At 65.3% G+C, this 56264-nt stretch carries 53 protein-coding genes (2 of these 53 cut by a window edge); 27 read left to right on the top strand and 26 right to left on the bottom strand.

Annotated elements, in window-relative coordinates; all coding sequences use genetic code 11:
- The 10 genes from metW to J8I26_RS13160 all read right to left on the bottom strand — a co-directional run.
- Nucleotides 1-274, bottom strand: the 5' portion of a protein-coding gene (gene metW, locus J8I26_RS13205) for a methionine biosynthesis protein MetW (RefSeq protein WP_209607566.1). 329 nt of this gene lie to the left of the window's left edge; the window shows 274 of its 603 coding nt (coding positions 1-274); its start codon is at nt 272-274; its stop codon lies off the left edge, out of view.
- Nucleotides 271-1410, bottom strand: coding sequence for a homoserine O-acetyltransferase (locus tag J8I26_RS13200; protein ID WP_209607565.1), 1140 nt, complete (start codon nt 1408-1410; stop codon nt 271-273). The genes metW and J8I26_RS13200 overlap by 4 nt, the downstream gene beginning before the upstream one ends.
- 399 nt (nt 1411-1809) lie before the next feature.
- A complete protein-coding gene (gene ptsP, locus J8I26_RS13195) occupies nt 1810-3597 on the bottom strand; it encodes a phosphoenolpyruvate--protein phosphotransferase (RefSeq protein ID WP_209607564.1) in 1788 nt (595 codons plus the stop codon).
- A gap of 263 nt (nt 3598-3860) precedes the next feature.
- Complete coding sequence (locus J8I26_RS13190) at nt 3861-4130, bottom strand: HPr family phosphocarrier protein (protein WP_209607563.1); 270 nt, start codon at nt 4128-4130, stop codon at nt 3861-3863.
- A gap of 54 nt (nt 4131-4184) precedes the next feature.
- Entirely contained in the window at nt 4185-4595 is a 411-nt protein-coding gene (locus J8I26_RS13185; protein WP_175354926.1) for a PTS fructose transporter subunit IIA, read from the bottom strand.
- Between the two features lie 66 nt (nt 4596-4661).
- Nucleotides 4662-5612: a glutathione synthase gene (gene gshB / locus J8I26_RS13180; RefSeq protein WP_209607562.1), complete on the bottom strand. Its 951-nt coding sequence runs from the start codon at nt 5610-5612 to the stop codon at nt 4662-4664.
- A 35-nt stretch (nt 5613-5647) separates the two neighbouring features.
- Nucleotides 5648-6946, bottom strand: a complete 1299-nt coding sequence (gene gshA / locus J8I26_RS13175; protein WP_209607561.1) for a glutamate--cysteine ligase — start codon at nt 6944-6946, stop codon at nt 5648-5650.
- A 324-nt stretch (nt 6947-7270) separates the two neighbouring features.
- A complete protein-coding gene (gene amt / locus J8I26_RS13170) occupies nt 7271-8800 on the bottom strand; it encodes an ammonium transporter (protein ID WP_209607560.1) in 1530 nt (509 codons plus the stop codon).
- A gap of 15 nt (nt 8801-8815) precedes the next feature.
- Nucleotides 8816-9154 carry a P-II family nitrogen regulator gene (locus tag J8I26_RS13165; RefSeq protein ID WP_006713297.1) on the bottom strand — a complete coding sequence of 113 codons (339 nt, stop codon included), beginning with the start codon at nt 9152-9154 and terminating at the stop codon, nt 8816-8818.
- A gap of 12 nt (nt 9155-9166) precedes the next feature.
- Complete coding sequence (locus J8I26_RS13160; RefSeq protein WP_209607559.1) at nt 9167-9964, bottom strand: TorF family putative porin; 798 nt, start codon at nt 9962-9964, stop codon at nt 9167-9169.
- Nucleotides 9965-10416: 452 nt separating this feature from the next.
- Here J8I26_RS13160 and J8I26_RS13155 point away from each other — a divergent pair, with 452 nt between their 5' ends.
- Nucleotides 10417-10662, top strand: a complete 246-nt coding sequence (locus J8I26_RS13155) for an accessory factor UbiK family protein (RefSeq protein WP_209607558.1) — start codon at nt 10417-10419, stop codon at nt 10660-10662.
- A gap of 76 nt (nt 10663-10738) precedes the next feature.
- The gene (locus J8I26_RS13150; protein ID WP_209607557.1) at nt 10739-12262 is read left to right on the top strand and encodes a YifB family Mg chelatase-like AAA ATPase; all 1524 of its coding nucleotides are present in this window, start codon (nt 10739-10741) and stop codon (nt 12260-12262) included.
- Between the two features lie 53 nt (nt 12263-12315).
- Here the strand turns inward: J8I26_RS13150 and J8I26_RS13145 are convergent, their stop codons facing one another.
- Nucleotides 12316-14319: an oligopeptide transporter, OPT family gene (locus J8I26_RS13145; protein WP_209607556.1), complete on the bottom strand. Its 2004-nt coding sequence runs from the start codon at nt 14317-14319 to the stop codon at nt 12316-12318.
- A gap of 168 nt (nt 14320-14487) precedes the next feature.
- Between J8I26_RS13145 and J8I26_RS13140 the strand changes: the two genes are divergently transcribed.
- The 3 genes from J8I26_RS13140 (at nt 14488) to J8I26_RS13130 (ending at nt 15920) form a co-directional block, all read left to right on the top strand.
- Nucleotides 14488-14874 (top strand): hypothetical protein, encoded by a 387-nt coding sequence (locus J8I26_RS13140; protein WP_209607555.1) that lies wholly within the window; start codon nt 14488-14490, stop codon nt 14872-14874.
- Complete coding sequence (locus J8I26_RS13135) at nt 14874-15404, top strand: hypothetical protein (protein ID WP_209607649.1); 531 nt, start codon at nt 14874-14876, stop codon at nt 15402-15404. Before J8I26_RS13140 ends, J8I26_RS13135 begins: the two co-directional genes overlap by 1 nt.
- 171 nt (nt 15405-15575) lie before the next feature.
- Nucleotides 15576-15920: a DUF1840 domain-containing protein gene (locus J8I26_RS13130; RefSeq protein WP_209607554.1), complete on the top strand. Its 345-nt coding sequence runs from the start codon at nt 15576-15578 to the stop codon at nt 15918-15920.
- A gap of 97 nt (nt 15921-16017) precedes the next feature.
- On the opposite strand, the gene J8I26_RS13125 is transcribed toward J8I26_RS13130, so the two are convergent.
- Nucleotides 16018-17223 (bottom strand): MFS transporter, encoded by a 1206-nt coding sequence (locus tag J8I26_RS13125; protein WP_245200308.1) that lies wholly within the window; start codon nt 17221-17223, stop codon nt 16018-16020.
- A 195-nt stretch (nt 17224-17418) separates the two neighbouring features.
- Here J8I26_RS13125 and rsmB point away from each other — a divergent pair, with 195 nt between their 5' ends.
- The 7 genes from rsmB to J8I26_RS13090 all read left to right on the top strand — a co-directional run bounded on the left by rsmB (nt 17419) and on the right by J8I26_RS13090 (nt 25313).
- The gene (rsmB, locus tag J8I26_RS13120; protein ID WP_209607553.1) at nt 17419-18738 is read left to right on the top strand and encodes a 16S rRNA (cytosine(967)-C(5))-methyltransferase RsmB; all 1320 of its coding nucleotides are present in this window, start codon (nt 17419-17421) and stop codon (nt 18736-18738) included.
- Nucleotides 18739-18875: 137 nt separating this feature from the next.
- Nucleotides 18876-19400: a DUF4390 domain-containing protein gene (locus J8I26_RS13115; protein WP_245200317.1), complete on the top strand. Its 525-nt coding sequence runs from the start codon at nt 18876-18878 to the stop codon at nt 19398-19400.
- Complete coding sequence (locus J8I26_RS13110) at nt 19397-21679, top strand: ATP-binding protein (RefSeq protein WP_209607551.1); 2283 nt, start codon at nt 19397-19399, stop codon at nt 21677-21679. Before J8I26_RS13115 ends, J8I26_RS13110 begins: the two co-directional genes overlap by 4 nt.
- 139 nt (nt 21680-21818) lie before the next feature.
- Nucleotides 21819-22568: a response regulator gene (locus tag J8I26_RS13105; RefSeq protein WP_209607550.1), complete on the top strand. Its 750-nt coding sequence runs from the start codon at nt 21819-21821 to the stop codon at nt 22566-22568.
- Between the two features lie 634 nt (nt 22569-23202).
- Nucleotides 23203-23460: a DUF3567 domain-containing protein gene (locus J8I26_RS13100; RefSeq protein ID WP_209607549.1), complete on the top strand. Its 258-nt coding sequence runs from the start codon at nt 23203-23205 to the stop codon at nt 23458-23460.
- Between the two features lie 224 nt (nt 23461-23684).
- Complete coding sequence (locus J8I26_RS13095) at nt 23685-24371, top strand: methyltransferase domain-containing protein (RefSeq protein WP_209607548.1); 687 nt, start codon at nt 23685-23687, stop codon at nt 24369-24371.
- 96 nt (nt 24372-24467) lie between these two features.
- A complete protein-coding gene (locus J8I26_RS13090; protein ID WP_209607547.1) occupies nt 24468-25313 on the top strand; it encodes a DMT family transporter in 846 nt (281 codons plus the stop codon).
- Between the two features lie 303 nt (nt 25314-25616).
- On the opposite strand, the gene J8I26_RS13085 is transcribed toward J8I26_RS13090, so the two are convergent.
- A complete protein-coding gene (locus J8I26_RS13085) occupies nt 25617-27518 on the bottom strand; it encodes a potassium transporter Kup (RefSeq protein WP_209607546.1) in 1902 nt (633 codons plus the stop codon).
- A gap of 477 nt (nt 27519-27995) precedes the next feature.
- On the opposite strand from J8I26_RS13085, the gene J8I26_RS13080 reads away from it, so the two are divergent.
- The 4 genes from J8I26_RS13080 to J8I26_RS13065 are packed head-to-tail and all read left to right on the top strand — an operon-like array spanning nt 27996 to nt 31791.
- A complete protein-coding gene (locus J8I26_RS13080; RefSeq protein WP_209607545.1) occupies nt 27996-29036 on the top strand; it encodes an ABC transporter substrate-binding protein in 1041 nt (346 codons plus the stop codon).
- Nucleotide 29037: 1 nt separating this feature from the next.
- Nucleotides 29038-30045, top strand: a complete 1008-nt coding sequence (locus tag J8I26_RS13075; RefSeq protein WP_209607544.1) for an ABC transporter substrate-binding protein — start codon at nt 29038-29040, stop codon at nt 30043-30045.
- Nucleotides 30026-30901, top strand: coding sequence for an ABC transporter ATP-binding protein (locus J8I26_RS13070; RefSeq protein ID WP_209607543.1), 876 nt, complete (start codon nt 30026-30028; stop codon nt 30899-30901). The genes J8I26_RS13075 and J8I26_RS13070 overlap by 20 nt, the downstream gene beginning before the upstream one ends.
- A gap of 23 nt (nt 30902-30924) precedes the next feature.
- On the top strand, nt 30925-31791 hold the full coding sequence (locus J8I26_RS13065) for an ABC transporter permease (protein ID WP_209607542.1): 867 nt from the start codon (nt 30925-30927) through the stop codon (nt 31789-31791).
- Between the two features lie 21 nt (nt 31792-31812).
- Here the strand turns inward: J8I26_RS13065 and J8I26_RS13060 are convergent, their stop codons facing one another.
- Entirely contained in the window at nt 31813-32385 is a 573-nt protein-coding gene (locus J8I26_RS13060; RefSeq protein WP_209607541.1) for a methylated-DNA--[protein]-cysteine S-methyltransferase, read from the bottom strand.
- A gap of 73 nt (nt 32386-32458) precedes the next feature.
- Between J8I26_RS13060 and J8I26_RS13055 the strand changes: the two genes are divergently transcribed.
- The gene (locus tag J8I26_RS13055) at nt 32459-33388 is read left to right on the top strand and encodes an AlkA N-terminal domain-containing protein (protein ID WP_209607540.1); all 930 of its coding nucleotides are present in this window, start codon (nt 32459-32461) and stop codon (nt 33386-33388) included.
- Nucleotides 33389-33401: 13 nt separating this feature from the next.
- Here J8I26_RS13055 and J8I26_RS13050 read toward each other — a convergent pair whose 3' ends face one another.
- Nucleotides 33402-34271: an NAD(P)H-binding protein gene (locus tag J8I26_RS13050; RefSeq protein WP_209607539.1), complete on the bottom strand. Its 870-nt coding sequence runs from the start codon at nt 34269-34271 to the stop codon at nt 33402-33404.
- A 150-nt stretch (nt 34272-34421) separates the two neighbouring features.
- Between J8I26_RS13050 and J8I26_RS13045 the strand changes: the two genes are divergently transcribed.
- Nucleotides 34422-35327 carry a LysR family transcriptional regulator gene (locus J8I26_RS13045; RefSeq protein ID WP_209607647.1) on the top strand — a complete coding sequence of 302 codons (906 nt, stop codon included), beginning with the start codon at nt 34422-34424 and terminating at the stop codon, nt 35325-35327.
- 4 nt (nt 35328-35331) lie between these two features.
- Here J8I26_RS13045 and J8I26_RS13040 read toward each other — a convergent pair whose 3' ends face one another.
- Entirely contained in the window at nt 35332-35892 is a 561-nt protein-coding gene (locus tag J8I26_RS13040; protein ID WP_209607538.1) for a flavin reductase family protein, read from the bottom strand.
- A 219-nt stretch (nt 35893-36111) separates the two neighbouring features.
- Here J8I26_RS13040 and J8I26_RS13035 point away from each other — a divergent pair, with 219 nt between their 5' ends.
- Nucleotides 36112-36756, top strand: coding sequence for an SRPBCC family protein (locus J8I26_RS13035; protein ID WP_209607537.1), 645 nt, complete (start codon nt 36112-36114; stop codon nt 36754-36756).
- A 69-nt stretch (nt 36757-36825) separates the two neighbouring features.
- Here J8I26_RS13035 and J8I26_RS13030 read toward each other — a convergent pair whose 3' ends face one another.
- Complete coding sequence (locus J8I26_RS13030; RefSeq protein ID WP_209607536.1) at nt 36826-37182, bottom strand: hypothetical protein; 357 nt, start codon at nt 37180-37182, stop codon at nt 36826-36828.
- Between the two features lie 476 nt (nt 37183-37658).
- On the opposite strand from J8I26_RS13030, the gene J8I26_RS13025 reads away from it, so the two are divergent.
- The gene (locus J8I26_RS13025) at nt 37659-38864 is read left to right on the top strand and encodes a threonine ammonia-lyase (protein ID WP_209607535.1); all 1206 of its coding nucleotides are present in this window, start codon (nt 37659-37661) and stop codon (nt 38862-38864) included.
- 160 nt (nt 38865-39024) lie between these two features.
- A complete protein-coding gene (locus J8I26_RS13020) occupies nt 39025-39528 on the top strand; it encodes a hypothetical protein (protein ID WP_209607534.1) in 504 nt (167 codons plus the stop codon).
- An 81-nt stretch (nt 39529-39609) separates the two neighbouring features.
- Here J8I26_RS13020 and J8I26_RS13015 read toward each other — a convergent pair whose 3' ends face one another.
- Nucleotides 39610-40863, bottom strand: a complete 1254-nt coding sequence (locus tag J8I26_RS13015; protein WP_245200307.1) for an MFS transporter — start codon at nt 40861-40863, stop codon at nt 39610-39612.
- 159 nt (nt 40864-41022) lie between these two features.
- Between J8I26_RS13015 and J8I26_RS13010 the strand changes: the two genes are divergently transcribed.
- Nucleotides 41023-41514, top strand: a complete 492-nt coding sequence (locus J8I26_RS13010; RefSeq protein WP_209607533.1) for a helix-turn-helix domain-containing protein — start codon at nt 41023-41025, stop codon at nt 41512-41514.
- Nucleotides 41515-41532: 18 nt separating this feature from the next.
- Here J8I26_RS13010 and J8I26_RS13005 read toward each other — a convergent pair whose 3' ends face one another.
- Genes J8I26_RS13005 through J8I26_RS12995 form a run of 3 tightly spaced genes read right to left on the bottom strand, consistent with a single transcriptional unit; the run spans nt 41533 to nt 43879 of the window.
- Entirely contained in the window at nt 41533-41817 is a 285-nt protein-coding gene (locus J8I26_RS13005) for a DUF6587 family protein (RefSeq protein WP_209607532.1), read from the bottom strand.
- Entirely contained in the window at nt 41814-43637 is a 1824-nt protein-coding gene (locus J8I26_RS13000; protein WP_209607531.1) for a ferrous iron transporter B, read from the bottom strand. The genes J8I26_RS13005 and J8I26_RS13000 overlap by 4 nt, the downstream gene beginning before the upstream one ends.
- Entirely contained in the window at nt 43637-43879 is a 243-nt protein-coding gene (locus J8I26_RS12995; protein WP_209607645.1) for a FeoA family protein, read from the bottom strand. Before J8I26_RS12995 ends, J8I26_RS13000 begins: the two co-directional genes overlap by 1 nt.
- A gap of 467 nt (nt 43880-44346) precedes the next feature.
- On the opposite strand from J8I26_RS12995, the gene J8I26_RS12990 reads away from it, so the two are divergent.
- On the top strand, nt 44347-44826 hold the full coding sequence (locus J8I26_RS12990) for a hypothetical protein (protein WP_245200306.1): 480 nt from the start codon (nt 44347-44349) through the stop codon (nt 44824-44826).
- 21 nt (nt 44827-44847) lie between these two features.
- On the opposite strand, the gene J8I26_RS12985 is transcribed toward J8I26_RS12990, so the two are convergent.
- A complete protein-coding gene (locus tag J8I26_RS12985) occupies nt 44848-45750 on the bottom strand; it encodes a LysR family transcriptional regulator (protein ID WP_209607530.1) in 903 nt (300 codons plus the stop codon).
- 131 nt (nt 45751-45881) lie between these two features.
- On the opposite strand from J8I26_RS12985, the gene J8I26_RS12980 reads away from it, so the two are divergent.
- On the top strand, nt 45882-47144 hold the full coding sequence (locus tag J8I26_RS12980; RefSeq protein ID WP_209607529.1) for an MFS transporter: 1263 nt from the start codon (nt 45882-45884) through the stop codon (nt 47142-47144).
- A 142-nt stretch (nt 47145-47286) separates the two neighbouring features.
- On the opposite strand, the gene J8I26_RS12975 is transcribed toward J8I26_RS12980, so the two are convergent.
- On the bottom strand, nt 47287-47583 hold the full coding sequence (locus J8I26_RS12975; RefSeq protein WP_209607643.1) for a hypothetical protein: 297 nt from the start codon (nt 47581-47583) through the stop codon (nt 47287-47289).
- A 501-nt stretch (nt 47584-48084) separates the two neighbouring features.
- Between J8I26_RS12975 and J8I26_RS12970 the strand changes: the two genes are divergently transcribed.
- Both J8I26_RS12970 and J8I26_RS12965 read left to right on the top strand, forming a co-directional pair.
- A complete protein-coding gene (locus tag J8I26_RS12970) occupies nt 48085-49398 on the top strand; it encodes a Zn-dependent hydrolase (protein WP_209607528.1) in 1314 nt (437 codons plus the stop codon).
- 406 nt (nt 49399-49804) lie between these two features.
- Nucleotides 49805-51439: a methyl-accepting chemotaxis protein gene (locus tag J8I26_RS12965; RefSeq protein WP_209607527.1), complete on the top strand. Its 1635-nt coding sequence runs from the start codon at nt 49805-49807 to the stop codon at nt 51437-51439.
- A 32-nt stretch (nt 51440-51471) separates the two neighbouring features.
- On the opposite strand, the gene J8I26_RS12960 is transcribed toward J8I26_RS12965, so the two are convergent.
- Nucleotides 51472-52212, bottom strand: a complete 741-nt coding sequence (locus J8I26_RS12960; protein ID WP_209607526.1) for a glutamine amidotransferase — start codon at nt 52210-52212, stop codon at nt 51472-51474.
- 518 nt (nt 52213-52730) lie between these two features.
- Here J8I26_RS12960 and J8I26_RS12955 point away from each other — a divergent pair.
- Complete coding sequence (locus J8I26_RS12955) at nt 52731-53141, top strand: DUF4148 domain-containing protein (protein ID WP_209607525.1); 411 nt, start codon at nt 52731-52733, stop codon at nt 53139-53141.
- Nucleotides 53142-53624: 483 nt separating this feature from the next.
- Here J8I26_RS12955 and J8I26_RS12950 read toward each other — a convergent pair whose 3' ends face one another.
- Both J8I26_RS12950 and J8I26_RS12945 read right to left on the bottom strand, forming a co-directional pair.
- Nucleotides 53625-54746, bottom strand: coding sequence for a mechanosensitive ion channel domain-containing protein (locus J8I26_RS12950; protein ID WP_209607524.1), 1122 nt, complete (start codon nt 54744-54746; stop codon nt 53625-53627).
- Nucleotides 54747-54834: 88 nt separating this feature from the next.
- On the bottom strand, nt 54835-56264 hold the 3' portion of the coding sequence (locus J8I26_RS12945) for an FUSC family protein (protein ID WP_245200305.1). Its footprint extends 631 nt past the window's final position; the window shows 1430 of its 2061 coding nt (coding positions 632-2061); the start codon falls outside the window, past its right edge; its stop codon occupies nt 54835-54837.

The raw sequence follows: 56264 nt of genomic DNA, 5'->3' as shown, positions 1-56264 counted from the left end.
ACAGGCACAACACCGTGTCGAAGGCGTTGTCCTCGAACATGGCGAGCCCGCCGTTCAAGTCCTGCTGGATCACCGACACGTTGCGCGCCACGCACTTGGGGATCTGGTCGTCGTCGATCTCCACGCCATATCCTGCGCACTGCTTGTCGCTCTGCAGGTAGTCCAGCATCACGCCGTCGCCGCAGCCCAGGTCCAGCACATTGGATTGCTCGCGCACCCAGTGCGCGATGAACGCCAGGTCCGGGCGCAACAGGCTCAGTTCATTGAAAGTCATGCGCGGCCCTCCTGCCCCAATTCACTCCAGATGCTTGCGTAGTACTCGCGCACCACTTTCATGTAACGCGCGTCCTCCAGCAAGAAGGCATCGTGCCCGTGCGGGGCGTCGATTTCCGCATAGCTGACGCGGCGCTTGTTGGCCACCAACGCCTGCACCATCTCGCGGCTGCGCTCCGGCGAAAAGCGCCAGTCGGTGGTGAATGACACCAGCAGAAACTTGGCGCGCGTACGCTCCAGCGCCTTGACCAGGTCGCCGCCGAACTCGCGCGCCGGATCGAAGTAATCGAGCGCCTTGGTGATCAGCAGGTAGGTGTTGGCGTCGAAGTAGGTGGAGAACTTGTCGCCCTGATAGCGCAGGTAGGACTCGATCTCGAAGTCGATGCCGTAGCCGAACTGATAGCTGCCCGAGCGCAGGTCGCGACCGAATTTCTCGGCCATGTCGTCGTCCGAGAGATAGGTGATGTGGCCCACCATGCGCGCCACGCGCAAGCCGTTCTTGGGCACCACGCCATGCGCGTAGAAATCGCCGCCGTGATATTGCGGATCGGTCAGGATAGCCTGGCGCGCGACGTCGTTGAAGGCGATGTTCTGCGCCGACAGTTTGGGCGTGGAGGCAATCACCAGGCAATGGCGCAGGCGGCCCGGATACATGATGCTCCAGGCCAGCGCCTGCATGCCGCCCAGCGAGCCGCCCATCACCGCGGCGAATTGCGTGATGCCGAGGCGGTCGGCCAGGCGCGCCTGGGCGTTGACCCAGTCCTCCACCGTGACGACCGGGAAGTCGGCGCCGTAAGGCTTGCCAGTGGCCGGATTGGCGTGCATCGGCCCGGTCGAGCCGAAACAGGAGCCGAGGTTGTTGACGCCGATGACGAAGAACTTGTTGGTGTCCAGCGACTTGCCGGGTCCGACCATGTTGTCCCACCAGCCGACGTTGTCGGGCTGGTCGGCATAGACGCCGGCCACGTGATGCGAGGCATTGAGCGCATGGCACACCAGTACGGCATTGGACTTGTCGGCATTGAGCGTGCCGTAGGTTTCATAGGTCAGCGAATAGTCGGCCAGCTGCGCGCCTCCCTGCAAGGGGAGCGGCTCGGCGAATTGCATGACCTGGGGTGATACGATTCCGATCGACATGATTGTTCTGCTTGAGTGGCAAGGCGTCCATCGTTGCAAGGGCTGTGAAGCCTGCAACGGGCGTGGACGATCGCTTCGCGTCGAGCGAAGGTTGGCCACCTGCTGATCGGGCAACAAAAAAGCCCGGAAGCATTGCTTGCGGGCTCGTCTCGAGGTCTTGGGGAGGAACAGCTGACTCCAAGCTCGCTTTAGCCGCATTTAGATGGGAGCAATCTCCCGGCGCCCGCAAGCTGAGGTTGGTCAAACCGTTCAAATCGGCGCAGTGACGTAAGAATACCCAAGTCGGACACCTCCGTCAAACCCGCGCGCAATAAGCCTTCCGGGCCTGCATGAATGCGCAAGGCCGCCCATGGGCGGCCTTGTCTTGCAGCAGACGCAGCGACCGGGCGACGCGCGCGTTCAGCGACGTCGCGCCACTTTGGCTTCGCGCACCTCCGGCTCGGCCGCCAGCGCCTGCAATTGCGCCATGGCCGCACTGATCGCCGCCGGCTCGCTGGCGCGCAGCACCTTCTTCACTTGGGGCTCCAACAGTCGCAGGTCGCTGTTGAGGATTTCGTTCTTCACCGACAGGATCTGGGAAGGATGCATGGAGAACTCCAGCAGGCCCATCCCCAGCAGCAGGCGCGTCCACTTCAGGTCACCCGCCATTTCGCCGCACACCGAGACCGGAATGCCGGCCTTGCGGCCCTGCGAGATCACGGTCGATAGCAGATACAGCACCGCCGGATGCAGCGGGTCGTACAAGTGCGCCACTTCGTGGTCGACGCGGTCGATGGCCAGCGTGTACTGGATCAGGTCGTTGGTGCCGATGGAGAGGAAATCCAGGCGCTTGATGAACAAGGGCAAGGCCAGCGCGGCCGCCGGGATCTCGATCATGGCGCCGACCGGGATCTCTTCGTCGAACTTCTGCTTGCGCTCGCGCAGCTGCTGCTTGGCCTGCTCGATGATACCCAGCGTCTGGTCGATCTCGAAGGCGTGCGCCATCATCGGCACCAGCAGCTTGATCGGCCCGAAATGCGAGGCGCGCAGAATGGCGCGCAACTGGGTCAGGAACATCTGCGGCTCGGACAGGCAGTAGCGGATCGCGCGCAAGCCCAGCGCCGGGTTCAGCGCGGTTTCTTCGTCCTCGTCCAGCGGCTTGTCGGCGCCCACATCCAGCGTGCGGATGGTGACCGGCCGGCCCTTCATGGCGATCACCGCCTGCTTGTAGGACTCGAACTGCTCGTCCTCGGACGGGAATTTCTCCAGATGGCCCGCGCGCCCCATGAACAGGAATTCGGAACGGAACAGGCCGATCCCCATGGCGCCCGCCTCCCAGGCGGTGGTAGCGTCGGCCGGCAATTCGATGTTGGCCAGGAGCGTAATCAGCTCGCCGTCCTGGGTCAGGGCCGGCGTCTTCTTCAGGCGCGACAGTTTCTTGCGCTCGCGCAGCAGGCGCTCCTGGCGCGCGCGGTATTGCGCCAGCACCAGCGGCGACGGGTCGACAATCACCACGCCGGCGTCGCCGTCGATGATCAAGAGGTCGTCGTGCTTCACCAGCACCGAGGCGTTGTGCATGCCGACCGCCGCCGGGATATCCAGGCTGCGGGCAACGATGGCGGTATGGGAGTTGGGGCCGCCGAGGTCGGTGACGAAGCCGGCGAAGGCGCTGTCACGGAACTGCAACATGTCGGCCGGGGAGATGTCGTGCGCCACCACGATGATATTGGCGGCGGCCTCGCCGGTCGGCGGAAGATGGATGGCGCTGCCGGTGAGCACCTTGAGGATGCGTTCGCCGACCTGCTGGATGTCGGCCTTGCGCTCGCGCAGGTAGGGATCCTCGATCTCGTCGAACTGGGCCGAGAGCTCCTCGATCTGCGTCACCAGCGCCCACTCGGCGTTGTAGTAGCGATGGCGGATGATGTTGAGCGGCACTTCCGAGAGCATCGGATCCGACAGGATCAGCGAATGCACGTCGATGAAGGCGCCCAGCTCGGCCGGCGCGTCCTTGGGAAGATCGGAGCGGATCGTGTGCAGCTCTTCGTGCACCGCCTTGATGGCGCTTTTCAAGCGCTCGATCTCGGCCTCGACCTGCTCGTCGGCGATCAGGTAATGTTTGACGTCCAAGGCGGCCGGCGCCATCAAGTGCGCACGTCCGATGGCGATGCCTTGCGACACCGCGATTCCATGTAAGCTAAAAGAAGCCATCGCGTTATCTCCTGCCTGATTTTTATATTCCGCCGTGAATTCCGGTCGCGGTAGCTGAGAGCAAGTTACCGAACAAATGACGGTTTGGCAATCGCGGCAGGCGCGCGGCAACGGGGAACATGCGAACGAGGAGCTTGTGTGAAAAACCGTATCGGCCGAGGCAGGCGCAGGTCACGCCCGGCCACGGCAGCCAACGCGTCGCAAGAAGCGTTCCAGCGAGGGAATATGCTGCAGCGCAACGCCGCAGCAACAACCGCAAACGCTTACTGGCCTTCTCCGAATTTATCGGCGATCAGCGCTTCCAGCGCGGCGAAGCATTCCTGCTCATCCTCGCCGTTGGTTTCCAGCATGACCATGCTGCCCTTGCCGGCGGCCAGCATCATCACGCCCATGATGGACTTGGCGTTGACGCGGCGCTTGTTGAAGGTCATCCAGACTTCGCTCTTGAACTTGCCGGCGAGCTGTGTGAATTTGGCGGAGGCGCGCGCATGCAGGCCGAGCTTGTTGACGATCTCTAGTTCTTTTTGAATCATTTTTCAGCTTTCGTTTTTTATGTCTTCTTGCCCGGCGCCAGGTGGCCGATGTGCTCAGGCCGAGGCCGCCACGCGGATGCGATTGTCGATGCGCACCGCGCCGTTCTGTCCGCCGGCCAGCGCCATCTCGACCACCACGTCCAGCGTGTCGTTGCGATAGGTCAGCGCGCGCAGCAGCATCGGCAGGCTGATGCCGGCGATGACCGAGACGTTCTCCAGCCCGCACAGGAAGCCCGTACAGTTGGACGGCGTGCCGCCCATGACGTCGGTGATCACCAGCACGCCGCTGCCGTCATCGAGGCGCTTGACGGCTTCGATGGCCAGTTTTTGCACATCCGCCGGATTCTGGTCGGCGATCACGTCGATCGCTTCAATCCGTTCGGGCCGGCCGCGAAAGACGTGGGTCGCGGCATCCAGAAAAGCTTGCCCCAGCGGGGCGTGCGTCAAAAGAAGAATACCAACCATGAAATTGTTGCCATCTGATGCGACGCGCTTTTCCCCGAGCAGCCCGTCATGCTCCACCGAACCCATTTATGCGCCTGCACCCACGACCGCCTCGAGCGCGTCGACGAACATCGCCGCCACATCGAAACCGGTCTGCTGGGTAATTTCCTGGAAGCAGGTCGGGCTGGTCACATTGATCTCCGTGAGATAGTCGCCGATCGCATCCAATCCTACCAGCAACAATCCACGCTCATACAGCACGGGCGCAAGCGCCTGGCCGATTTCCAGGTCGCGTTCCGAGGCAGGTTGTGCCTTACCCAGACCGCCTGCGGCCAGGTTGCCGCGCACTTCATTGCCCTGCGGAATGCGTGCCAGCACATTGGGCACCACCTTGCCGCCGATCAACAGGATGCGCTTGTCGCCGGCGCTGATCTGAGGAATGAAACGCTGCGCCATGATCGTGCGTTGACCGTTGTCGGTCAGCGTCTCGATGATGGAGCCCAGGTTCATGCCGTCGGCCTTGACGCGGAAGATGCCCATGCCGCCCATGCCGTCGAGCGGCTTCAGGATCACGTCCTGGTGCTCGGCATGGAAGGCGCGCAGGCGCTTGTCGTCGCGCGTCACCAGCGTGGGCGCGGTGTATTGCGGGAACTGGGCGATCGCCAGCTTTTCGTTGTGACTGCGAATTGCCGCCGGCTTGTTGTACACCCGCGCGCCCTGCTTTTCGGCCAGCTCCAGGAGGTAGGTCGTGTAGATGTACTCCATGTCGAACGGCGGATCCTTGCGCACGATCACGGCGTCGAATTCCGACAGGAAACTGGCCACCGGCTTGTCGGCCCGATACCAGTCGTCGGCGTCGCCGGTCAGCGTCACCTTGAAGGCATTGGCCGTCACCAGCCCGCTCTCCAGCACCAGGTCGGCCTGCTCGAAGGCGTAGATCGCATGGCCGCGGCGGGCGGCCTCGCGCATCATGGCGAAGGTGGAATCCTTGTACGTCTTGAACGTATCGAGCGGATCGGCGAGAAAAGCAATTTTCATGGGGCTGGGTCCTGTTGAGCCTGGCGGGCTCGAGATTAATATACTTCCGGATTGGGGTCGGTCTTTTCCATTTCCAGCGATGCCGCCAGCAACGCCAGGCGCGCGACCACACCGTACATGTAGAAGCGGTTGGGCGCGGCGGTGCCGGGCTTGGCCAGCATGTCCGGCAGCGCGTGCTGCTGGGCAAAGGCCAGCGGCACGAAGTGCGCGCCGGGCGCGTTCAGGTTTTCGTTGACGTCGCGGTCGGCATGCACGCGGTAGAAGCCGCCCACCACATAGCGGTCGATCATGTAGACCACCGGCTCGGCCACGGCCTCATTGATGCGCTCGAAGGAGTGCACGCCTTCTTGCACGATCACTTCCGACACTTCCAAGCCTTCCTTGCCGGCGACCATCTTGGTGCGCTGCTTGCGGTTGAGGTCCTTGATCTCGCTGGCGTCCTTGACCGTCATGATGCCCATGCCGTAGGTGCCGGCATTGGCCTTGATGAAGACAAATGGCTGCTCCTTGATGCCGTATTCTTTGTACTTCTTGCGGATCTTCGACAGCAACGAAGAGACACTGTCAGCCAGCGCGTCGGTGCCGGTGCTTTCTTGGAAATCGATCTCGCCGACCTTGGTGAACATGGGGTTGAGCATCCACGGATCGACTTCGACCATCTTGGCGAATTTCTTGACCACCTCATCGTAGGCGGCGAAGTGGTTGCTCTTGCGGCGCAGCGCCCAGCCGGCATGCAGCGGCGGCAGCACGCTTTGCTCGTGCAGGCCTTCCAGCACCGACGGCACGCCGATGGACAGGTCGTTGTTGAGCAGCACGGTACAGGGGTCGAAGTTCTTCAGGCCCAGGCGACGGCCGTTGGCCGAACGCTCCAGCGGCTCCAGCGTGATGCTGGTGCCGTCCGGCAGTTCGATGTCCTTGGGCTTGGTGACGCCGGGCTGCAACGTACCGAGACGCACGTTCAGGCCGGTCTGGCGGAAGATTTGCATCAACCGACCGATGTTTTGCAGGTAGAAGGTGTTGCCGGTGTGGTTTTCCGGGATCAGCAGCAAGTTGCGCGCATCCGGGCAATATTTCTCGATGGCCGCCATCGCCGCCTGCACCGCCAGCGGCAGCATCTCGGGCGAGAGGTTGTTGAAGCCGCCCGGGAACATGTTGGTGTCGACCGGGGCCAGCTTGAAACCGGCGTTGCGCAGGTCGACCGAGCAATAGAACGGCGGCGTGTGTTCCTGCCACTCCATGCGGAACCAGCGTTCGATGGCCGGCGTGGCGCCCAGGATTTTCTTCTCCAGCTCCAGCAGGGGACCATTCAGAGCGGTGACAAGATGCGGGACCATAAAAAGACCTTAACGATATATAAATGCCGGCAGCGAACGATGATTTTAGCGGATTCCTGAAATCGTGTTGCAACGCGCAAGAGCGCGGCAGCCGCTTGCGTGGAATCGTTTACCCGCTCCGCTTCGCTGCATGACCGGAGCCTTGGCTATGTAGATGGCGGCTGCGCAGGCTTTTTAAAGAGCCCGACTTAAATGGTCGGGAATTATTTATTTTCCACCGAGAAATTGGCGCAAATGAAACAGCCATAAAAAAAGCGCCCCGCAGGGCGCTTTTGAAAGGGACCGTCGCCGGCCCCGAAGGAATAAGACTCTGTTGCAGGCGGATCAGTGGTAGGCCGATTCGCCGTGGCTGGAGATATCCAGGCCTTCGCGCTCTTCTTCTTCGGTCACACGCAGGCCGAGAACCACGTCGACGATCTTGAAGGCGATGAAGGAAACCACGCCCGACAGCACCACGGTGGTCAGCACGCCTTCGAACTGCACCCACACCTGGCCGGCGATGGAGTAGTCCGGAGCGACGGCGTTGGCCACGTAGTCGTAGATGCCGGTGCCGCCCAGGCTGGGAGCCGCAAACACACCGGTCAGGAGGGCGCCCAGGATGCCGCCCACGCCGTGCACGCCGAACACGTCCAACGCATCGTCGGCGCCCAGCAGCTTCTTCAGGCCGGTCACGCCCCACAGGCACAGCAGGCCGCCGATCAGGCCCATGACCACCGAACCGATCGGGCCGACGAAGCCGGCAGCCGGAGTGATGACCACCAGGCCGGCCACGGCGCCGGAAGCAGCGCCCAGCATCGAGGGCTTGCCCTTGCCGATCCACTCGCCGAAGCTCCACGACAGCACGGCGGCTGCGGTTGCCAGGATGGTGTTGACGAAGGCCAGAGCGGCGCCGCCGTTGGCTTCCAGGCCGGAACCTGCGTTGAAACCGAACCAGCCGAACCACAGCAGCGAAGCGCCGACCATGGTCAGGGTCAGGCTATGCGGCTTGAAAGCTTCCTTGCCGTAACCGACGCGCTTGCCGATCACATACGCACCCACCAGGCCGGCAACAGCGGCGTTGATGTGCACCACGGTGCCGCCGGCGTAATCCAGCGCGCCCTTCTGGAACAGCCAGCCCGCGATCGCGGTTGCCTTTTCAGCAGCGGCAGCGTCGGTGAAGGCGTCCGGACCCGGCCAGAACCAGACCATGTGGGCCATCGGCAGGTAGGAGAAGGTGAACCAGATGATGGAGAACAGGATCACGGCCGAGAACTTCACGCGCTCGGCGAAGGCGCCGATGATCAGCGACACGGTGATGGCTGCGAACGCGCCCTGGAAGGCCACGAACACCAGCTCCGGAATCACCACGCCCTTGCTGAAGGTGGCGGTGTTGGAGTCGCCGGTCAGGCCGTGCAGGAACAGGCGATCAAAGCCGCCGAAGAATGCTCCGCCCTCGGTGAACGCGATGCTGTAGCCGTACACGAACCACAGGATGTAGATCAGCGAGAAGATCATGAAGCACTGCATCAGCACCGACAGCATGTTCTTGCTGCGGACCAGGCCGCCGTAGAACAGGCCCAGGCCGGGCAGGGTCATCAGGATCACGAATGCGGTACACACCAGCATCCAGGCGGTGTCGCCCTTGTTGGGGACGGGCGCCGGCGCAGCTGCAGCGGCAGCCGGTGCCGCAGGTGCGGCGGCGGCCGGGGCAGCGGCCTCAGCCTTGGGGGCTTCGACGGCGGCGGGTGCTGCTGCGGTAGCCGCGGCAGCTTCAGGCTTGGGCGCGTCCTGCGCCTGGGCCGGGGCGGTAAAACCAACCGCCAACAGCAGGGCGCCCATGGCGACGGCGCCGGAAAACAGTTTCTTCATGCTCATTAGAATTCCCCTTTTTTACAGAGCGTCTTTGCCGGTTTCGCCGGTACGGATACGAATCACGTCCAGCAGATCCTGGACGAAAATCTTGCCGTCGCCGATCTTGCCGGTGCGGGCGGCCGTCTCGATGGCCTCCAGCGCGCGTTCGACGATGGCGTCGTCAACCGCCGCTTCGATCTTGGTCTTGGGCAGGAAGTCGACCACATACTCGGCGCCGCGATACAGCTCGGTGTGGCCCTTCTGGCGGCCGAAGCCCTTGACTTCGGTCACGGTAATGCCCTGCACGCCGATCGCCGAGAGGGCTTCACGCACCTCGTCGAGCTTGAACGGTTTGATGATCGCTGTGATCAGTTTCATACGAACCTCTTGTTAGAAAGTTTTGCTGAGGGAGACGACGAAGCCCTTCTTGCCGACGTTCTTGGAGCCATCGGAAGTCGGCGTCACGTTCACGCCGTTCTTCAGGTCGGTGCCGACGTAAGCCACACCCAGCGTAATGCCGGCGACTTCGTCGAAGGTCTTGGACAGGCCGACCTTCCAGTCGGTGTAGCTGTATTGGCTGTTGGACACGCCGTTGGGAGCGCCCTTGACGGTCTGGTGACCCACGTGCAGGCCCAGGATCACGCCGTAGAAGGTGTCGATGTTGGCGCCCAGGTCGTAGTACTGGCTGTTCTTGCTGTCGACGGTGCCGAAGAGGTTGGTCAGCGCGTGCGAATACTTGAAGTAGGCCGGGCCGTAGCCGATCTGGCCGTACAGCTCGAAGGTATTGGCATTCTTGGCACCGCTGTTGGCCAGGGTGTTGCCCGGGTAGTAGTAATACAGGCCGCCGACGTCATAGGTGAAACCGCCGCCGATGTCGCCGCGCTTGCCGCCGTAGATGTCCCACTCGACGTCGCCCTTGGTGCTGGTATTGGTGTTGGTGCCGGCGTCTTTGATCCACTTGATGTTGGTCAGCCAGGTGCCTGCGTACAGGCCGGTCGGGTTGTGCGTGTAATCAGCGCCAACTTGCAGGGCCGGATCGAAGCGGGTCTGGGTCAGGCCGCGGTAGCGATAGTCGCTCACGACAGCGGCGTTGAAGCTGAATTCGTTATCCGGCTTGGCGTCTTCCGCACGGGCCACGGTAGAAACGAACGATGCTGCGATGGCTGTTGCAAGAATCAGTTTCTTCATGACTTTCCCTCTGGTTTGTTGTTGAACAATAAAAGTCTTTTTTTGTGTTTTGCCCAAACCATGTAGCAGGAGCCGTGCCAAGTCCGTTGGACGCGGCACACTCGGCTTTTCCAGAGAAACAAGACATTCCAACCGATTTTTTTGTGGTTACAGACCAAAATAGTGCACGAAACGGCAAATGGCACGAAATTGGTGCGATATTGATTTTTCGTTATTTCCTTTTGACAATATTGTCTCGATATCGGCAAACACATTTGGTGCGCAGCGGGCTGCCCACCGGTCGAATCACCAAGTCGGCACATTGCCGGCCGACAGGTTTCCAACATCATTACGGCAGCGTCAACGGCACATAGTCGCGAATCCGCGGTCTGACCCAAACCCGGCCGGGAGTTTATGGATGGCCGGGAAACGGCTAAACTTGACGCAACTGCAACCTGCCCAGGAGATCCGACATGGACAAGCCCCAATTCTTTGAAGACCTGCAATCCAAAATCAACCAGGCAATCGAAAACTCTCCGGCCAAGGACATCGAAAAGAACGTCAAGGCCATGCTGAGCCAGGGCTTCGCCAAGCTGGACCTGGTCACGCGCGAGGAATTCGACGTCCAGGCCCAGGTGCTGGCCAAGACCCGCGCCCGCCTGGAAGCGCTGGAAGCGCGTGTGGCCGAGCTTGAGGCTCAGCAAAAACAAACTCAATGACGCCGGACGCCGATCCCACACACCCTACCCCGCCTCACCCCTCCCATTGTTCTGACGCAGCACCGGGCTCATCACCATGAGCCTGGCCGTGCTGCGCAGCCGCGCTCTGGCCGGCATGGCCGCCCCGCCGGTTACGGTGGAAGTTCACCTGGCCAACGGCCTGCCCTCCTTCACCATCGTCGGCCTGCCCGAAGCCGAGGTGAAGGAGGCCAAGGACCGCGTACGGGCGGCCTTGCAAAACGCCCGCTTCGAATTCCCCGCCAGAAGAATTACGGTCAACCTGGCGCCGGCTGACCTGCCCAAGGAATCCGGCCGCTTCGACCTGCCCATCGCGCTGGGCATCCTGGCGGCATCCGAGCAAATGCCGGGCGACCAGCTGGACGATTACGAATTCGCCGGCGAGCTCTCGCTCTCGGGCCAACTGCGCGCTGTGCGCGGCGCGCTGGCGATGACCTACGCCATGCATCGCGCCGGCCACGACGAAGGCCGCAAGCGCGCCTTCATCCTGCCCGCCGCCAACGCCGACGAGGCCGCGCTGGTGACCGACGCCGCCATCCTGCCGGCGGCGTCATTGCTGGATGTCTGCGCCCATTTCGCCGCGCGCGATGCCGACGGCCGCCTGCAGCGGCACCGGGTGAGCACCGCCAACGCCATCGCGGCCTACCCCGACTTCAGCGACATCAAGGGACAGCTGCAGGCGCGGCGCGCCATGGAGGTTGCCGCGGCGGGCAATCACAGCATCTTGCTGGTCGGCCCGCCCGGCGCCGGCAAGTCGATGCTGGCTACGCGCTTTCCCGGCATCCTGCCGCCCATGACCGACGAGCAGGCGCTGGAATCTGCGGCGGTGCGCTCGCTGTCTGGCGGCTTTGACGCCGCGCGCTGGAAGCAGCGGCCGTACCGCGCACCGCACCACACCGCCTCGGCGGTCGCGCTGGTCGGCGGCGGCGGCACCCCGCGCCCGGGCGAGATCTCGCTGGCGCATCATGGGGTGCTATTTTTGGATGAGCTCCCTGAATATCAGCGCGCAGTGCTGGAAGTCCTGCGCGAGCCGCTGGAGTCCGGCCACATCACCATCTCGCGCGCGGCGCGCCAGGCAGACTTCCCGGCCCGCTTCCAGCTGGTGGCGGCGATGAACCCATGTCCGTGCGGCTTCCATGGCCATACCAGCGGCAAATGCCGCTGCACGCCGGACCTCGTGCGGCGCTACCAGGATCGCATCTCCGGCCCGCTGCTGGACCGCATCGACATGCAGATGCCGGTCGCGTCGCTCGCGCCATCCGAGCTGGCCGACCAGGCCGCAGGCGAGACGACGGCGGCCATCGCCGCACGGGTCGCAGCCGCCTTTGAGCATCAGCAGCAACGCCAGAACAAGGCCAACAGCCAGTTGGCCGGCGCGGAAATTGATCGCTTTTGCAGTCCGGACGCGGCCGGCGCGCAACTGCTGCAGACCGCGATCACGCGGCTGAACTGGTCGGCGCGCTCCTACCACCGCGTACTGAAAGTCGCGCGCACCATCGCCGACCTTGCCGGCCAAGCGCAGGTCGACCGTTCCCACGTGGCCGAGGCGATCCAGTATCGCCGGGCGTTCCAGGGACAGTAAAAGAAGGGGAAACCGGCGACCTGGCATGGCCGCCGGCCAGGGAGAGAGTTCGCTCAGCGCGCAGGCAGGATGCGACGCGCGAACGCAAACAGGATCAGCAGGAAAGCCGCCAGGCCCAGCCACTGCCCGATGTTCTCAAGCCCGGAAGACACCAGCGCCAGCGGTGAATCCTTGCCGGTAAAGCCGATGACGGCCGCCAGCAGCACGCCGACCAGGCTCTCGCCGACGATCAGGCCGGAGGCCACCAGGATGCCGCGTTGACGCGGCTTCTCGGCATAGGCGTCGAGGTCTTTTCCGGCGGCGTGGGCGCGACGGCGCAGCGCGCGGTCAATCAGCCAGCCCAACATGGCGCCGAAGAACAGCGCCATGCTCACCACCGGCGGCAGATAGATGCCGATCCCCACCGCCAGCACCGGCAGGCGCGCCACGCCGCCGCGCTTTTCCAGCAGCCAGTCGATAAAAATCAGCACGATGCCCAGGCCCATGCCGATCACCAGCATGGTCCAGTTCAGCTCGCGGGTGAAGATGCCGGTGGCGATTGCCGTCATCAGCGTGGCTTGCGGCGCGGCCAGCGCGGCGCCGGCGTCCATGCCCTCGCGCGGCAGCGCGCCGGTGAAGCCGTAGGCGGTGTAGAGCAGGTTCAGCACCGGCGGAATGACCAGCGCGCCGACCACGCAACCCACCAGCAGCGCCACCTGCTGGCGCCAGGGCGTGGCGCCGACCAGCTGGCCGGTCTTCAGATCCTGCAGGTTGTCGTTGGCGATGGCGGCCACGGCGATGATGGCGGCCGTCACGAACAGGGCGATGGCGATGGCCAGCTTGCTGCCCTGCGGCGTGGCCAGCAGCGGATCGACCGCGCCCGAGGCCAGCAGCAGCAACGACACCAGGATCACCGCGACGATGCCGATGCCCGAGATCGGGCTGGAGGACGAGCCGATCAGGCCGGCCATGTAGCCGCAGGCCGCCGCCACCAGGAAGCCGAAGATGAAGGCGAAGGCCACCGCGTAGACGATCAGGCCGATGAACAGTCCCTGCGACACCGGCGCGTCCGACAGGAAGGAGGCGAACACCACCGCCAGCAGCGCGATCATGGCCAGGCTGATGGCGATGATCCAGCCGGGCGGCATGTCGCGGTCGTTCTGCTCGCCGCTGCCCTGTTGGCGGCGCGAGAAGGTCGACAGCGATGCCTTGACGCCGTCAAGCATGGGCTTGAACAGCGTGGCCAGTGTCCACACCGCCGCCACGCCGATCATGCCGGCGCCCATGAAGCGCACCTGGCTGCTCCAGATGCCGTTGGCGAAGGCCGAGACGGCGGTGCCGGCGTCGCGCGGCGTTACTGCGGTCAGGTAGGGCACGGCGACGCCCCAGGCAATCACCAGGCCGATCAGGATTGCGATGCCGGAGACGATGCCGATCATGTAGCCGGCGCCGACCAGCGCCAGCGAAAAGCCGATCGGCAGCCGCAATACCGAGGCGCCGGCGGAGAACCACAGGTTCATGTTCTCGGCGAAGATCTTGAAGCCGCTGGCCACCAGGCTGAAGGCGGCCGACAGCGCGCCGCCGAACAGGATATCGCGCAGGCCGCGGCGGGTTTCCTCGCCGCCGTCGGCGTCGGCGCTGCCCACGCGCAGGATTTCGGCTGCCGCCACGCCTTCCGGATAGGGCAGCTCGCCCTGCACCACCATCACGCGCCGCAGCGGGATCGAGAACATCACGCCCAGCATGCCGCCGGCGGCGCAGATGCCCAGCGTCTCCAGGAAGGGAAAGCCGTGCCAGTGGCCCATCATCACCAGCCCGGGCAGGATGAAGATGATGGACGACAGCGTGCCCGCGGCCGAGGCCTGGGTCTGCACCATGTTGTTTTCGAGGATGTTGGCGCCGCTGAACATGCGCAGCACCGCCATCGAGATCACGGCGGCGGGAATGGCTGAGGAGAAGGTCAGCCCGACCTTCAGGCCGAGGTAGACGTTGGATGCCGTGAAGACCACCGTAATCAGCGCGCCCAGCACCATGCCGCGCAGGGTCAGTTCGGGCAGGCCGGCTTGATTGTTATGCATGTCGCGGTCCTTTTTCCTTTGAATTATTGAATGCGATCTTATACCGCAAGAATGCGGGCGCCACTGTCAGACAAAATCCGATTTTTCGCTGGAAGCGGCGCCGCGGCGGGAGGGCATGCTTTTGCTATGATTTGACTCCCGGCGCCCCCGCCGTCAACCGAGTCTTCCATGCGCCGATCCGATTTTCCGTCCCAGCTCTTGCGTCTTGCCGCCGCCCTGTCCTGGCTGGCGCTGTTGGTCTTGCCGCCGGCCCATTCACAAACGCCAAGCGGCAAGGACCTGAGCTTCAATCCCTACGCCGCCGACGTGCGGCGCGCGATCGCGCCCGCGCCGGGCGAGGCCGCGCCACGACTCACTGAGGGCGCCGGCAAGGAAAGCCCCGCCTGCCGCCAGCTACGCATGCGCATGGAACGGCTGCGCGAAGCGCCGCCGCAGGCTGAGCTTCCGGCCGCCGGCTATGCCGGGGCGCGCCGGCCGACCGCCGGCCCGCAGCCGGGCGCGCCATCCTCCGACCTGCAAAGCTTGGAACTGCGCTACCAGAACGAATGCCGATGATGCGCTCCCGCCGCCTGCCGCTGGCCACTGCCGCGCTGCTCGTCACCCTGGCGCTGGGCGCCTGCTCGCCCACCTATAACTGGCGCGAAAGCAGCGACAACGGCGCGCATTTCGTGGTGCTGCTGCCGGGCAAACCGGCCAGCGTGACCCGCAGCGTCGACCTCAACGGCCCCAAGGTCGACATGAACATGACCGCCGCCGAGGTCGACGGCAGCACCTTCGCCGTGGGCACGGCCGAACTGGGCGACGCGGCCGCCGCCGGCAAGGCGATCGACGCCATGGCCACGGCCCTGCTCAACAACATCGGCGGCAAGCCGGACGCGGCGACGGTGCTGCCGGGCAAGACCGACGGCTACGCCCGCGTCATCGACATCGACGCCCGCGGCGTCGTGCGCGGCCGCCCGCAGCGGCTGGTGGCGCGGCTGGCGGCGCGCGACCGGCGGGTCTACCAGATCCTGATCCTGGGCGAGGACAAGGCCGTCACGGATGAGATTGTTGAAACCTTTTTCGCCTCTTTCAAACCAACATAGGCGGGGATATGACCGCGCACCGGCCGGGTGACAAAGGCCTGCGGCGCGGAGTATTCTAAGGACCGATGCCCGCAGAAGTGCGGATGCAGTCTGCAGCGCATTTCCCGATGACCCGGCGCCAAACCGGCCTCACCGACAAAAATCGTTATCAATCAAAGACCCTGAGGAAATATGCTGATCACATTCAAATCGAAAGCGGCCGCCGATGTGGTGATGTACGAGTCGCATGCCAAACCCATCCTGGACCTGCTGCACAAGGACGCCGGTCGCGGCGTGATCACCGCCGCCGAAGCCGGCGACGCGATCTCCCTGCTGGAGAAGCACATCACCGCCAGCAAGGCGCACGAAGCCGCCGACGCGCTGGAGCGCGACGTCAATGCGCACCACAATGCCAACACCGACGACCACAACCACGAGAAGATCGAGGCCGTCACCTTCTCGGCGCGCGCCTATCCGCTGCTGGACATGCTGCGCGAAGCCAAGAAGGGTAATTACGACGTGCTGTGGGGCGTGTAATTCCCTGCTGCTGATGCGGCGCCCCGGCGCTGCATGAAAAAACGGCTGACGCGATCATCCACGCGTCAGCCGTTTTGCATTTGGCCCGGCGAGTTCTTTATTTGGAAGCGCGCAGCTCGGTCAGGTAAAACAGCAGCGCCGCAAACGGGAAGGCGAAACCCAGCCAGGTGACGCCGCTCCAGCCGGCCTGCGCGTAGATCCAGCCGCCCAGCGCCGAGCCCAGCGCGCCGCCGGCAAAGAAGGTGGCCATGAACAGGCCGTTGAGGCGGCTGCGGATCTCGCCGCCCAGCGCATAGATGGCGCGCTGGCTCAGCACCAGGTTGGCGGCTACGGCGAAGTCCAGCAGGATCGCCACCAGCAGCAGCACCGCCAGCGAGAACTCGCGCCCGCCGTGCAGCAGGTGCGGCAGCAGGAAGGACAGCGACGCGCACAGCAGCGCAGCGCCCGTGGCCGGCCGGCTCCAGCCGCGATCGGCCATGCGGCCCGCCACCGGGGCGGCGATCACGCCGATCACGCCGGCGAAGGCGAACAGCGCGATGCCCTTTTGCGAAATGCCGAACTCGGGGCTGGCCAGCCACAGCGGCGAGGCAGTCCAGAACAGGCTGAAGGAGGCGAACAGCATGGCATGGTAGGCGGCGCGCCGGCGTAGCACCGGCGTGGTCTTGACCAGCGTCCACATCGACGCCAGCAGCGCCAGGTAATGCATGCCAGCCGGCGGGCGACGCGCCGGCAGGTAGCGCGACAGCACCGCGCTCAACGCCGCCACCACCACCGCCGACAGGCCGAAGATGGCGTGCCAGCCGAACAGGTCTGCCACCAGGCTGGCCAGCGGCCGCGCCAGCAGGATGCCCAGCAGGAGCCCGCTCATCACGTTGCCGACCGCGCGCCCGCGCGTCTCCGGACGCGAGAAGTGCGCCGCATACGGCACCAGCACCTGGGCGCCGACCGAAGACACGCCGATCAGCAGCACCGACACCAGCAGCTGGGTGGCGCTCTCGGCCAGCGCCGCGCCGACCAGCGCAATGCAGGTCACCACCAGGCCGGTCAGCACCAGGCGGCGGTTCTCGAACAAATCGCCCATGGGCACAATGAACAGCAGGCCCAGGCCGTAGCCGATCTGGGTCAGCGTCACGATCAGGCCGGCCGCGCCCAGCGAAATGCCGGTGGCGCGGCTGATCGGGCCGATCAGCGGCTGGGCGTAATAAAGATTGGCGACGATGATGCCGCAGGCCGCGGCCAGCAGCATCACCATCCAGCGGGGAATATCCTGTTGCAGGGTCGAGTCGGCCGTAGCGGCTTGCATGGTGGGTCCTGTGGCTTGGCGTGGGGTGGCGTCCGGGTGGCCCCGGCTCATGGAGGCAGCCACTTTAGCCGAACTCGCGAAATCCTGCCGGAGACGCCACGGGCGCGCCGACGGCTGTTAAACTGGCGTCCCGGCCGGCGGCTGCGGGTCGCGGTCGCGATCCGGGCGCCCAGCCCGCTTCTTGCAAGAATTGACGTGATCCAGATTTCCCTTATTTCCCCCTCGGCCAAGGCCGACTCGCTGGCCTACCAGCTGGCCTACGCCGCGCAGGCCGTCATCGCCGTGCGCGCCGGCACCGCCTTGCCGCAGGCGCTGACGCAGATCTTCGCGCGCAGCGACGCGCCGCCGCCGACGCGCGGCGCGATCCAGGACATCAGCTACCGCGCCATGCGCCGCCTGGGCCTGACCGACAGCCTGCTGGCGCTGTTGGCCAACAAGCCGCCCCAGCCCGAGGTGTTGCGCGGCCTGCTGGACTGCGCGCTGGCCCTGCTGGTCGACGAGGAAGACGCCGGCTACGACGGTTTCACCGTGGTCAACCAGGCGGTGGAAGCCGCCGCGATCAGCCCGGAGATGGCCTTCGCCAAGGGCGTGGTCAACGCCATCCTGCGCCGCTTCCTGCGCGAGCGCGCGGCGCTGATGCCGCAGGCCACCAAGACCCCGCCCGGCACCTGGAACTACCCGACCTGGTGGATCGATCGCCTGAAGGCGGCCTATCCGGACGATTGGCAGCGCATCCTATATGCGGGCAACCAGGCGCCGCCGCTGAGCTTGCGGGTGAACCGTCGTCGCAGCACGGTTGAACAATATCTCGCCACCCTGGCTGCGGCCGGCATGGCGGGCCGCCAGGTCGGCCCGGCCGCGGTGCGGCTGGACAAGCCGGTGCCGGTGCAGCAGATCCCGGGCTTCGCCGAAGGCGTAGTCTCGGTGCAGGACGCGGCGGCCCAGCTGGCCGCGCCGCTGCTGGACGTGGCCGACGGCATGCGCGTGCTGGACGCCTGCGCCGCCCCCGGCGGCAAGACCGGCCACCTGCTGGAGCTGGTCGACCTCCAGCTGCAGGCGCTGGATCACGACCGGCGCCGCCTGACCCGCATTGAAGAAAACCTGCAGCGCCTGCGCCTGGACGCCACCCTCGCCACCGGCGACGCCCGCGCGCGCGACTGGTGGGACGGCCAGCCGTTCGACCGCATCCTGGCCGACGTGCCCTGCACCGCCTCGGGCATCGTGCGCCGCCACCCCGATATCCGCTGGCTGCGCCGCAAGACCGACACCGCGCAGCTTGCAACACTTTCCGCGCAAATTTTGGACAACCTTTGGCAGATGCTGCGACCGGATGGTAAATTGCTGCTCGTAACATGCTCGCTGTGGCCACAGGAATCGGAACAGCAGGCAGTTGCCTTCGCGCAAAGAAATAACGCCACACGACTGCCAGCCCCAGGTCAACTGTTGCCCACTGCCAGTGCAGAAACCGACCACGATGGCCTGTTTTACGCGCTGTTCCAAAAAACTGGTGCATGAATTTGACGCAATCGGCCTTCTCCCCCTGCAGCTCGCCATCCGGCCCGCGCCCGGCCCGCAGCGGCGCTCATCCTCGTTCCGGCTCTCCCGCTTCTTCCCGCTTCATGTCGGCGTTGCGCCGGCTGCTGCTGGCGCTGATGCTGATGTGCAGCGGCGTGCTGCCGGCGCATGCGGCCGAGATCACCATCTCCCAGGCCTCGATAGAAGCCGGCGATGAAGGCTACCGCCTGTCGCTGGCGTATTCCTTCGAGCTCAACCGCGGGTTGGAGGACGCCCTCTCACGCGGCGTGCCGCTGTACTTCACGACCGAGGTGCAAATGACGCGCCGCCGCTGGTACTGGTTCGACGAGACCAGCGTGTCGGCCACGCGCACCGTGCGCCTATCCTATAACGTGCTGACCCGCCAATATCACACCGCCATCAGCGGCCAGCTGCAGCAGAGCTTCCCCAGCCTGGAAGACGCCATGGCGCTGATCCGCCGCCCGCCGCGCTGGATCATCGCCGACAACAATACCCTCAAGTCGGGTGACGCCTACAGCGTGGGCGTGCGCATGCGCCTGGACGTGGCGCAGCTGCCCAAGCCCTTCCAGGTCAACGCGCTCAACAACAGCGACTGGCGTCTGTCCTCCGACTGGATCGAATTCACCTACAAACCCGAATGAGCCGCACCTTACGCTATCTGCTGGTGGTCGGCGGGGGCGTCATCAGCATCCTGCTGTTCCTGCTGGCCTCGGCCTCCGAAAACTCCGCCCTCTTCGAGCAACACTATCCCTGGCTGCTGTTCCTGAACGGCCTGGCCGCCATCTCGCTGCTGGGCCTGGTGCTGCTGCTGCTCACGCGGCTGTACAAGCGCTACCGGCGCGGCAAGTTCGGCTCCAAATTGCTGGCGCGGCTGGTGCTGATGTTCGCCCTGATCGGCATTTTGCCGGGGGCGGTGATCTACCTGATGTCGGTGCAATTCGTGTCGCGCTCGATCGAGTCGTGGTTCGACGTACGCATGGAGGCGGCGCTGGAGTCGGGCCTGAACCTGGGCCGCAACGCGCTCGACTCGTCGCTGTCGGATCTTTCCTCGCGCGCGCGCAGCATGGCCCAGGAGCTCTCTGACATGAGCGACTCGGAGCAGGTGACCTACCTGTCGCGCCTGCGTGACCAGAACATGGAAATCACCATCGTCAACGGCAACAGCCAGGTGCTGTCGACCGTGGGCGGCAGCATCGGCTCCTTGACCCCGGTGCTGCCCAGCGGCCAGGCGCTGCGCCAGGCGCGCATCTCGCGCGGCTTCGCGGCGGTGGAGAGCGACGACAGCCGGCCGGCCGGCGGCGAATCGGACTCCGACGCCAACCTGCGGCTGCACGTGGTGGTGCAGATTCCCGGCGCCAGCCGCGGGCTGTCGCTGCAAAACGAGGTCCGTTACCTGCAGATCCTGCAGCCAGTGCCGGACTACCTGGCGACCAACGCCGAAACCCTGCGCCAGGCCTACAGCGAATACCAGCAGCGCTCGGTGTCGCGCTCGGGCCTGCGCAAGATCTACCTGGTGACGCTGACGCTGACCCTGCTGCTGGCCATCTTCGCCGCCATTGCCAGCGCCTTCCTGATCGCCAGCGACCTGGCCAAGCCGCTGCTGCTGCTGGCCGAAGGCACCAAGGCCGTGGCCGAAGGCAACCTGTCGCCGCGCCCGATCGTCAGCACCTCCGACGAGCTGGGCACGCTGACGCAGTCGTTCAATACCATGACGCGCCAGCTGCTGGAGGCGCGCACCTCGGTCGAGAAGAACCGCGCCGAGCTGGAGAACGCCAAGGCCTATCTGGAATCGGTGCTGGCCAACATGTCGGCCGGCGTGATGGTGCTGGACGACCAGTTCAACATCGTCAGCAGCAACGACTCGGTGCGCCGTATCCTGGGCTACGACTTCGGCGGCGACATCGGCACGCCGCTGCAAACCATCGAAGGCCAGGCGCTGTTCGCCCAGGCCATCATCCGCGCCTTTTCCGAGCAGCGCGCCCAGCAAAGCACCGAGTCGCCGCAGGACGCCTTGCACTGGCAGCGCCAAATCGAGTTGCCGCGCCAGCCCGGCGCGCAATTGCATCCGGATGACGACCAGGGCGGCAAACCCGATCACGACAAGATCACCCTGTTCGCGCGCGGCTCGCACCTGCCGGTGGAAAGCGGCGTGGGCTATGTGGTGGTGTTTGACGACATCAGCAACGTGATTTCGGCCCAGCGCTCGATCGCCTGGGGTGAGGTGGCGCGCCGACTGGCGCACGAGATCAAGAACCCGCTCACGCCCATCCAGCTCTCGGCCGAGCGCCTGCAGCACCGCCTGTCGGACAAGCTGATGCCGGCCGACGCCGCCATCCTCGACAAGGGCACCACTACCATCGTCAACCAGGTCACGGCCATGAAGCGCATGGTCGACGACTTCCGCGACTACGCCAAGACGCCGCCGGCCAAGCCGCTGGCGCTGGACCTGAACGCGCTGATCGAGGAAATCCTCAACCTCTACCTCGCCGGCGACGGCCGCGATGTGATCCATCCGCGCCTGGCCGCCAACATGGCCAAGGTGATGGGCGACGCCACCCAGATGCGCCAGGTCATCCATAACCTGCTGCAGAACGCCCAGGACGCGGTCGGCGACGACAACCCGGACGCGCCGCGCATCGACGTGCTGACCGAGCAGATCGAGATCGCCGGCGCCGACGGCGCGCGCCGGCCGGCGGTGCGCCTTTCCATCAGCGACAACGGCCCAGGGTTTTCACCCAAGATCCTGGCGCGCGCATTCGAGCCTTACGTCACATCCAAGGCGCGCGGCACAGGTCTCGGACTGGCAATGGTCAAGAAAATCGTCGAAGAACACGGTGGAAGAATCGATATCCAGAACCGTACCGACGGCAGAGGCGCAAAAATAGTAATTTTGCTGGTAAAGTTAGCACCTATTGAATAAGACTCAAGATTCAAGGCAGCACCCACTGGGGAAAATCGGCGGTTCATCGAAGCCTGTCTGATGCTCGGCGCATCAGGCAGCATCGGCCGGAACAAGACCGAGAACTTGGACAATGAACTAGCAACGAGGAACGCAGCACATGGCAAACATCCTGGTCGTCGATGACGAAATGGGTATCCGCGAATTGCTCTCAGAAATCCTGGGTGACGAGGGTCACGTCGTGGCCACCGCGGAAAATGCGCAGCAGGCCCGCGAGCTGCGCCAGGGCAGCGTGCCCGACCTGGTGCTGCTGGACATCTGGATGCCCGACACCGACGGCGTCACCCTGTTGAAGGAATGGCAGCGCGACGGCCTGCTCACCATGCCGGTGATCATGATGTCCGGCCACGCCACCATCGACACCGCCGTCGAAGCCACCCGCATCGGCGCGCTCAATTTCCTGGAAAAGCCGATCGCGCTGCAAAAGCTGTTGAAGGCCGTGCAGCAGGGCCTGTCGCACAGCCGCGAACCGGTGCGCCCGGCCAGCTATCGCCCGGCGGCGGTGACCGCGGTTGCCAACGGCGCCGCCGAAGGCCTGCACACGCCCGAACACGCCGCCCCCATCACCAGCTACGCGCCGGCGCTGGGCGGCGACACCCTGCACCACGGCACGCCGGCCGCCGCGCCCTATGGTCAGGTGGCCGACAACGCCGCCAACATCTCCTTCGACCTGCCCCTGCGCGAAGCGCGCGATGCCTTCGAGCGTGCCTATTTCGAGTACCACCTGGTGCGCGAGAACGGCAGCATGACGCGCGTGGCCGAGCGCACCGGCCTGGAACGCACCCACCTCTATCGCAAGCTCAAGCAGCTGGGCGTGGAGCCGGGCAAGCTGGCCAAGAAGAACCACTGAACGGCACGACGGCGCAGGCAGCGTCGTCCCGGACACCCGACAGGACCGCATTGCGGTCCTGTTTGCATTTGGGCGCGGCATTACGTGCGCACTGCTTCCCGTCCCACCTTTTCGGGGGTCAGAATTTTCCTGATGTTCTTTTGCGCGGCCCGGCCTCATGCTGGGATCCATGGCGGCTCAGTTTCCATCCTGACCATCGCAAGCACCCTCGTAGTTCTACGGTATCGCGCTCGGGCGCGGCTGCCGGGGCGTTCGGGGCATGCGCCGCAAGCGCTGTCGCGGCGTGCGTTTTGGGTGAGGTTTGCCGGATGGAAAAGCCATTAGCGCCATGGCAATGGATACGGGGCAATGAACTTCCGACCCGCCGCTTCATCTATTTTTGAAAGCGGGAAACCACGCCGCGGCAAAACAGAGTAAGAACAGGACAAAGGTGCAGGCGGGCTGCAAAAGTTTTCGTCCCATGCGCCGTAACCAGACTCAGGAGCGCGCATTTGTCATGCAACGGGGGGCTCCGTGAGGGTGCTGTAACGAGGGTGCAGACATGCACCAGGGCAAGCCGGGGGGCAAGCCCTTGAAATTCCCGGTGAAGACGCCACTTCCTTTTCGAAGCAGTATTCCAGCATAAGGAGTCACCATGAACCTGATCTACAACAGTGAACAGTACAGCGTCGTCGAGTTTGGTGCCGACAATGACCACGAAGCCCTGCGCTTCGGCGGTTACGAGATCATGGACAAGTCGGGCCAGCGGGAAATCTATATCGACGGACCCGCCGCAGAGTTGTTCCGCAAGGATGTGCAAGAGCTGATCGCCAGCGAGCCCACCATGGAAGACATCGACACCTTCCTGAGTCGCTACGACATGCTGATGCGCCATCCGATGACGCTGCACTGAGCGCAATCCGGGCAACCGGCAGCGCCGGCGGGAACGCCGTCCAAGGCCGCGCGGACACGCGCGGCTTTTTTTCCGCCCGCCGTTTTCAACAAGAGACGGTTTCATCAAGAAACATGATCGGGAAGAACCCGGAGGGAGCGGCCCGTTCGGGCGAATTGCTTGTGCTCTTGTTTCTTTATGAAGCCGTCTCTAAGATTGCGCTTTGCCGATTTGCCCACGCACTTGTGAACTCTTCCCCCATCAGCAGCGCCCAGACCGGCGTGCACGACCAACTGGCCGAACTGGTCGCGCGCCATGCCGCCCATCCGTTCAGAAAGCCCGTGACCGACTACAACCGGCGCGCCTTCGACGACAGCATGGCCGCCTGGCACGCCGCCGGCGCTGCGCCGCTGATCCTCGACACCGGCTGCGGCGTGGGCCTGTCGACGCTGAACCTGGCCGCGCAATATCCCGACCACTTCGTGATCGGCATCGACCAGTCGGCCGACCGCCTGGCGCGCAATACGCTGTGGCATGGCCCCGAGCCCGACAACCTGTGCTTCGTGCGCGCCGACCTGGTCGACTACTGGCGCCTGGCGCTGGAGGCCGGCCTGCGCCCGGCGCGCCACTACCTGCTCTACCCCAACCCCTGGCCCAAGATCGGCCACCTGGCGCGGCGCTGGCAGGGCCACGCCGTGTTTCCCGCCATCGTGGCGCTGGGCGGGCAGATCGAATGCCGCAGCAACTGGCGCATCTACGTCGAAGAATTCGCTGCCGCGCTGGCGCAGCTGAGCGGCATCGAGGTTGCCGCCGAGCCATACGCGACCGATGCCCCCATCACGCCGTTCGAGCGCAAGTACCTGGCCTCCGGCCACGCACTCTGGCGCTGTCGCGCCGACCTTGACGCAACGAGCGGGGCCACGCCGCACTGAGCGCCGAAGCGGTATCATCTCGTCTTTTCACCGCCCTCCTGCGCCGCCCCGGCATGCGCAGGCGAACGAGATGACAACCACAATCGCCACCGCCCCATGAACCTCGCCGTGATCGGCCTGGTGCTGGCCGCCGCCCTCCTGCACGCCTCCTGGAACGCCCTGCTCAAGAGCAGCGCCGACCGCCTCGCCTCGCTCTCGCTGATGACCATCGGCGCCGGCGTCGCCGCCATCCCGCTTATCGTGTGGCGCCCGCTGCCCGACCCGGCGAGCTGGTTCTGCATCTTCCTCTCCGGCGTGCTGCACACCGGCTACAACCTGTTCCTGATCCGCGCCTACAAGATCGGCGACTTCGGCCAGTCCTACCCGATCGCGCGCGGCTCCTCGCCGCTGCTGGTGGCGCTGGGCGCGGCGTTGTTCGCCGGCGAGCAGCTGGGCATCTACACGGTGATCGGCATCGCGCTGGTGTCGGCCGGCATCGTCAGCCTGGCCAACTTGCGCCAGCTGGACCGGCGCGAGAACCTAGCGGGCCCGGCCGCGGCCTTCACCACCGGCGCCTTCATCGCCGCCTATACTGTCACCGACGGCATCGGCGCGCGCCTGGCGGGCGATTCGATCTCCTACTCCGGCTGGCTGTTCGTGCTGGACAGCATCCCCCTGGCGTTGATCTACTGGCGCCGCCACGGCCGCATCCCGGTCGCGCTGAACGAACGCGAGACCTGGATCGGACTGGCCGGCGGCGTGATGTCGCTGCTGGCCTACGCTATCGTGATCTGGGCAGTGACATTGGCGCCCATGGGTATGGTGTCGGCGTTGCGCGAGACCTCGGTGCTGTTCGCGCTGATGATCGGCTGGCTCTTCCTGGGCGAAAAGCTTACGCCGCGGCGCGTGCTGTCCTGCCTGGTGATCGCGGCCGGCGCGGTGGTGCTGGGGATGCGGCACTGAGCCGGTTGGTCTTACGCTTGCACCCATCGCTTGCGCAGCTTTGCATTTGAACCCATCCCCACCCCAGCCCTCCCCTTGAAGGGGAGGGGGCATGTGAGCCGAGGCCAGGACCAGATCAGAGAGAGAACACTCCCTCCCCTTCAAGGGGAGGGCTGGGGTGGGGATGGGTCTGGTTGAATTGAAAACAGGTCTGAAGAGACTCCAGATTCCCTCCCCAAAAAACAAAACCCCGTGTTCGAAAACACGGGGTTCATCACCAGGCTGACGGCGACGATCTCTCATCGTCGTTTTCTCGGCACCGTGTCAGATCTCCACCTTGGTCCCCAGCTCCACCACCCGGTTGGCCGGGATGTTGAAGAAGTCCGAAGGCTTGGCGCCGTTCTGGTACATCCAGGCGAACAGACGCTCACGCCACAGCGACATGCCCAACAGCTTGCTCGGCACCACGGTGTCGCGCGCCAGGAAGAAGGAGGTGTCCATCAGGTCGAAATGGTGGCCGAACTGCTGCTCGGTCAGCGCCATCACCTTGTTCACTTCCGGCGTTTCCTTGAAGCCGAAGGAGGCGCGCAGCAGGTAGACGTTGCCGCCCAGGTCCTTCATGGTCAGGCGCTCGCTGTCGGCCACGTAAGGCACGTCCCAGATACTGATCTTCAGGAAGAACACGCGCTCGTGCAGGATGCGGTTGTGCTTCAGGTTGTGCAGCAGCGCCACCGGCACGGTGGCGATGTTGCCGGTCATGAAGACCGCAGTGCCGCCCACGCGATGCGGCGGGTGCGCCAGCAGGCCTTCGACGAAGGGCTCGATGGGGATGCCGTCATCCTTGATGCGCATGCGCAGCAGCATGCGGCCGGAGTACCACGTCATCAGCAGGAAGAAGGCGGCGCCGCCGATGACCAGCGGGAACCAGCCGCCCTCGGTCAGCTTCAACAGGTTGGCGGCGAAGAAGGCGATGTCCACCGTCAGGAAGCAGCCGATCGCCACCACCACCGCGGGCATGCGCCACTTCCAGATATGGCGCATCACCACCCCCAGCAGCATGGTAGTGATCACCATCGTGGTCGTCACCGCCACGCCGTAGGCCGCGGCCAGGTTGTCGGATTTCTTGAAGGCCAGCACCACCGCCACCACCACCACCAGCAACATCCAGTTGATCAGAGGGATATAGATCTGGCCCTGCTCATCCTCGGAGGTGTGCAGGATGCGCATGCGCGGCACGAAACCCAGCAGGATGGCCTGGCTGGTCAGCGAGAAGGCGCCCGAGATCACCGCCTGCGAGGCGATCACGGTGGCGCAGGTCGACAGCAGCACCATGGGCAGCACCAGCGCGTCGGGCACCATCAGGTAGAACGGGTTCTTGATCGCCTCGGGGTTGGCAATCAGGTTGGCGCCCTGGCCGAAGTAGTTGATCAGCAGCGCCGGCATGACGGTGAACACCCACGCATAGCGAATCGGCTTGATGCCGAAGTGGCCCATGTCGGCGTACAGCGCTTCGGCGCCGGTCAGCACCAGCACCACCGAGCCCAGCACGATGAAGGCCTGCAACGAGTGATCGGCCATGAAGCGCACGGCGTAGTAGGGATTGATCGCCACCAGCACTTCCGGCGCCTTGGTGATGTTGTACAGGCCCAGCAGCGCCAGCGACAGGAACCAGGCGAACATCACCGGCCCGAAGAACTTGCCCACCACGCTGGTGCCGTGGCGCTGGATCAGGAACAGCACCACCACGATGACGATGGTCAGCGGAATCACGATGTGCGCGGTCTGCGGGGCGGCAATCTCCAGCCCTTCCACGGCCGACAGCACCGAGATGGCCGGCGTGATCACCACGTCGCCGTAGAACATGCAGGCACCGAACACGCCCAGCATCATCAACAGCTTGGCCCGCGGCGAGCCGGAAACGGCTGAACGCAGCGACAACGCCATCAGGGCCAGCACGCCGCCTTCGCCGTTATTGTCGGCGCGCAGCACGAACAGCACGTACTTGATGGTCACCACGATCGTGATGGCCCAGAACAGCATGGAAATGATGCCCAGCACCGCGTCGGGAGAAAAGGCGATGCCGTGATCCGGACTGAAGCACTCCTTGAGCGCGTACAACGGGCTGGTGCCGATGTCGCCGAACACCACGCCAAGGGCGGCCAGGGTGATCAGGTGCAGCTTCTGCGAACGGAAGGAAAGATTTGGACTGGTGTGAGACGAACTCATCTGGCTCCCTTTGCTTCTTCAAATTGTTGCCGCCGGGCGCGCAAGCCTTGCACGGATGATGTCATGGGCATCCCCCGCGGCAGGAGGCGTACTTTATCTCACTCTACCTGCGGTGCGCTGAAAATGCCCGCGCCGTTGCGTCGCCGCCTCTGTCTGCCGCCGCAAAACTTGACAGCGCGGCAATGGCGCAGTTCCGAAACCGGGGATCCCGCCGGCGGCGGCGAACGCAACGCCGGCGATCGGCGCCCCGCCCCCGAGCCTTGCGCCAGCCTCGCATGCAGCGCCTGGCATCCACAACCGGCGCGGCTTTGCGGCCTATACCGCCACCTCATATGGATATGCGGTAATCGAGTTTTTCTTTCTTCCTGCCGCTTTATATACTCCCAACGAATAAAGAGCCGCAGATTTTCAGCAAGACGGTTCTAAAGCCAATCTCGCCGGTCACGCCGGCTTCCCCACTGAACGGAACGCAAACCTATGAAACCAGCTCGCCCCGCGCCGGGACGTCTCCGGCGTCTCCTATCCAAGACCCTGGCGCTGTCGCTGCTGACAGCGCCCCTGGCCGTGCCGCTGGCGGCGCACGCCGAAGGCCAGCTGCGCATCGCCGAGCAGTTCGGCATCGTCTACCTGCTGCTCAATGTGGCGCAGGATCAGCAACTGATCGAAAAGCACGGCAAGGCCGCCGGCGTCGACATCAAGGTCGAGTGGCTCAAGCTCTCCGGCGGCTCGGCGGTCAACGACGCGCTGCTGTCGGGCTCGGTGGACATCGCCGGCGCCGGCGTAGGGCCGCTCTTGACCATCTGGGACCGCACCCATGGCCGCCAGAACGTGCGCGGCGTAGCCTCGCTGGGCAACTTCCCCTACTACCTGGTGAGCAACAACCCCAACGTGAAGAGCATCGCCGACTTCACCGACAAAGACCGCATCGCCCTGCCGGCGGTGGGCGTGTCGGTGCAGTCGCGCGTGCTGCAGTACGCCTCGGCCAAGCTGTGGGGCGACGCCCAGTACAACCGGCTCGACAAGATCAGCATCGCCGTGCCGCACCCGGACGCCACCGCCGCCATCATCAGCGGCGGCACCGAGATCACCGGCCACTTCGGCAACCCGCCGTTCCAGGAGCAAGAGCTGGCCGGCAATCCCAAGGCCCATATCGTGCTGAACTCCTACCAGGTGCTGGGCGGCCCGTCCTCGGCCACGGTGCTGTACGCCACCGAGAAATTCCGCCGCGACAATCCCAAGACCTACGGCGCCTTCGTCGGCGCGCTGGATGAGGCGGCCAAATTCATCTCGGCCAACCCCGAGAAGGCGGCCGACATCTATCTCAAGGTTAACAAGGGCAACACCGACCGCAAGCTGCTGCTGCAGATCATCAAGAACCCCGAGGTGCAATTCAAGATCGGCCCGCAGAACACCTATGGCCTGGCCGAATTCATGCACCGCGTCGGCGCCATCAAGAACAAGCCCGCCTCGGTGAAGGATTACTTCTTCGACGACGCCCACATCAACGGAGGCAGCTGATATGCCGTTCGCACGCAAGCTCATCCCGGCGCTGGCCGCCGGCCTCATCGCGCTGGGCCTGGCGTCTGCCGCGCGGGCGGAAGGCCAGATCCGTATCGCCCAGCAGTTCGGCATCGGTTACCTGATCCTGGACGTAGTGCAGGACCAGAAGCTGATCGAGAAATACGGCAAGCAGGAAGGCGTGGATATCAAGGTCGAGTGGACCAGCCTGTCCGGCGCCACCGGCATGAACGAGGCGCTCCTGGCCGGCGCGCTGGACGTGGTCTCGGCCGGCGCGCCGCCGGCGCTGGTACTGTGGGATCGCACGCGCGGCCGCCAGAACGTCAAGGCGATCGCCTCGTTGGGCTCGATGCCGAACTACCTGCTGTCCAATAATCCGAACGTGAAGACGATCAAGGACTTCTCTGACCGCGACCGCATCGCCGTGCCAGCCGCCGGCGTCGGCTTCCAGTCGCGCACGCTGCAGATCGAGACCGCCAGGCTGTATGGCAAGGCTGATTACAAGCGCTTCGACGCCATCACCGTCAGCCTCTCGCACCCCGACGCCACCGCCGCGCTGATCGCCGGCGGCTCGGAGATCAATGCGCACTTCTCCAGCCCGCCGTTCCAGTACCAGGCGCTGGAAAACAAGAACGTGCACAAGGTGATCAGCTCCTACGACATCCTCGGCGGCCCGGCCACCTTCAACTTCCTGTACACCACGCAGAAATTCCACGACGACAATCCCAAGACCTACCGCGCCTTCTACAACGCGCTGGTGGAAGCGGCCGATTTCATCCGCCACAACAAGGCCAAGGCGGCCGACACCTTCATTCGCGTGCAAAAGTCCAAGCTGTCGCCGGAGTTCGTGCGCAAGATCGTGGAGGATCCGGAAATCAATTTCACCGTCTCGCCCGAACGCAGCTTTGTCTACGCCGAAAAACTGCATGAGATCGGCGTGCTGAAAAATCGCGCGTCGTCGTGGAAAGACTACTTCTTCGAGGAAGCGTATGCACAACCCGGCAGCTGAGACCGCGCAGGTGTCGGCCGCGGCAGCCGGCGCGAGCCTGACGCCGCTGCTGCAGGTCGACCGCGTCAGCCTGCAGTACCGCACCGCCACCGCCGTAGTGCAGGCCACACATGAGGTCAGCTTCGACGTCCATCCGGCCGACCGCTTCGTGCTGCTGGGGCCGTCGGGTTGCGGCAAGTCCAGCCTGCTGAAGTCGGTGGCGGGCTTCCTGCCGCCGGCCGCCGGCGAGATCCGGCTGGACGGTCAGTCAGTGCGCAACCCGGGGCCGGACCGCATCGTGGTGTTCCAGGAGTTCGACCAGCTGCCGCCGTGGAAGACGGTGTTGCAGAACGTGATGTTCCCGCTGCTGGCCTCGAAGACGCTGGGCAAGAAGGAAGCCGCCGAACGCGCCCGCCATTACCTCGACAAGGTCGGCCTGGCGCGCTTTGCCGATGCCTATCCGCACACCCTCTCGGGCGGCATGAAGGCGCGCGTGGCGATCGCCCGTGCGCTGGCGATGCAGCCCAAGATGCTATTGATGGATGAGCCCTTCGCCGCGCTCGACGCGCTCACCCGCCGCAAGATGCAGGAAGAATTATTGACGCTGTGGGATGAGGTGCGCTTCACGCTGCTGTTCGTCACCCACTCGATCGAAGAGGCGCTGGTGGTGGGCAACCGCATCCTGTTGCTGTCGCCGCATCCGGGCCGGGTGCGGGCCGAGATCAACAGCCACCAGTACGACCTTTCCAGCCTGGGCGGCGCCGGTTTCCAGCAGACCGCGCAACGCATTCACCGGCTGCTGTTCGACGAAGGCGGCGCCCCGGCGGCTGCCGTCGAGCAACCGATCAACTTCGGCGATGTGCGCTTCTCCTACTGAGCGCGTCGCCACTGGAATTTGCCATGAGCCTCACTCCTCCCGTTCGCGAAGAATATGAACTCCCGCTGGCGCCGCTGCCGGGGCTGACGCTGGAGCGCCAGTTCTCGCTGCCGCGCCGCATCTGGCAGCAAGGCTGGATTCGCAAGGGCGTGATCCTGCTGCTGCTGGCCCTGATCTGGGAAGCCATCGGCCGCTGGCAGAACAACGACCTGCTGCTGCCGACCTTCGACCAGACCGCGCAGGCCTTCGTCGAGGGACTCGCCAGCGGCGAGCTGGTCAACAAGACCTGGCTGTCGCTGCAGGTGCTGCTGAAGGCCTATCTGCTGGGCATCGCCGCCGCCTTCGTGCTGACCACGCTGGCGGTATCCACGCAGTTCGGGCGCGACCTGCTGGGCACGCTGACCTCGATGCTCAACCCGCTGCCGGCCATCGCGCTGCTGCCCATCGCATTGCTGTGGTTCGGCCTGGGCGAGGGCAGCCTGATCTTCGTGCTGGTGCACTCGGTGCTGTGGGCGCTGGCGGTGAATACCTATGCGGGCTTTCTCGGCGTGTCCGACACGCTGCGCATGGCCGGGCGCAATTACGGCCTGCGCGGCCTGTCCTTCGTGCTGCAGGTACTGGTCCCGGCGGCGCTGCCGTCGATCCTGGCCGGCCTGCGCATCGGCTGGGCCTTCGCCTGGCGCACGCTGATCGCGGCCGAGCTGGTGTTCGGCGCCACCAGCGGCAAGGGCGGCCTGGGCTGGTATATCTTCCAGAACCGCAATGAGCTTTATACGGACAAGGTGTTCGCCGGCCTGGCGATGGTGATCATCATCGGCCTGTTGGTGGAGAACCTGGTGTTCAACACGCTGGAGCGCGTGACGGTGAAGAAGTGGGGCATGCAGCGCTGAAGCGGCGTCAGCGCTGCGCGCTCACAGCAGCGGCAGCTGGTTGGGATCCTCGATGCGGCGATGCTGGGCCTTGCGGCGCGGATCGATGCTCTGGCCGGCATCGCGCCCTTCGGTGGAAATGCCCTCGATGGCCAGCAGCAATTTCTTGGCATGCAGGCCGCCGGCGAAACCGGTCAACTCACCGCCGGCGCCGATCACGCGATGGCAGGGGGCGATGATGGAAATCGGATTGCGGCCGTTGGCCGCGCCCACCGCACGCACCGCCTTCTCGTTGCCGAGCTGGCGTGCAATCTGCAGATAGGTGCGGGTCTGGCCGTAGGGAATGGTGAGCAAGGCGGCCCACACCTGCTTCTGGAAATCGGTGCCGTCGAAGTCCAGCGGCACGTCGAATTCGTTACGGTTGCCGGCGAAATACTCCACCAGCTGCGCCGCTGCCTTCACCAGCACCGCGCGCTCGTCGTCCTGCACCATCTCGCCCAGGCGCACGCGACCGGCGCGGTCGTTTTCCCACAGGATCGCGGCGAGCCTGTCGCCCCTGGCCACCAGCGTCAGCTGGCCGACCGGCGAATCGATGAGCTTGTATGCGTAGTCCATTACACCTCCATACTTCAAGGCCATCGATTCTACTGTGGAATCCTGCGCCTGACTGCATGCGCTAAGATGCCGCATGCCCAAACCGTCCACCGCCCTGCTCCACCTGCCCTACACGCCGCCGTTCGACTGGCCGCGCATGCTGCGCTTTTTCAACGGGCGCGCCACGCCCGGCGTGGAAGCGGTGGAAGACGGCGCCTACCTGCGCGCCATCGAATGGGAAGGCGACGCCGGCACGCTGGCGGTGACGCTGGACGCCGGCAAGCACTGTCTGGTGGCCACGCTCAGCGGTGCAGTGGCGCGTCATGCCGATGCGCTGCAAGAACCGCTGTCGCGCATGTTCGACCTGCACGCCAACCCTGCGACCATCAAGAAAGTGCTGTGCGCCGACCCGTGGTTCAAGCCCCTGCTCAAGGCCGCACCCGGCCTGCGCGTGCCGGGCGCGTGGTCGGCCTTCGAGCTGGTGGTGCGCACCATCGTCGGCCAGCAGGTCAGCGTGAAGGCAGCCACCACCATCGTCGGCCGCGTGGTGCAACGCGCCGGCGAACACATCCCCGGCCACGCACATGAATGCACCGCCTGGCGCTTCCCCACGCCGTTCGCGCTGGCCAACGCCGACCTCAGCGCCATCGGCATGCCGGGCAAGCGGGTGGAAGCGCTGCAAGGTCTGGCGCGCGCCGTGGCCGAAGGGGCGGCGCCCATCGATCCGCCGGGCCAGCCGTATTCGGCCGAACAACTCACCGGCCTGCGGCAAACCTTGCTGGCCCTGCCCGGCATCGGCCCGTGGACGGTGGAATACGTCGCCATGCGCGCCTGGCGCGACGCCGACGGCTGGCCGGCCAGCGACCTGGTGCTGATGCAGGCCATCGCCGCACGCGACCCCGCACTGATCAAACCCGCGCAGCAAAAACAGCGCAGCCAGGCCTGGAGCCCCTACCGCGCCTATGCCGCGCAACACCTGTGGAACGAGATCGCCGACCGCGCCAGCGGCGAGCGCGGCGGCTGAGCTAGCATTTCGCTCAGGCGGCGGCCTGGTCGTCGAGCATGGCGCGCAGGGCCGCCTCGATGCCGACACGTCCCTTGCGCGACTCACGCCCACCGTGCGCGAAATCGATCCATCCGGCATTGAAGCCATCCACCATCTGCATGCGCGGCAACGGATTTTCCATGCCCTGCGCGCGGAAGATGCCTTCCCATTCGGCGCGCGGCACGGTGTCGACCCTGACCTCACGTCCCAGCAAGCGCGCGAAGGCGGCGGCGATGTCGTCCGGGCTGGTGCGTTGCGGACCTTCCAGCTGCACCACGCGACGGCCCTTCCAGTCTTCCTGCAGCAGCTCGGCGGCGGTGCGTCCGACGTCGGCGGTCGACACCATCGCAATCGCGCGTGAAGCCGGTTGCAGGTAACTGGTGATGGCGCCGGCACGGGCGGCGTCGATATCCCAGCGGGCGTTCTCCATGAACCACGCCGCGCGCAGGAAGGTGACGGGCAGCCCCAGCGTGGAGAACTGCTCTTCCATGATGCGCAGCTGGTTCAGCAGATTGGGCCGGTCGGCATCGGCGCCGATGGTGGACAACGCCACCACCTTCTTCGGCCCCGCCATCTCCAGCGCCTCGCGCACCGCGGCGATGATGCGGCGCGCCGCCGGGAATCCCGGCTTGGGATCGAAGGCCGGCGGCAACAGGATGAAGACGCCCTCGGCGCCGCTGAAGGCGCGGATCAAGGCCGGTACGTCGGTCAGCTCGGCCAGCGCCGGCTCGCAGCCCTGGCGCACCCATGGCTCGCCGCGGGCGGCGTCGCGCACCACCGCGCGCACCTCGCGCCCGGCCGCCAAGAGTGTGCGGGCCAGCGTACCGCCGACTTGGCCTGTGATTCCCGTGATTGCATACATGTTGCGCTCCTTTGATTGTGCAAGGCCGCCGGGATGGCGGCCAACGTGGACATGGAGCGCATTCTGGGCGTCGGCGGCAAGTTTTACGATATCATCGATGTCACTTCATTGATGCTGATCCGGCATCAATTCATCACGAGGAAAATCACCTTGGCCTTCGACGAACGCATGATGAACGGCATCAGCGTGCTGTGCGCGATCGTGGACAGCGGCAGCTTCGCCGCCGCCTCCGCATTGCTGGACATGACGCCCTCGGGCGTGAGCCGCGCGGTGGCCCGGCTGGAGGCGCGGCTGGGCATCCGCCTGTTCGACCGCACCACACGCTCCATCACGCTCACCGACGAGGGCCGCCGCTTTCACGCGCAGGTGGCGCCGCTGCTGAACGCGCTGGAAGAAGCCGCGTCCTCCGCACAGGCCGGCAAGGGTACGGTGCGGGGGCGCTTACGGGTGAACGTCGATCCCTTCTTCTCGCGCATGGTGCTGGCGCCGCGCCTGGGCGACTTCCTCGCCGTGCATCCCGACCTGGAGCTGGAACTGATCACGCGCGACGAGCTGGGCGACATGGTGGCCGACGGCTACGACCTGGCGCTGCGCTTCGGCCAGCCGGCGCAGGCCACGCTGGTGGCGCGCAAGCTGATGGATTGCCGCATCGTCACCATCGCCGCGCCCGGCTACCTGAAACGCCACGGCCGACCGGCCACGCCGCAGCAACTGCAAGCGCCCGGCCATACCTGCATCCTGTTTCGCGATTCGCGCAGCGGCCGGCCGTTCACTTGGGAGTTCATCCGCGGCCGGAAGCGCATCGAGCTGGAGATGGACGGCCAACTCACCGTCAACGACGGCGGCTCGCTCTACAGCGCCTGTCTCTCGGGCTACGGCGTGGCGCAAGTGTTCGACCTCGGCCTGCAGCCGATGCTGGACGACGGCCGCCTGGTCGACCTTTTCCCGGACTGGCCGGACGAGCGCTTCCCGCTGTATGCGCTCTATCCCTCACGCCACCATCCGCCGGCCAAGGTGCGCGCCTTCCTCGACTTCGTGCTGGGACTGCAGAAATAAGCGATCAGAGATATTCGCGGCGGAATTTCGCCCGACGGCTGATGACTTCGCCGGCCACCATGAATTCGCCGTTGCCCTTGTAGTGCATGGTCTGCGGATTTTTCGGCGTGCGCGCCACGTGCGCCTGCACCACCTCGAAGATGAAATAGTTGTACTTGCCGACCAGCCTGCCGTCGTGCAGCCGGCACTCGAAACTGGCGTGGCATTCGCCGATCAGCGGTGCCCCCACCTGCGCGGCGGGCAGCGCCGTCAACCCGAAGCGCGTGAACTTGTCGCCTTCGGTGCCTGAGCAATTGCCGATACCCACCACCTGGTCGATCAGCGCGACCGTGGGCAGGTTGATCACGCATTCGCGGCTTTTGCGGATCAGCTCGAAACTGTGGTTGCCGGCTGAGATCACACACCCCAGCAGCGAAGGCGCGAACTCCATCACGGTATGCCAGCCCATGGTCATGATGTTGCGCTGCCCGCGGTGGGCCGAGGACACCAGCACGATGGGGCCGGGCTCCAAGTAGCGCCGAACCTGATGGACGGGAAAATCCTGGCGAGAGGGCAAACGGGGCATGACGGCTCCTGATGGCGACATTTGAGCGAGATAGCGTGACGATGACACTTCTTTCGATGGAGCATGTCACTACGGCATGGGTTCCCCACGCATAACGCGCTCCATATGCGATACCGGCGATACGTGCATCACATGCTGCCGTAACAACCCGCGCCCGCATCTGCGGTATGCTGCGCCATCCCGACCTTCACGCCAGCACATCCTCCACGCATGACCCGCATGACGACCAGGCAAGCCGTCCCACATCCGCTCCCCTTGCGCCGCGCCTTGTCGCTGCTGTGCGCCGTGCTGGCGACGCTCCTGCCGGCCGTCGCCGCTGCGCAGACGCCGCCGCTGGTCAGCGTGAACACCAACCGGGTCGATGGCCGCGCCGAGTTCGACGTGCGCGCCGAAGCCTATGCCCGCACCGACATCGCGCGCGCCTGGAAAGTGCTGACAGCCTATGACCGGCTGGCCGAATTCGTGCCCAACCTGCAATCCTCGCGCGAGCTGCCCTTTCCCGATGCCGCGCCCAACGAACACCTGGTCGAGCAGCACGGCTATGGCAAGTTCCTGTTCATCCGCCAGCCGATCGACCTGGTGCTGCGCGTGCAGGAACAGCCGAGCTCGGCCATCGACATGTCGCTGCAAAGCGGCAACATGCGCAAGTACCACGCGCGCTGGGAGCTTGAGCCGAGGGACGTCGCCGGCGGGCCAGGCGTGCTGCTGCGTTACACCGGGCTGATCGCGCCCGATTTCTATGTGCCCGGCCTGTTCGGCGGTGTGCTGATGCGGCGCGACCTGACGGCCATGCTGGAAGCGGTGGTCAGGGAAATGGAAAAGCCGGCCGATGCTGCACCGCCGCCATTGCAGAGCGAAAAATGACGCGGGGCACCATCCAAAAATGGCGCCCCGCACATGCAGTGAAATGAGAGGGAAGAAATCCGCCGGCGTTCAGACCGTCAATACCGAATGGCCGCCGTCGTTCAATGCGTCATAGCAACGAGTGCAGACGCGGCAAAACAGGTGGGAGCGTTTGACATGGCGGTGGCGCAGCACCAGCTGCAGGGCCACGCCCGGGCAATGCGGGCAAGCCTCGCGCATGGGGCCGACCGGGACCACGTCGGCGGCCAGGAAACCTTTCTCGGTCATGACGCCTTCCACGACTTCACGCGGGTCGAGTTCGACCAGCGACAACAGCAGCGGCGAGGTGCGCTGCTCATAGCGCGCAGTGACGCGCTGGCCGCCCAGTGGCGTGAACGGCGGTGGCGGGGATGGCCTGACATCCGGATGCCGGGTTGCGATGCTCATTCGTGTCTCCTTGGTGAGAACTGCAGAAGCTTGCGGGGGATGTTGCCTTGCTGCTTGAGGTGGCCTGGCGCCCTTCTGCTGCCGGCCGGGTGTCGCTTTCCACGTTGGCGGGAAATACAGGCTTGCGGTGCGACGGAGAATTCACTCTAGTCGGCCCATCCGCCGAGCGCAATGGTAAGTTCAAAAGAATTTTTCTATCGTTGATCTCGCGCATAAAGGTATGCGCCCGGCGTCCGACGACTTGCCACATTGGCATGTCCGATGCTGCACCTGCGCTTTGATGCGCCGCATGCATCGAACAAGCCCAGCAGCAAGAACGTCGCTATGCCTGCGCGCGGATTCATAGCCGCCCACATTTGAGCGCTGAATTTTTGATGAATGAAAACGAAGGGGAGCAACCTGTCGATTTCTGGTCATCCTGCATGCGCGCATGACTGAAACGCTACAAATCGGTGCAATGGCTCTACAATCGCCGGATGACTACGCTTAATGACATCGAAGCAGCCGCCAAGCGGTTGCAAGGCCAGATCCTGGAGACGCCCTGTGTCGAGTCGCGCACGCTCTCGCAGATCGTCGGCGCCCAGGTATTCCTCAAGTTCGAAAACCTGCAGTTCACCGCCTCCTTCAAGGAGCGCGGCGCCTGCAACAAGATGGTGGACGTCGCCGCCAGCGGCGACGGCAGCCGCGGCGTGGTCGCCATGTCGGCCGGCAACCATGCCCAGGGCGTGGCCTATCACGCGCAGCGCCTGGGCTTGCCGGCCACCATCGTCATGCCGCGCTTCACCCCCGGCGTGAAGATCGAACGCACCCGCGGCTTCGGCGCCAAAGTCGTGCTGCATGGCGACACGCTGGAGGCTGCGCGCGCCCACGCCTATGAGCTGGCCGAGAAGGAAAAGCTGACCTTCGTCCACCCCTATGACGACGAAGCCATCATCGCCGGCCAGGGCACGGTGGCGCTGGAGATGCTCAAGACGGTGCCGGATCTGGACACGCTGGTGGTGGCCATCGGCGGCGGCGGCCTGATGGCCGGCATGGCCGTGGCCGCGCGCGCCATCAAACCCGAGATCGATATCGTCGGCGTGCAGACGCGCCGCTTCCCGACCATGGTCAACGCCGTCAAGGGCACCGACCACCCGGTGGGCACCAGCACCATCGCCGAGGGCATTGCCGTGGGTACGCCCGGCACCTTGACGCGCGCAGTCATCGCGCGCGAGGTCAACGACCTGCTGCTGGTGGATGAAGGCGACATCGAACAAGCTGTGCTGATGCTGCTGGAAATTGAAAAGACCCTGGTGGAAGGCGCCGGCGCCGCCGGCCTGGCCGCCCTGGTGCGCTACCCTGACCGCTTCCGCGGCAAGCGCGTTGGCCTGGTGCTTTCGGGCGGCAACATCGACCCGCTGCTGCTGACCGCCATCATCGAGCGCGGCATGGTGCGCGCCGGCCGCCTGGCGCGCGTGAAGGTCAGCTCGCGCGATGTGCCCGGCACCTTGGCCAAGATCACCGGCATCGTCGCCGAGGCCGGCGCCAACATCGACGAGGTCCACCATCAGCGCGCCTTCACGCTGCTGGCGGCGCAGAACGTAGACATCGAGCTGGTGCTGCAAACCCGCGGCCGCCCGCACCTGGCCCAGGTGCTGCAAGCCCTGCGCGCAGCCGGGTTCGAGGCCGAAGAGCTGCACTGAGCCGCGCCTCTGCAAGAGGCCGTCACGCTGCCATTGACCTGCGCCCGCTTCAATGCCGGGTGCGGGTCGCCTCTTCCCCTGCTCCTGCTGCTATCCTTCCTGCCGCCCGCATCCACATCCGGATGGCGGTTCGGTTCTATTCGACATACCCATACCCACGATGCAAGAGATTGACAGCAACAACGACACCTTTTCCACTGACGACGACGCCATCCACGATGCCCGGCTGTGGCGCGACGAAGGCTGGACCGCGCGCGTGATCAAGAACGAAGACGACGACGGCTGGGCCGTCGAGATGACACGCGACGGCGAGCGCGAACCGGCGCTGATCGGCCCCTGGACCATGGGCCGTGACAAGAAGAACCCCAAGCCGCTGGACAAGTCAGCCTTCAATACTCTGGTCAAGACCGCATCGGAGTTCCGCCGCCGCAGCGAGCAGCAGCTGCATGCGCAATTGCACAAGCACATCACCGTCGACACCGCCGAGGGCCGCATCAAGGTCACGCTGGACATCGTGCCGGATGAGGACTTCCCCTACGCCGACCTGAGCGCATGGGACGAAATGGGCGACCTGTTGGCCAAGGTGCAAACCGCGCCGAACTACAAACTGAGCGCCGACAGCGCCGAGCGCTGGATCGCAAGCGGCTATCGCAGGCCGAACTGACGATATTGACGTGCATCGCAATTCAATGCACGACGGGACGCAATCGACAACAAGGCCGGCGCCGCAAGGCAGCCGGCTTTTTTACGCCGCCGCCCCGGCGCGCGGCATCCACCTTAACGTGGCCACCCACCAGCCCAAGGCCGCCAGGCTGACGGCCGAGCCCAGCAGACAGACGCCGCGCCAGCCTGCGTAAGCGTACATGTGCGTACCCGCCAGCGCACCGGCGCCGCTGCCTACCGCATAGAACATCATGTAGCAGCCGATCATGCGGCTGTGGGCCTCCGGGCGGGTGCGCAGGATCAGGCTCTGGTTGGCGACGTGGATCATCTGTGCGCCGATGTCCAGCACCAGGATGCCGCCGGCCAGCGCCCACAGGCTGGCGTCGGTGAAGGATAACGGCCACCATGCCGCAACCAGCAGCAAAAGGGCCGCGCCGGTGGCGTGCTGGGCAAACCCACTATCGGCCCAGTTGCCGGCGCGCGCGCCGGCCAGAACGCCGATGACCCCGACCAGGCCGAATGCGCCGATGACGCCGTGTGACAGCGAATACGGCGGCGCCGACAGCGGCAGCACGAGCGCGCTCCAGAAGATATTGAGCACGGCGAACATCAGCAAGGCCAACACGCCTCGCAGCTGCAGGCTGCGCTCATGGCGCATCAATCCGGCCATCGAGCGCAGCAGCTGCGGATAGGCCACTGCGGCGGCGGGGTGAGGCGACGGCGGCAGCATGCGCGCCAACACTATTGCCAGCACCGCGACCAACGCGGCCGAACACAGATATACCAGGCGCCAGCCGCCCAGATCGGCGAGCGCGCCCGACGCCACCCTGGCCAGCAACAACCCGGTGATCACGCCCGCCTGCACCACCCCGAGCACGCCGCCCCGTTGCTGCGGCGCCGACAAAGCGGCGGCGTAGGCGATCAGGCCCTGCGTCATCGCCGTGCCCAGCATGCCGGCCAGCAGCATCCCGCCCAGCAGCATCCATAGTGACGCGCTGCCCGCCAGCGCCAGCAGCGACAGCACCAGTGCCGCCGCTTGCGTCAGCATCAACCGGCGGCGCGGCAGCACGTCACCCAGCGGCACCAACAACAGGAGTGCGAGCACCGAGCCGACCTGGGTGGCGGTGACCACCCCGCCGACTGCGGCGGTGGCGATGCCGAAATCGGCCGCCAGCGCATCCAGCAGCGGTTGGGCGTAGTAGACATTGGCCACGCTGATGCCGGCCGCGACAGCGAACAGCAGGATCCGCGTGCGGCTGAGCACCGGCCGATGACAGGGATCGCGAGGATCGCAACAGGCGGCGACGGGCGTGGCGGGCGACATGAGGGATGACATGGCGAGGCCTCCATTGTGGTTGCAAATTGAAACTACGTGACAGTGTATGCCAATGTGGTTTTAAAATGCAACCTATCAACATTGCAGCGCGGTCGCCTTGCCTTGAAGCCGCCGCGTCCGCTTTGCTAACATCGCAGGAAACTACCCCGCCCCTCCACCATGCCAGCCATCAAGACACCCGCCGACATCGAACACCCTCGCTATGCCGAGCATTGCCCCACGGGACGGGCGCTGGAACTGATCGGCGACCGCTGGGCGCTTCTGATCGTGCGCGACGCCTTCGACGGCCTCTCCCGCTTCAGCGAGTTCCGCGACAACCTGGGGGTGGCGCGCAACATCCTGGCCGATCGCCTGAAGAAGCTGGTGGACGCCGGCATCCTGGACAGCGCGCCGGCTGCGGACGGCAGCGCCTACCAGCAATACGAGCTGACCGGGATGGGCGAGGCGCTGCTGCCGGTGGTGATCGGGTTGCGCCAGTGGGGCGAGCAATACCTGTTCGCGCCGGGCGAAGGCCATTCAAAGCTGGTGGAGAAAAAGAGCGGCAAGGCGCTCCCGCGCATGCAGCCGCTGGGCGCCGACGGCAAGCCGGTCGCCGCGCATCAGGTGGAAGTGAAGAAGTCGGCGACGCGCCCGGGGAAGAAAAAGGACTGAGGCATCAAGGCGCGCGGATCAGCGCCGGCGATGGAAGGTGATCTTCTGTTCCAGCGGCGCTTGCGCGTCGCCGTCATCGCCGCAACCGTCACACGCGCCGCCGCCGCATCCGCCGGTGCTGCGCGGCGGCAGCAGATGGCGTCCCAGCGCCTGCCAGCGGGACCAGCGGCGACGCAGCAGCCAGGCCGCGAACCCTGCCTGCCAGCGCCACGACAACGCCGGCGCCAGCTTGCGCACCATGTAGACGAGGCTGGCGGCCACCAGCAGCGCGACGATCACGTATTGCCACCACAGCGTGCTCATGCCAGCCACCCCGCGACGCGGTAGGTGATGAAGGAGGCCGCGTAGGCCAGCACGAACATGTAGCCGAAGGACAGCGCCACCATGCGCCAGGACTGCGTCTCGCGGCGGATGATGGCCAGCGTCGACATGCACTGCGGCGCGAAGGCGAACCACACCATCAGCGACAGCGCGCTGGCCAGCGAAATGTGTGCCGCCAGCGCCTGCTGCAGGCCCACGCCTTCGTCGCCGGCGACCGAGTACACGGTGGCCAGCGTGGCCACTGCGGTTTCGCGCGCGGCGAAGGCCGGGATCAGCGACAAGCTGATCTGCCAGTTGAAGCCCAGCGGCGCAAACACGTACTGCAGCGTGTGGCCGATGTGGCCGGCCAGCGAATAATCGATGGCCGCTTCGGTGGCGCCGGCCGGCGGCGCGGGGAAGGTGCAGATGGCCCACATCAGCACGGTCAGCGCCAGCATCACGCCGGTCAGGCGCTTCAGGAAGATGCTGCCGCGCTCCCACAGGCCGATGCCGACGTCGCGCCACTTGGGCAGGCGATAGGACGGCAGCTCCATCAGCAGCGCGCGTTCCTGCTGGGTGCGACGGATGCGTTTGGCGACCCACGCCACGAACATGGCGGCAGCGATGCCGGCCACATACAGGCAGAACAGCGCCACACCCTGCAGGTTGAACACATCCAGCACCGGGCGGTGCGGGATGAACGCGCCGATCAGCAGCGCATACACCGGCAGGCGCGCCGAGCAGGTCATCAACGGCGCCACCAGGATGGTGGCCAGCCGGTCACGCGGGTCGGTGATGCTGCGCGTGCCCATGATGCCGGGAATGGCGCAGGCAAAGCTGGAGAGCAGCGGGATGAAAGAGCGCCCGGACAGGCCGACCGACACCATCAGCCGGTCCAGCAGGAACGCCGCCCGCGGCAGGTAGCCGGATTCTTCCAGCACCAGTATGAAGAAGAACAGCACCAGGATCTGCGGCAGGAAGCCCAGCACCGTGCCCAGTCCGGACAGCAAGCCATCCGACACCAGACCGCGCAACGGCCCCTCCGGCAGCCATTCACCGGCCATGCCGGCCAGCGTGCCGAAGGCATCGGCGATGGCATCGGTCATCGGCTTGCCGATCGCATACACCGCCTGGAATACCAGGAACATCACCAGCGCCAGCAACGCCACGCCCAGCACCGGATGCAGCGCAACGCGGTCAAGCGCGTCGTCACGGCGATCGGTGGCGCGCGGCATCACCACGGTGGCGGTCAGGATGGCGCGCACTTCGGCGTGCAGGTCGTCCAGCGTGTCGGCGACCGGGGCCGGCGGCAGCTCTGCGCCGTCAATGGCGGCAATCAGCGCCTGCGCGCCGCCGCTCTTGACCGCGATGGTCTGGATCACCGGCATGCCCAGGCGCTGCGCCAGGGCCGCAGTATCGACCGCGATGCCGCGCCGCGCGGCGGCGTCCATCATGTTCAGCGCCAGCACCATCGGTCGCCCCATGCGGCGCACTTCCAGCACAAAGCGCAAGTGCAGCCGCAGGTTGGTGGCATCGGCCACACAGACGATCAGGTCGGGCACCGCCTCACCCGGATAGCTGCCCTGCAGCACCGCTTGGGTGACGCGTTCGTCGGGGCTGACCGATTGCAGGCTGTAGGCGCCGGGCAAGTCCACCACGCGCACCGCGCGTCCGGAGGGCGCGGTGAAGCTGCCGGACTTGCGTTCCACCGTCACGCCGGCGTAATTGGCCACCTTCTGGCGCGCGCCGGTCAGCTGGTTGAACAGCGCAGTCTTGCCGCAATTGGGATTGCCTACCAGGGCGATGTTGAGGGCCGCGCTCATCACGCCGCCTCTATGCGCAGGCGCACGCGATCGGCCTCGGCGCGACGCAGCGCAAAACGGGTGGAGCCGATCTGCACCAGGATCGGGTCGGCGCCCCAAGGCGCGGTCGCGACAATGCGCACCGGTTCGCCGTTGACGAATCCGAGGTCGCGCAGGCGGCCCGCCACCGCGTCGGCGGCGTGGACGTCTGCGACGTGATCAACAATGGCGGAAGCGCCCCTGGCTAGTTCGGACAGTCGCATGGCGTTGGGAAATGAGGAAATTGAATCGATAAGCATTCTCATTATATAAGCCTGCGCCCACACGCGCCCGGCCCAAGTCCCACGGCGGGAGCCGCTGCGTCAATATGACGCAGCGCCCGATCTCGTTTCAACAGATGCACCGATCCGACAAAAAAAACCTGATAAAGATGGCAAGAAGAAACGCAAACCCATGCTTTTCTTTTATTATCCAGGCAATAATTACCGTGATCTTCTGGGCTTCTTCGCCGAACAGGCGAAAATTCCCATGCGAAATTTTCCGCATCGCAATATACTTCCGTCTATTGCCTTACAGAAATTAACCACAAGGGTCGGGATGCCCAGCCGCGGCGCGCAAATGCGTCGAGCCAAGCGCCCGAAAAGCGACGAGACCGCGAGGGAACGGTATTGTCGGCAGATTGATACAGCAAGGAGCTCCGGCCCGGCCGGCTCCTGAGCATAACAACCAGATGAGTTCATCACCGACGGGTTCAGCCGAATCCGAGATGCCGCAACAGCTGCGCCTGCGCACGCTGATCGACGAGATCAGCGCGCTGACGCTGCATGTTCAGGAGCTGAGCCGCATGGCCGAGGAAGCGCGCGATCTGATCGAGCGCGGACAACTGCCGCCGCCGGAGGATGCCCCTTCGCTGATCGAGGACGTCGAGGCCTTCCGTCGACGCCTGGAAAACGCCATCGCCCAGATCTTCGAAGAGGTCTTCGGCCCCCGCACCGATACCCTGGAGCGGCAGATGAGCATGCGCCTGATCTCCGAGATCGGCCCGGCCGCCTTCGTGCAGAAGGTGCTGTGGGGCGAGGAGATCAGCGACATCGCGCTGACCATTGCGCTCGAACGCATGATCCCGGCGCTGGAAAAACTGGTGGAGGAATATCCCACCGCCTTCCTGGAACAGGCCAACTCGGTGCTGGACCAGTTCAAGACGCGCTGAGCGCGCGCCCTTCCCCACATCCTACTCGACCGCCCCGCCCGCGCGCCGCAACGAGCGCTGCAGGTGTGCGGCAAAGCGCGTCGCCGCGATCGACTGCCGGTGATAGGCCAGCGACAGCTGCGCGCGCGGCGCCGGTTCGCGGATCTCGATGTAGCGTACCTGCGCCAGCTGCACCTGCTCGATCGCCTCGGGCACGATGGAAATACCGAGGCCGGCCGCCACCAGGTTGATCGCCGAGGTCAGCTGCGGCGCCAGCTGGATCACTTGCGGGTCAAAGCCGGCCGCCTGGCAGGCGCTGAAAATGCCGTCGTACAGCGCCGAACCTTTGCCGCGCGGAACCATGATGAATTTTTCCTGCGCCAGGTCTTCCAGCCGCAACGACTTGCGTCGCGCCAGCGCGTGCGAACGCGGCAAAGCCACCTTCAGCTTTTCGGCCGGCAGCTCGACCACGCCCAGCTCCTCGGACGGCGTGGTGACGATGCGCACGAAGGCGGCGTCGAGCTGCGAACCGGCAATGTCGGCCAGCAGCTGCTCGGTGATGCCCTCGCTGAGCGAGATCTCCAGGCCCGGATGACGCTCGCGGAACTGCTGCAGCGAGTGCGACACCAGCGGGTGGAACACCGCCGAGGAAGTGAAACCCATGCGCAGCAATCCGACCTCGCCGCTGGCCGCCTGCTGCGCCGCGCGCAACGCCTGCTCGGCATCCGCCACGGCCTTGTGCGCATGCGGCAGGAAGATCGCGCCGACCTCGGACAGCTCGACCCCGTGCGAGGTGCGCCGGAACAGCGGCGCGCCGACCTCCTCCTCCAGCGCCTTGATCTGCATCGACAGCGGCGGCTGGCCGATGCCGACCTTTTCGGCGGCGCGCGTGAAGCTGAGCTGGTCGGCTACGGCAAGGAAGTAACGGAGATGGCGAAGTTCCATGGTATCTGTTTTGTAGATGGAGATAGGCACTGATATATATTGGACAATATATCTGATTTCTTCCAGACTGGCGGCGTCATCAACAGCAACGGCGCCCTGCCCTTCTCCGCGCGCCGGCAAGGAAGTCCCCCATGCAGTCCCTGTCCAAATCCGCCGAGCCTGCCCAGGCCGGCCAGCGCCCCGCTTCCGCCTCTGCCCCGCGTTCCGCGCAGGGCGCCATCCGCGGCTCGGCCGCGTATCGCCGCATCACGCTGGCGCTGTTCTGCTCCGGCTTCGCTACCTTCTCGCTGCTGTACTGCGTGCAGCCGCTGCTGCCGGAATTCGCCCGCGAGTTCAACGTCGGCGCCGCCGGCGCCTCGCTGGCGCTGTCCTTGTCGACCGCCCTGCTCGCGCTGTCGATCGCGCTGGCCGGCATTGTCTCGGAACGCTACGGCCGCAAGGAGCTGATGTTCGCCTCGATGGCGGTGGCAGCCTGCTGCAACCTGTTGGCGGCAGTGGCGCCGAGCTGGCACATGATCCTGGCCGCACGCGCGCTGGAAGGCTTCGCGCTGGGCGGCGTACCGGCGGTGGCGATGGCGTACCTGTCGGAGGAAATCGACCACAGCGGCCTGGGCTTCTCGATGGGTCTGTATGTCAGCGGCAATGCCTTCGGCGGCATGATGGGACGGGTGGCGATGAGCATGCTGGCCGAATCCTTCGGCTGGCGCAGCGCCATGCTGGCCATCGGCGCGCTCGACCTCGCGCTCGCGGTGGCCTTTGTGCTGTTGCTGCCTGCTTCACGCAATTTCGTGCGCAACGGTGTGCTGAAGATGCGCGACCATTTGGCATTGTGGCGCGGCCACTTCGCGCACGGTCGCCTGCCGCTGGTGTTCGGCATCGGCGCGCTGGCCATGGGCATCTTCGCCACCTCATACAACTACGCGGGCTTTCGCCTGATGGGTGCGCCGTTCTCGCTGTCGGCCACTGCCACCGGGCTGATTTTCAGCGCCTACATCTTCGGCATCGTCTCGTCGTCGTGGGCCGGCGCGCTGGCCGACCGTTTCGGACGCGCACCGTTGGTGGCGGCCGGCATTGGGATCTCCTGCCTGGGCCTGCTCCTGACCTGCAGCTCGGTGCTGGGACTGGTGATCGCCGGCATCGTGTGCCTCACCATCGGCTTCTTCACCACCCACTCGGCGGCCAGCAGCTGGGTCGGCCGCATGGCCGTCACCGGCAAGGGACACGCCGCCTCGCTCTACCTGCTGGCCTACTATCTCGGCGGCAGCATCCTCGGTTCAGTAGGGGGCTGGTTTTGGGAGCATTCCGGCTGGAACGCGGTGGCGGGCTTCATGCTGCTGCAGGCGCTGGCGGCGGGATGGCTGGCGCGGCGCTTGTGGCGGCAGGGCAGCAATTGAACCTGCCGGCACGATAACGGTGATGCAAACGGCTACCAAATGAAATACCAAAGAAAAAAGCCGGATGCAGATGCAATCCGGCTTTTTTCCTGGCGCGCCGTTCGCGTGGCGCGCCATCCTCAAGGTCAATCTTCATGCACGATCAAGGCGTGCTGGGCTTGGGAGCAGGGGAGTTGGCCAGCTGCTCGTTACGCTGCGCGGTCGAGTCCTTCTTCTCCTGCTTCAGATCAGCGCGGGCAGCCTTCTTGTCAGCCTTGTATTCAGCCTTCGCAGCCTTCTTCTGAGCCTTGTATTCGGCCTTGGCGTCGGCATCGGCCTGACGCTTCTGGACGAACGGATCGTTGGACGGCACGGCCGACGTTGCAGGGGCGCTTTGCGCCATGGCGCCGCCGGCCAGAGCCATCAACAGGGACGGGATCAGGATATGACGTGCTTTCATCTTGTTTGCGTTCATGTTTTACCTCCTTGGCGTCAAATGAAAAGCGGAAAGTCCGTGCGCCCACTATAGGCAAATCCGACTTGCCGACATGTCAGACAAGGTCTGATTTTCGACCTCCCGGATGACGCAAACGCCGGTCCGAAATGGCGAATGCGCGGTCTGGCAGCGCACTCCCTGCGTTCCCTGGAGCGGCGCTGCGGGCCGCCGTCGACGCATACCGGTGCCGCAGCGGCATGCGCTTGACAACAGCCCACACGATTGAGAAAGCGGTTTGGCCTACGAGGTTCAGGCGCAATTGCAAGCGCAGGTCAGGAATGCAACCGAAAGTAACGATGCAGAACTCTCCCCAGCACGCGGGAACGCCAATGCCGCGCTTGCCTTGCGGCATGACTATTGCTTGCCGTCAGCGCGCGAAGCGGCGCCCGCCTGATTTGGTGCAGAATGCCCGCAGCGTCTCCCTTCGCATCCGCCTTATCGCTATCAGCACTCACGGAAGCACATATGCATACCAAGACCGCGGCCACCCTCCCCCTGGCCGAACCCGACCTGCAACTGGCGCGCCGGCTGTTCCAGCAGCTGCGCCGCGACAGCGACCAACTCAATGGCGACGCCCACGGCATCACCCGCGACACCTACGGCGCCGGCGAGCAACGCGCGCACCAGCTGATGGCGCAGACGGCGCGCACGCTGGGCCTGGAAGTCAGCACCGACGCCGCGCTCAATCTCTACATGACCTTGCCCGGCCGCGACCGCAGCGCGCCGGCCGTCATGACCGGCTCGCACCTGGACTCCGTGCCGCGCGGCGGCAACTACGACGGCGCCGCCGGCGTGGTGGCCGGCCTCTCGGTGCTGGCCGGTTGGGTCGCGGCCGGCGTGCAGCCGCAATGCGACGTCACCGTGATGGGCGTGCGCGCGGAAGAGAGCGCCTGGTTCCCGGTCTCCTACATCGGCAGCAAATCGGCCTTCGGCCTGCTGGGCGCGGACGCGCTCGATATCCTGCGCCTGGACACGCGACGCAGCCTGCGCGATCACCTGATCGAATGCGGCGGCCGCCCCGAAGGCATCGCCGGCGGCGAGGCGCACCTGAACGCCAGACGCATCGCCTGCTTCCTCGAACTGCACATCGAGCAGGGACCGGTGCTGGTGGAAGCCGGCGAGCAAGTCGGCGTGGTCACCGGCATCTGCGGCAGCCTGCGCTACCGCCACGCGCGCGTGCTGGGCGACTATGCCCACTCGGGCGCGACGCCGCGCAGCCACCGCCATGACGCGGTGGTGGCGCTGGCGGAAGTCATCGCGCGCCTGCAGCAGGACTGGGCGCAGATGGAACGGGAAGGGGAGGAGCTGACGCTGACCTTCGGCCAGGTCTTCACCGACGCACAGCAGGCCGACATCAGCAAGGTCTCGGGGCGGGCCAGCTTCGGCGTGGACATTCGTTCGCGCAGCACCGACAGCCTGCACCGCATGGAGCGTCACCTGATGGAGGCGGTGGCGATCGCCGAGAAGAAACACGGCGTGCGCTTCGAACTGGGCGAGCGCACCGGCAGCCAGCCGGCGCAGATGGACGCGGCGCTGCAGGATGAACTGCAGGCCGCCGCGCAGGCGCTGCAACTGTCGCACCGCCGCCTGCCCAGCGGCGCCGGCCACGACTCGGCGCTGTTCGCCAACCAGGGCATCGCGACGGCCATGCTGTTCGTGCGCAACGGCAACGGCAGCCACAATCCGGACGAGGCGATGGAGCAGGACGACTTCGACGCCGGCACGCGCGCGCTGTCCCGGGTCATGGGTCTGCGCGCGGGGCTGGCGCCGCAAGCCTGACGCACCGCCTCACGGGATGCCGCACGGCATCCCGTCTTTGCGGCGACGCTGCGAATCGGCGCGTCGCCGCGTCCAGCCGATACCCCCACCAACGATCCCGTCAATTGAGAAGTTGCGCGCGAGAAGCCGTGTGCTTTATCGACATTCTCACGCCGCAACGGCGCCGCTACGCTTGACGCATGGCAGCATCGCCACATGCCTCGCGGCAATTGACAGACTTTGCGTGATTACGTGGTTTCCACCTATTCCCGCAGCCCTCAAAAGCCAGTAATCTGGACTGGCACCCGCAAGCGTCGTCGCACACTGCCAACCGGCGATGTGCGCGGCCTCGCCGGCGACGTCGAATAACAACCAATAACAATAATCCAGAGACCCGGGCGCGAGTCCTTTTTATTCGGCAGACACCATGAAAATCCTTTCCAACATGCGGATCTCCAACCGCCTCACCTTCGGCTTCGCGCTCGTGCTGGTGCTGGCCATCCTGTCCACCTCGATGGCGCTGTACAACGCGCGCAAGAACGCCGACGCGACGCGCCAGATGATGGAAATACCGCTGGCCAAGGAACGCCTGGTGGCCGACTGGTTCGTGCTGACCTATTCGGCGGTGGTGCGCACCTCGATGATCGCGCGCAGCAGCGACGCCGAGCTCTCCAACACCTTCAAGGACGACATCGACCAGAGCGTCAAGAGCGGCAGCGCCATCATCAAGAAGATCGAGCCGCTGCTGTCCTCGGATGAAGAGAAGGCGCTGATGGCGACTATCATCGAGGCCCGCAAGAAATACCAGGCCTCCAAGGAACTGGTGATGAATACCCGCAAGACCGGCGACGCCGCGGCCTCCGAAAAGGCCTACAAGGAGGTCTTCGAGCCGGCCGCCAAAGACTACGGCGGGAAGGTGAACAATCTGTTGGCCGAGCAGCGCAATGCCATCGACAAGCTGGCGGCCGACATCGACGCCAGCAGCGAGCGCAGCATGCAGCTGATGGTGTTGTTGAGCGTGCTGCTGGTGACCATCGGCGCGGTGGCGGTGGTGATCATTTCACGCAGCATCACGGCGCCGCTCAAGCGCGCGCTGGACGTTGCCAAGATGGTGGCCGCCGGCGACCTGTCGGCGCACATCGAGCAAAAGGGGCGCGACGAGATTGCCGAGCTGATGCGCGCGCTCGGCGAGATGAATAATTCCTTGCGCAGCATCGTCAGCGAAGTGCAGGTCGGCACCGAGTCGATCACCACCGCCGCCGGCGAGATTGCCTCGGGCAACTTCGACCTGTCCTCGCGCACCGAGCAGCAGGCCGGCTCGCTGGAAGAGACCGCTGCCTCTATCGAAGAACTCACCTCCACCGTCAAGCAGAACGCCGAGAACGCGCAGCAGGCCAACCAGCTGGCGATGGACGCATCCGACGTGGCCAAGAAGGGCAGCGGCGTCGTGTCGCAGGTGGTGCAGACGATGAGCGAAATCAATCACTCGTCCAACAAGATCGTAGACATCATCAGCGTGATCGACGGCATCGCCTTCCAGACCAATATCCTGGCCCTGAACGCGGCAGTGGAAGCGGCGCGCGCCGGCGAGCAGGGCCGCGGCTTCGCGGTGGTGGCGTCCGAAGTGCGCTCGCTGGCGCAGCGCTCGGCGGCCGCAGCCAAGGAGATCAAGCAGCTGATCGACAATTCGGTGGAGAAAGTGGACGCCGGCAGCAAGCTGGTCAACGAGGCCGGCGCCACCATGGGCGACGTGGTCGAGAGCATCAAGCGCGTGACCGACATCATGGGCGAGATCTCGGTGGCCAGCCGCGAGCAGAGTTCGGGCATCGAGCAGATCAGCCGCGCCGTCACCGAAATCGATGACGCCACCCAACAGAACGCGGCGCTGGTGGAAGAGGCCACCGCCACCTCCGACATGCTGCGCTCACAGGCGCAAAAGCTGGCCGATGCCGGCCGCAAGTTCCGTCTCGGCACGCCGGTGGTGGCCGCCGGCGCTGCGCGTCACGGTCAGCCCGAACGCGACATCACGCCGCAGCCCCTGCAGCTCACGCCGTCGGCCTGAGCCTTCCTGCGCGCACGGCCGGGCACAATGCCTCAGGCCGTGCGCCGCATCTCTTCCTTGTTCCCGTTCAGGCTGCGCAGCCAGCCTTGCCAGAAATGCTGCGAGGCCGCCTCGAAGGAGCGGCCGTATTGCTCGGCATCGGCGCGCAGGCCGGCCAGGCTGATGTTGCGCGTGTGCGCAATCTCGTGCGCATGACCGATCAGCCAGCGCTCCACCATGCGCACATCGAACTCCGGATGAAACTGCAGCGCCAGGCAATTCTCGCCCCAGGCGAAGGCCTGGTTCGGGTACTGCGCGGAGGAAGCCAGATGGCGCGCCCCCTCGGGCAAGTCGAAGGTGTCGCCGTGCCAGTGCAGCACGCGTGTGTCCTGGCCCACCAGCTGGTGGAACCAGGGCAACTCGACGGCATGCGCGCCCGCGCGCAGCGGGCCCCAGCCAATCTCCTTGCCGGAGGTGCCGGGATAGACGCGCGCATGCAGCGCCGCCGCCATCAGTTGCGCGCCCAGGCAGATGCCCAGGGTGGGCAGGTCTTCCAGCAGGCGTGCGCGCAACCACGCGATCTCGGCGCGCAAATAAGGATATTGCGCGGTGTCGTAGACGGCGATGGGGCCGCCCAGCACGATCACCAGATCGGCGTCCAGCGGCGAGACGTGGGCGAAGGAGTCGACGCCGACGTCGAAGTAACTGACCTGGTAACCGTTCTTCTTCAACAGGGGCGCGAGCTGACCCAGGTCTTCGAAGGCGACGTGGCGGAGGGCGAGGGCGGTTTTCATGGCGGTGGCGGCGAACGGAAAGTGAGAAGAGCGGGGCAGGGCGCAGCGCGTGCGCCTGATGCGCGATCGGGTGCTGATCCGCATTTCGTTATATCTTATCTTATACAACGAAAGCTTGAAAAACTTGCTCAAATCCATTGAACAAGTTCATTGTCATTTTGTATCGGGCCGATAGTTTCCGCATTGCGTCATCTCAAGGAATTGTCGACGAGGCAATCCCGGGCGAGTTTTTGAGAATGGACAAACCCTTTATTTAAAAGGGTTTCCGATCGATTTTAAAGATCTTCCATTGAAATCCGCCATGGTCGCCACGACATCCGATGGTGTTCCGGATACGACCCATGCTGTACGAAAAAATTGATTGTTCTGGTTTTGGGAATTATGTATTCCGGTTTAGAGCCTTTTTCTGAACGCCTGCAATCCCTAAACTTGGTTTCACGATGAAAGCGAAAAGCGACTGATCCACAAACGTCGGGCCGGGCTGAATCGCACATCCTATCTCTCACAAGGAAACGATCATGAACACCAAGAACATTGCCAAGAACCTGTTTGCAGGCCTGCTGTTGACCACCGCCGTTGGCGCCGCCATGGCTGAAGTGGCTTACCCGCCGGAAACCCCCGTCGTGTCGACCAAGACCCGTGCCGAAGTGATCGCCGAGCTGCAACAAGCCCGCGCCAACGGCGAAATCCTGGTCACCGACCGTTATCAAGACCCGACCGACAAGAAGTTCGTGTCGACCAAGACCCGCGCCGACGTGGTCGCCGAGCTCAAGCAAGCCCGCGACAACGGCGAGATCGTCGTCAGCGACCAATACCCGGCCGACAAGCCTTTCCACTCGGTGCTGACCCGTCAGCAAGTGAAGGACGAACTGCAACAAGCCCGTTCGCAAGATCAGGCCATCAGCAACAGCAACAGCAACGCCCTGTAATCATCCGCGACCCTGCCGCGATGATGCAACACCTTCAGCAGCAAGATTGATGCAGTACCGCGCCGGCGCCACAAGCGCCGCGCGCACCGGACGCCGGCGATCCCGGCGTGCCACGATCTCCCCAGGCGGGCCAGAGCGTGTTATGACCTATTTCATCCCCCGCGCAGCTTCGGCAAGGGGTTGCATGCAAGGCGCGTCGACGCGCCGTAGCGGTGCTACGGCAAGGAGATGCAACGCCGCAGGCAGCCCCTTGCCGGAGCTGCCCGCAGGGTTCGGATGAGAAGGGCGCATTGCCGCGTTGCAACGCTTGCGTAGGGCGCCACCCTACGCTGCGCATCGCGCCTTGCACTGCATCCCTTCTCATCCGAACGCGGGGGATGAAATAGGTCATAACACGCTCGCAGCGACGATCTCTCCCCTCGGTCGCCAGTAATGTGGTCCGCCTACCTCTTTGTCTTCCATTTTTTTGGTTTGTTGCCGTGGTCAGCCCAGGCTTTCCTTGGGCGAGCCGGCCACGACCGTGTCCAGCGCATCCGCGTCGTTGCGCGCCTCGACCTCGGCACGCAGGCGCGGCAGGGCGTGCGGGTAATTCTTCGCGATGAAGCCGATCATGTGCTCGCGGATCTGGCAGCGCAGGTCGAAGGCGCTGCCCGAATCGATGGCCGACACCAAGAGGCGCACCTGCATGCAGCGCTGGTCGGCGTCGGTGACATGCATCACGCAGACACGCTTGTCCCACAGCGGCAAGGTCTTCACCAGCCGCTCGAACTCGGCGCGCACTGCCCCGGCGGGCACTGAATAATCCAGCCAGAGAAACACCGTGCCCAGGATAGTGGCCGAGGTATGCGTCCAGTTCTCGAACGGATTTTCGATGAACCACTGCAGCGGCACGATCATGCGTCGTTCATCCCAGATCTTCACCACCACGAAGGTGCCGGTGATCTCTTCCACGCGCCCCCATTCGCCTTTGACGATCAGCACGTCGTCGAGCCTGATCGGTTGGGAGAAAGCGATTTGCAGCCCGGCGAAGAAGTTGCCCAGCACCGGCTTGGCGGCAATACCGGCGACGATGCCGGCCACCCCGGCCGAGGCCAGCAGGCTGGCGCCGAACTGGCGCGCGCCGGGCAAGGTCAACAGCACGAACGACAGGCCCAGCAGGGCAATCAGGAAATAGGCGCTGCGCGACAGCACCCGGGTCTGGGTGAGGATGCGACGCGCCTTCAGGTTGTCGGCGATGTCGTAGGGATGCAACTTGACCACGGTGACGCTGACCGACTTCACGCAGCGCATCAAGAACCAGGTCAATGCCAGGATCAATGCCACCGAGGTGAGATAGGAAATCGAGGTCAGCCCGGGCGTATTGTCCGGCGCGCCGGTCAGCACCAAGCGCAGCATGAAGAGGATCAGGCAGGTGCGCCCCGAGTTGTAGGCGACCTCGGTGGCAGTGGTGGTGAACGGATGACCGCGCGCGATACGCCGCACCAGCGCCGTACCCAGCCGGTGCAGGATCACCGCCACCACCACCGATACCAGCGCCACGCCCAGCACGATCAGGCCGGAGCGCAACGGTCCTTCGTTCATGTTGTAGAGAAAATCCAGGTTCATCGCTTCCCTTTTCATGTTGTCAGCACGGCATCGCCATCGTGGCTTGCCGTTTTCGCGTTCGAACCGGGAAGGGAGATTTTGTTTCCGCTTATTTTTCCGCGGGCAACAATGCCGCCACCAGCAGGCATAGCGTCTCGACCGAATCGGCCTGCGCCAGCTGCACCGGGGCAGGACGGCGACGCGCCAGCTCGTGCAGCGCGGCCGCGTCATGCGCTTGCAGGGCGGCGCCCATCTCCTGCAGCCATTGCTGCAACTCCGGCGCGGCCGGCTGCGGATGCGTCCACAAATGGCTGGCGGCCGCCGCCAGCCGTCGCGACAAGGCGACTGCGGTACGCCCGGCGCCGCCGGCGCGGTCTGACCAGGCGCGCTCGCGCAGCAAGCGCTGCAACAGCAGGCCGGCCTCGACATTGGCCACGCAAGCGTCGCGCCGATGGGCATGCATGCGCGCCAGTTCGCCAGGGGCGTGGCCGGCCTGCACCGCGTCGATCAGATAGGCCAGGTTGAGCTGCACCATGCGCCACAGTTGCCCGTGCGCGTCACCGCCCTGGCGACGCGGCCAGAACAGGTAGCTGGCCGCCACCGCCACGGCCGCGCCGATGACATTGTTGCCGGCGCGCAGCGCGGCGTTGGCAAGCTGCAGCGCGGGATCGGTGGCAACGTCGGCCACCAGCACGAACACCGGCGTCAAGAAGGTGGCGTAGAGGCCGTAGCTGACCGGACGCAGGGCCATGGTCAGCACCGTCAGCGGAAACACCAGCGCGGCCAGCGCCAGCGGCGAATGCACCACCAGACACAAGGCGATCGCCAGCGCGCCGCCGACCACGCTGCCGACGGCGCGCTCCATGCTGCGCGACCAGCTGTCGGCCACGGTCGGCTGCATCACCAGCATGGTGGCCATGGTGGCCCAGTAGCCGAAGGGCAGCTCCAGCAGATGCACGATCAGGTAAGTAATCCCGGCCGCGGCGGCGCAGCGCCAGGCGTGATGCAGCTCGGCCGAGCCGGCGTTGGCGTGCAGCGCGGCCTTGCGCCACAGCGCGCGCAGGCGATGCAGCAGGGCAGGCAAGCCATGCGGCTGCGCCTCGGTCTCGCGCGCGGCCTGCTTGAGGCCGACCGGATCGCCAGCGGCAACGCCGGCCGCCAACGGCGCCTCGACCAACTGCAGCACGCGGCCCGCGCCGCTGGGCAGGCGCGCCACCAGCTGGCGCAGGCGCAGCATGATGCGTGCGTCGTCGTCGGCCGCAATCGGCTCGCCGGCGGCCATGGCGCGCTGCATGCCCTGCAGCAGCTGCGCGATGGCGGCCAGCACGCGCGAGGTGCGGCGCCGCGCGTCGGGCTCCTGGTAATGCGTCAGACGCAGGTCGGCCAGCACGGTGATGCAATCGAGCAGCTCGCCGGCGCGCGCCAGTCGCACCAGCAGGTTCTCGTACAGGCGACGCGACTCGGTGCGCTCAGCTGCCACGGCATCCACCGCGCGACGTGCGGTGGCGATATCGAAGCGCGCATGGCGGCGCGTATGCG

The organism is Herbaspirillum sp. LeCh32-8 (assembly GCF_017814915.1).
In the GTDB taxonomy this organism is placed as follows: Bacteria; Pseudomonadota; Gammaproteobacteria; order Burkholderiales; family Burkholderiaceae_D; genus Herbaspirillum.
The sequence above is the reverse complement of the archived record's forward strand: the minus strand, read 5'-3'. Positions and strand labels throughout refer to the sequence as shown.

Excerpts from the sequence above, each read along its gene's own strand:
- J8I26_RS13200 (WP_209607565.1), bottom strand. The coding sequence starts at position 1,410 with ATGTCGATCGGAATCGTATCACCCCAGGTCATGCAATTCGCCGAGCCG.
- ptsP (WP_209607564.1), bottom strand. The coding sequence starts at position 3,597 with ATGGCTTCTTTTAGCTTACATGGAATCGCGGTGTCGCAAGGCATCGCC.
- J8I26_RS13190 (WP_209607563.1), bottom strand. The coding sequence starts at position 4,130 with ATGATTCAAAAAGAACTAGAGATCGTCAACAAGCTCGGCCTGCATGCG.
- J8I26_RS13185 (WP_175354926.1), bottom strand. The coding sequence starts at position 4,595 with ATGGTTGGTATTCTTCTTTTGACGCACGCCCCGCTGGGGCAAGCTTTT.
- gshB (WP_209607562.1), bottom strand. The coding sequence starts at position 5,612 with ATGAAAATTGCTTTTCTCGCCGATCCGCTCGATACGTTCAAGACGTAC.
- gshA (WP_209607561.1), bottom strand. The coding sequence starts at position 6,946 with ATGGTCCCGCATCTTGTCACCGCTCTGAATGGTCCCCTGCTGGAGCTG.
- amt (WP_209607560.1), bottom strand. The coding sequence starts at position 8,800 with ATGAGCATGAAGAAACTGTTTTCCGGCGCCGTCGCCATGGGCGCCCTG.
- J8I26_RS13165 (WP_006713297.1), bottom strand. The coding sequence starts at position 9,154 with ATGAAACTGATCACAGCGATCATCAAACCGTTCAAGCTCGACGAGGTG.
- J8I26_RS13160 (WP_209607559.1), bottom strand. The coding sequence starts at position 9,964 with ATGAAGAAACTGATTCTTGCAACAGCCATCGCAGCATCGTTCGTTTCT.
- J8I26_RS13155 (WP_209607558.1), top strand. The coding sequence starts at position 10,417 with ATGGACAAGCCCCAATTCTTTGAAGACCTGCAATCCAAAATCAACCAG.
- J8I26_RS13150 (WP_209607557.1), top strand. The coding sequence starts at position 10,739 with ATGAGCCTGGCCGTGCTGCGCAGCCGCGCTCTGGCCGGCATGGCCGCC.
- J8I26_RS13145 (WP_209607556.1), bottom strand. The coding sequence starts at position 14,319 with ATGCATAACAATCAAGCCGGCCTGCCCGAACTGACCCTGCGCGGCATG.
- J8I26_RS13140 (WP_209607555.1), top strand. The coding sequence starts at position 14,488 with ATGCGCCGATCCGATTTTCCGTCCCAGCTCTTGCGTCTTGCCGCCGCC.
- J8I26_RS13135 (WP_209607649.1), top strand. The coding sequence starts at position 14,874 with ATGCGCTCCCGCCGCCTGCCGCTGGCCACTGCCGCGCTGCTCGTCACC.
- J8I26_RS13130 (WP_209607554.1), top strand. The coding sequence starts at position 15,576 with ATGCTGATCACATTCAAATCGAAAGCGGCCGCCGATGTGGTGATGTAC.
- J8I26_RS13125 (WP_245200308.1), bottom strand. The coding sequence starts at position 17,223 with ATGCAAGCCGCTACGGCCGACTCGACCCTGCAACAGGATATTCCCCGC.
- J8I26_RS13115 (WP_245200317.1), top strand. The coding sequence starts at position 18,876 with ATGCTGATGTGCAGCGGCGTGCTGCCGGCGCATGCGGCCGAGATCACC.
- J8I26_RS13110 (WP_209607551.1), top strand. The coding sequence starts at position 19,397 with ATGAGCCGCACCTTACGCTATCTGCTGGTGGTCGGCGGGGGCGTCATC.
- J8I26_RS13105 (WP_209607550.1), top strand. The coding sequence starts at position 21,819 with ATGGCAAACATCCTGGTCGTCGATGACGAAATGGGTATCCGCGAATTG.
- J8I26_RS13100 (WP_209607549.1), top strand. The coding sequence starts at position 23,203 with ATGAACCTGATCTACAACAGTGAACAGTACAGCGTCGTCGAGTTTGGT.
- J8I26_RS13090 (WP_209607547.1), top strand. The coding sequence starts at position 24,468 with ATGAACCTCGCCGTGATCGGCCTGGTGCTGGCCGCCGCCCTCCTGCAC.
- J8I26_RS13085 (WP_209607546.1), bottom strand. The coding sequence starts at position 27,518 with ATGAGTTCGTCTCACACCAGTCCAAATCTTTCCTTCCGTTCGCAGAAG.
- J8I26_RS13080 (WP_209607545.1), top strand. The coding sequence starts at position 27,996 with ATGAAACCAGCTCGCCCCGCGCCGGGACGTCTCCGGCGTCTCCTATCC.
- J8I26_RS13075 (WP_209607544.1), top strand. The coding sequence starts at position 29,038 with ATGCCGTTCGCACGCAAGCTCATCCCGGCGCTGGCCGCCGGCCTCATC.
- J8I26_RS13070 (WP_209607543.1), top strand. The coding sequence starts at position 30,026 with ATGCACAACCCGGCAGCTGAGACCGCGCAGGTGTCGGCCGCGGCAGCC.
- J8I26_RS13065 (WP_209607542.1), top strand. The coding sequence starts at position 30,925 with ATGAGCCTCACTCCTCCCGTTCGCGAAGAATATGAACTCCCGCTGGCG.
- J8I26_RS13060 (WP_209607541.1), bottom strand. The coding sequence starts at position 32,385 with ATGGACTACGCATACAAGCTCATCGATTCGCCGGTCGGCCAGCTGACG.
- J8I26_RS13055 (WP_209607540.1), top strand. The coding sequence starts at position 32,459 with ATGCCCAAACCGTCCACCGCCCTGCTCCACCTGCCCTACACGCCGCCG.
- J8I26_RS13050 (WP_209607539.1), bottom strand. The coding sequence starts at position 34,271 with ATGTATGCAATCACGGGAATCACAGGCCAAGTCGGCGGTACGCTGGCC.
- J8I26_RS13040 (WP_209607538.1), bottom strand. The coding sequence starts at position 35,892 with ATGCCCCGTTTGCCCTCTCGCCAGGATTTTCCCGTCCATCAGGTTCGG.
- J8I26_RS13035 (WP_209607537.1), top strand. The coding sequence starts at position 36,112 with ATGACGACCAGGCAAGCCGTCCCACATCCGCTCCCCTTGCGCCGCGCC.
- J8I26_RS13030 (WP_209607536.1), bottom strand. The coding sequence starts at position 37,182 with ATGAGCATCGCAACCCGGCATCCGGATGTCAGGCCATCCCCGCCACCG.
- J8I26_RS13025 (WP_209607535.1), top strand. The coding sequence starts at position 37,659 with ATGACTACGCTTAATGACATCGAAGCAGCCGCCAAGCGGTTGCAAGGC.
- J8I26_RS13020 (WP_209607534.1), top strand. The coding sequence starts at position 39,025 with ATGCAAGAGATTGACAGCAACAACGACACCTTTTCCACTGACGACGAC.
- J8I26_RS13015 (WP_245200307.1), bottom strand. The coding sequence starts at position 40,863 with ATGTCATCCCTCATGTCGCCCGCCACGCCCGTCGCCGCCTGTTGCGAT.
- J8I26_RS13010 (WP_209607533.1), top strand. The coding sequence starts at position 41,023 with ATGCCAGCCATCAAGACACCCGCCGACATCGAACACCCTCGCTATGCC.
- J8I26_RS13005 (WP_209607532.1), bottom strand. The coding sequence starts at position 41,817 with ATGAGCACGCTGTGGTGGCAATACGTGATCGTCGCGCTGCTGGTGGCC.
- J8I26_RS13000 (WP_209607531.1), bottom strand. The coding sequence starts at position 43,637 with ATGAGCGCGGCCCTCAACATCGCCCTGGTAGGCAATCCCAATTGCGGC.
- J8I26_RS12995 (WP_209607645.1), bottom strand. The coding sequence starts at position 43,879 with ATGCGACTGTCCGAACTAGCCAGGGGCGCTTCCGCCATTGTTGATCAC.
- J8I26_RS12990 (WP_245200306.1), top strand. The coding sequence starts at position 44,347 with ATGAGTTCATCACCGACGGGTTCAGCCGAATCCGAGATGCCGCAACAG.
- J8I26_RS12985 (WP_209607530.1), bottom strand. The coding sequence starts at position 45,750 with ATGGAACTTCGCCATCTCCGTTACTTCCTTGCCGTAGCCGACCAGCTC.
- J8I26_RS12980 (WP_209607529.1), top strand. The coding sequence starts at position 45,882 with ATGCAGTCCCTGTCCAAATCCGCCGAGCCTGCCCAGGCCGGCCAGCGC.
- J8I26_RS12975 (WP_209607643.1), bottom strand. The coding sequence starts at position 47,583 with ATGAAAGCACGTCATATCCTGATCCCGTCCCTGTTGATGGCTCTGGCC.
- J8I26_RS12970 (WP_209607528.1), top strand. The coding sequence starts at position 48,085 with ATGCATACCAAGACCGCGGCCACCCTCCCCCTGGCCGAACCCGACCTG.
- J8I26_RS12965 (WP_209607527.1), top strand. The coding sequence starts at position 49,805 with ATGAAAATCCTTTCCAACATGCGGATCTCCAACCGCCTCACCTTCGGC.
- J8I26_RS12960 (WP_209607526.1), bottom strand. The coding sequence starts at position 52,212 with ATGAAAACCGCCCTCGCCCTCCGCCACGTCGCCTTCGAAGACCTGGGT.
- J8I26_RS12955 (WP_209607525.1), top strand. The coding sequence starts at position 52,731 with ATGAACACCAAGAACATTGCCAAGAACCTGTTTGCAGGCCTGCTGTTG.
- J8I26_RS12950 (WP_209607524.1), bottom strand. The coding sequence starts at position 54,746 with ATGAACCTGGATTTTCTCTACAACATGAACGAAGGACCGTTGCGCTCC.